At 33.9% G+C, this 54,478-nt stretch carries 53 protein-coding genes, 1 pseudogene and 2 other annotated features; of the genes and pseudogenes, 21 read left to right on the top strand and 33 right to left on the bottom strand.

Annotation, left to right across the window (positions count from 1 at the left end):
- Positions 1-58 precede the first annotated feature (58 nt).
- The 4 genes from EPK97_RS20585 to fni are packed head-to-tail and all read right to left on the bottom strand — an operon-like array spanning position 59 to position 4,561.
- Positions 59-1,834 (bottom strand): ABC transporter ATP-binding protein, encoded by a 1,776-nt coding sequence (locus EPK97_RS20585; protein ID WP_162038508.1) that lies wholly within the window; start codon positions 1,832-1,834, stop codon positions 59-61.
- Between the two features lie 18 nt (positions 1,835-1,852).
- Positions 1,853-2,659: a metal ABC transporter permease gene (locus EPK97_RS20580; protein ID WP_162038507.1), complete on the bottom strand. Its 807-nt coding sequence runs from the start codon at positions 2,657-2,659 to the stop codon at positions 1,853-1,855.
- A 22-nt stretch (positions 2,660-2,681) separates the two neighbouring features.
- Positions 2,682-3,476 (bottom strand): metal ABC transporter ATP-binding protein, encoded by a 795-nt coding sequence (locus EPK97_RS20575; protein WP_162038506.1) that lies wholly within the window; start codon positions 3,474-3,476, stop codon positions 2,682-2,684.
- 32 nt (positions 3,477-3,508) lie between these two features.
- The gene (fni, locus tag EPK97_RS20570; RefSeq protein WP_170295602.1) at positions 3,509-4,561 is read right to left on the bottom strand and encodes a type 2 isopentenyl-diphosphate Delta-isomerase; all 1,053 of its coding nucleotides are present in this window, start codon (positions 4,559-4,561) and stop codon (positions 3,509-3,511) included.
- 299 nt (positions 4,562-4,860) lie between these two features.
- Between fni and EPK97_RS20565 the strand changes: the two genes are divergently transcribed.
- Positions 4,861-5,769, top strand: coding sequence for a fumarylacetoacetate hydrolase family protein (locus tag EPK97_RS20565; protein ID WP_162038505.1), 909 nt, complete (start codon positions 4,861-4,863; stop codon positions 5,767-5,769).
- A gap of 91 nt (positions 5,770-5,860) precedes the next feature.
- Here the strand turns inward: EPK97_RS20565 and EPK97_RS20560 are convergent, their stop codons facing one another.
- The 5 genes from EPK97_RS20560 to EPK97_RS20540 all read right to left on the bottom strand — a co-directional run bounded on the left by EPK97_RS20560 (position 5,861) and on the right by EPK97_RS20540 (position 11,051).
- Positions 5,861-7,126 (bottom strand): methyl-accepting chemotaxis protein, encoded by a 1,266-nt coding sequence (locus EPK97_RS20560; protein WP_162038504.1) that lies wholly within the window; start codon positions 7,124-7,126, stop codon positions 5,861-5,863.
- Positions 7,127-7,188: 62 nt separating this feature from the next.
- Positions 7,189-7,956: a DUF817 domain-containing protein gene (locus tag EPK97_RS20555; RefSeq protein WP_162038503.1), complete on the bottom strand. Its 768-nt coding sequence runs from the start codon at positions 7,954-7,956 to the stop codon at positions 7,189-7,191.
- Between the two features lie 73 nt (positions 7,957-8,029).
- On the bottom strand, positions 8,030-9,547 hold the full coding sequence (locus EPK97_RS20550) for an MDR family MFS transporter (RefSeq protein ID WP_162038511.1): 1,518 nt from the start codon (positions 9,545-9,547) through the stop codon (positions 8,030-8,032).
- A gap of 84 nt (positions 9,548-9,631) precedes the next feature.
- Positions 9,632-10,399: an N-acetyltransferase gene (locus EPK97_RS20545; protein ID WP_162038502.1), complete on the bottom strand. Its 768-nt coding sequence runs from the start codon at positions 10,397-10,399 to the stop codon at positions 9,632-9,634.
- 136 nt (positions 10,400-10,535) lie between these two features.
- On the bottom strand, positions 10,536-11,051 hold the full coding sequence (locus EPK97_RS20540) for an AAA family ATPase (protein ID WP_162038501.1): 516 nt from the start codon (positions 11,049-11,051) through the stop codon (positions 10,536-10,538).
- 476 nt (positions 11,052-11,527) lie between these two features.
- Between EPK97_RS20540 and EPK97_RS20535 the strand changes: the two genes are divergently transcribed.
- Positions 11,528-12,589, top strand: a complete 1,062-nt coding sequence (locus EPK97_RS20535; protein WP_162038500.1) for an endonuclease/exonuclease/phosphatase family protein — start codon at positions 11,528-11,530, stop codon at positions 12,587-12,589.
- 125 nt (positions 12,590-12,714) lie between these two features.
- Here EPK97_RS20535 and EPK97_RS22265 read toward each other — a convergent pair whose 3' ends face one another.
- Entirely contained in the window at positions 12,715-12,840 is a 126-nt protein-coding gene (locus EPK97_RS22265; protein WP_276609519.1) for a hypothetical protein, read from the bottom strand.
- A 412-nt stretch (positions 12,841-13,252) separates the two neighbouring features.
- Positions 13,253-13,440: pseudogene (locus EPK97_RS20530) on the bottom strand (serine--tRNA ligase); the annotation flags it as partial.
- A 266-nt stretch (positions 13,441-13,706) separates the two neighbouring features.
- Between EPK97_RS20530 and EPK97_RS20525 the strand changes: the two are divergent.
- The 3 genes from EPK97_RS20525 to EPK97_RS20515 all read left to right on the top strand — a co-directional run bounded on the left by EPK97_RS20525 (position 13,707) and on the right by EPK97_RS20515 (position 15,108).
- Positions 13,707-14,123 (top strand): S-Ena type endospore appendage, encoded by a 417-nt coding sequence (locus tag EPK97_RS20525; RefSeq protein ID WP_162038499.1) that lies wholly within the window; start codon positions 13,707-13,709, stop codon positions 14,121-14,123.
- A gap of 116 nt (positions 14,124-14,239) precedes the next feature.
- Positions 14,240-14,581: a hypothetical protein gene (locus tag EPK97_RS20520; protein WP_162038498.1), complete on the top strand. Its 342-nt coding sequence runs from the start codon at positions 14,240-14,242 to the stop codon at positions 14,579-14,581.
- Positions 14,582-14,634: 53 nt separating this feature from the next.
- Complete coding sequence (locus EPK97_RS20515; protein ID WP_162038497.1) at positions 14,635-15,108, top strand: hypothetical protein; 474 nt, start codon at positions 14,635-14,637, stop codon at positions 15,106-15,108.
- A 279-nt stretch (positions 15,109-15,387) separates the two neighbouring features.
- Here EPK97_RS20515 and EPK97_RS20510 read toward each other — a convergent pair whose 3' ends face one another.
- The 3 genes from EPK97_RS20510 to EPK97_RS20500 form a co-directional block, all read right to left on the bottom strand.
- On the bottom strand, positions 15,388-16,167 hold the full coding sequence (locus tag EPK97_RS20510; protein WP_162038496.1) for a serine hydrolase: 780 nt from the start codon (positions 16,165-16,167) through the stop codon (positions 15,388-15,390).
- A 169-nt stretch (positions 16,168-16,336) separates the two neighbouring features.
- On the bottom strand, positions 16,337-17,089 hold the full coding sequence (locus EPK97_RS20505) for an NUDIX hydrolase (protein ID WP_162038495.1): 753 nt from the start codon (positions 17,087-17,089) through the stop codon (positions 16,337-16,339).
- A 362-nt stretch (positions 17,090-17,451) separates the two neighbouring features.
- Positions 17,452-17,796, bottom strand: a complete 345-nt coding sequence (locus tag EPK97_RS20500) for a zinc dependent phospholipase C family protein (RefSeq protein WP_162038494.1) — start codon at positions 17,794-17,796, stop codon at positions 17,452-17,454.
- Between the two features lie 524 nt (positions 17,797-18,320).
- On the opposite strand from EPK97_RS20500, the gene EPK97_RS20495 reads away from it, so the two are divergent.
- The 3 genes from EPK97_RS20495 (at position 18,321) to EPK97_RS20485 (ending at position 22,693) form a co-directional block, all read left to right on the top strand.
- Positions 18,321-19,901, top strand: coding sequence for a right-handed parallel beta-helix repeat-containing protein (locus tag EPK97_RS20495; RefSeq protein ID WP_162038493.1), 1,581 nt, complete (start codon positions 18,321-18,323; stop codon positions 19,899-19,901).
- A 456-nt stretch (positions 19,902-20,357) separates the two neighbouring features.
- Complete coding sequence (locus EPK97_RS20490; protein WP_162038492.1) at positions 20,358-21,965, top strand: ATP-binding protein; 1,608 nt, start codon at positions 20,358-20,360, stop codon at positions 21,963-21,965.
- A 47-nt stretch (positions 21,966-22,012) separates the two neighbouring features.
- Positions 22,013-22,693 (top strand): response regulator, encoded by a 681-nt coding sequence (locus EPK97_RS20485; protein WP_162038491.1) that lies wholly within the window; start codon positions 22,013-22,015, stop codon positions 22,691-22,693.
- Between the two features lie 23 nt (positions 22,694-22,716).
- Here the strand turns inward: EPK97_RS20485 and EPK97_RS20480 are convergent, their stop codons facing one another.
- The 16 genes from EPK97_RS20480 to infC form a co-directional block, all read right to left on the bottom strand.
- Positions 22,717-23,721, bottom strand: a complete 1,005-nt coding sequence (locus tag EPK97_RS20480) for a class I SAM-dependent methyltransferase (RefSeq protein ID WP_162038490.1) — start codon at positions 23,719-23,721, stop codon at positions 22,717-22,719.
- A gap of 65 nt (positions 23,722-23,786) precedes the next feature.
- Positions 23,787-25,145 (bottom strand): tryptophan 2,3-dioxygenase, encoded by a 1,359-nt coding sequence (locus EPK97_RS20475; RefSeq protein ID WP_162038489.1) that lies wholly within the window; start codon positions 25,143-25,145, stop codon positions 23,787-23,789.
- Positions 25,146-25,447: 302 nt separating this feature from the next.
- Positions 25,448-26,932, bottom strand: a complete 1,485-nt coding sequence (locus tag EPK97_RS20470) for a tripartite tricarboxylate transporter permease (protein WP_162038488.1) — start codon at positions 26,930-26,932, stop codon at positions 25,448-25,450.
- 18 nt (positions 26,933-26,950) lie between these two features.
- On the bottom strand, positions 26,951-27,409 hold the full coding sequence (locus tag EPK97_RS20465; RefSeq protein ID WP_162038487.1) for a tripartite tricarboxylate transporter TctB family protein: 459 nt from the start codon (positions 27,407-27,409) through the stop codon (positions 26,951-26,953).
- A 148-nt stretch (positions 27,410-27,557) separates the two neighbouring features.
- Positions 27,558-28,601, bottom strand: a complete 1,044-nt coding sequence (locus EPK97_RS20460; protein ID WP_162038486.1) for a tripartite tricarboxylate transporter substrate binding protein — start codon at positions 28,599-28,601, stop codon at positions 27,558-27,560.
- A gap of 186 nt (positions 28,602-28,787) precedes the next feature.
- On the bottom strand, positions 28,788-30,617 hold the full coding sequence (locus EPK97_RS20455; RefSeq protein ID WP_162038485.1) for a cation:proton antiporter domain-containing protein: 1,830 nt from the start codon (positions 30,615-30,617) through the stop codon (positions 28,788-28,790).
- Between the two features lie 164 nt (positions 30,618-30,781).
- Entirely contained in the window at positions 30,782-31,231 is a 450-nt protein-coding gene (locus EPK97_RS20450; RefSeq protein ID WP_162038510.1) for a TlpA family protein disulfide reductase, read from the bottom strand.
- A gap of 127 nt (positions 31,232-31,358) precedes the next feature.
- Positions 31,359-31,907 carry a peroxiredoxin gene (locus tag EPK97_RS20445; RefSeq protein WP_162038484.1) on the bottom strand — a complete coding sequence of 183 codons (549 nt, stop codon included), beginning with the start codon at positions 31,905-31,907 and terminating at the stop codon, positions 31,359-31,361.
- A 215-nt stretch (positions 31,908-32,122) separates the two neighbouring features.
- Positions 32,123-33,199, bottom strand: coding sequence for a 3-isopropylmalate dehydrogenase (leuB, locus tag EPK97_RS20440; protein ID WP_162038483.1), 1,077 nt, complete (start codon positions 33,197-33,199; stop codon positions 32,123-32,125).
- 144 nt (positions 33,200-33,343) lie between these two features.
- Positions 33,344-34,897, bottom strand: a complete 1,554-nt coding sequence (locus EPK97_RS20435) for a 2-isopropylmalate synthase (RefSeq protein WP_162038482.1) — start codon at positions 34,895-34,897, stop codon at positions 33,344-33,346.
- A 130-nt stretch (positions 34,898-35,027) separates the two neighbouring features.
- On the bottom strand, positions 35,028-36,020 hold the full coding sequence (gene ilvC / locus EPK97_RS20430; protein WP_162038481.1) for a ketol-acid reductoisomerase: 993 nt from the start codon (positions 36,018-36,020) through the stop codon (positions 35,028-35,030).
- A 122-nt stretch (positions 36,021-36,142) separates the two neighbouring features.
- Positions 36,143-36,628 (bottom strand): acetolactate synthase small subunit, encoded by a 486-nt coding sequence (ilvN, locus tag EPK97_RS20425; RefSeq protein ID WP_162038480.1) that lies wholly within the window; start codon positions 36,626-36,628, stop codon positions 36,143-36,145.
- A 1-nt stretch (position 36,629) separates the two neighbouring features.
- Positions 36,630-38,366 (bottom strand): biosynthetic-type acetolactate synthase large subunit, encoded by a 1,737-nt coding sequence (ilvB, locus tag EPK97_RS20420; RefSeq protein WP_162038479.1) that lies wholly within the window; start codon positions 38,364-38,366, stop codon positions 36,630-36,632.
- A gap of 85 nt (positions 38,367-38,451) precedes the next feature.
- Positions 38,452-38,720, bottom strand: a binding site (T-box leader).
- Between the two features lie 189 nt (positions 38,721-38,909).
- Complete coding sequence (gene rplT, locus EPK97_RS20415) at positions 38,910-39,269, bottom strand: 50S ribosomal protein L20 (RefSeq protein WP_162038478.1); 360 nt, start codon at positions 39,267-39,269, stop codon at positions 38,910-38,912.
- A 25-nt stretch (positions 39,270-39,294) separates the two neighbouring features.
- A complete protein-coding gene (gene rpmI, locus EPK97_RS20410) occupies positions 39,295-39,495 on the bottom strand; it encodes a 50S ribosomal protein L35 (RefSeq protein WP_162038477.1) in 201 nt (66 codons plus the stop codon).
- A 52-nt stretch (positions 39,496-39,547) separates the two neighbouring features.
- Positions 39,548-40,048: a translation initiation factor IF-3 gene (gene infC / locus EPK97_RS20405; protein ID WP_162038509.1), complete on the bottom strand. Its 501-nt coding sequence runs from the start codon at positions 40,046-40,048 to the stop codon at positions 39,548-39,550.
- 37 nt (positions 40,049-40,085) lie between these two features.
- Positions 40,086-40,216: a sequence feature (ribosomal protein L20 leader region), on the bottom strand.
- Positions 40,217-40,508: 292 nt separating this feature from the next.
- On the opposite strand from infC, the gene EPK97_RS20400 reads away from it, so the two are divergent.
- From EPK97_RS20400 to EPK97_RS20390, 3 genes are all read left to right on the top strand, one after another.
- Positions 40,509-41,027 (top strand): phosphatase PAP2 family protein, encoded by a 519-nt coding sequence (locus EPK97_RS20400; protein ID WP_162038476.1) that lies wholly within the window; start codon positions 40,509-40,511, stop codon positions 41,025-41,027.
- 173 nt (positions 41,028-41,200) lie between these two features.
- On the top strand, positions 41,201-42,286 hold the full coding sequence (locus EPK97_RS20395; protein ID WP_162038475.1) for an MGDG synthase family glycosyltransferase: 1,086 nt from the start codon (positions 41,201-41,203) through the stop codon (positions 42,284-42,286).
- Between the two features lie 120 nt (positions 42,287-42,406).
- Entirely contained in the window at positions 42,407-42,745 is a 339-nt protein-coding gene (locus EPK97_RS20390) for a hypothetical protein (RefSeq protein WP_162038474.1), read from the top strand.
- Positions 42,746-42,821: 76 nt separating this feature from the next.
- Here the strand turns inward: EPK97_RS20390 and trmB are convergent, their stop codons facing one another.
- Positions 42,822-43,490 (bottom strand): tRNA (guanosine(46)-N7)-methyltransferase TrmB, encoded by a 669-nt coding sequence (trmB, locus tag EPK97_RS20385; protein ID WP_162038473.1) that lies wholly within the window; start codon positions 43,488-43,490, stop codon positions 42,822-42,824.
- Positions 43,491-43,600: 110 nt separating this feature from the next.
- Complete coding sequence (locus EPK97_RS20380; RefSeq protein WP_162038472.1) at positions 43,601-44,275, bottom strand: TetR/AcrR family transcriptional regulator; 675 nt, start codon at positions 44,273-44,275, stop codon at positions 43,601-43,603.
- 182 nt (positions 44,276-44,457) lie between these two features.
- Between EPK97_RS20380 and EPK97_RS20375 the strand changes: the two genes are divergently transcribed.
- The 7 genes from EPK97_RS20375 to EPK97_RS20345 all read left to right on the top strand — a co-directional run bounded on the left by EPK97_RS20375 (position 44,458) and on the right by EPK97_RS20345 (position 51,803).
- Entirely contained in the window at positions 44,458-45,195 is a 738-nt protein-coding gene (locus EPK97_RS20375) for an SDR family oxidoreductase (protein ID WP_162038471.1), read from the top strand.
- Positions 45,196-45,367: 172 nt separating this feature from the next.
- Entirely contained in the window at positions 45,368-46,108 is a 741-nt protein-coding gene (locus tag EPK97_RS20370) for an SDR family NAD(P)-dependent oxidoreductase (protein ID WP_162038470.1), read from the top strand.
- Between the two features lie 255 nt (positions 46,109-46,363).
- Entirely contained in the window at positions 46,364-47,434 is a 1,071-nt protein-coding gene (locus tag EPK97_RS20365; RefSeq protein ID WP_162038469.1) for an XdhC family protein, read from the top strand.
- The gene (locus EPK97_RS20360; RefSeq protein WP_162038468.1) at positions 47,431-48,066 is read left to right on the top strand and encodes a nucleotidyltransferase family protein; all 636 of its coding nucleotides are present in this window, start codon (positions 47,431-47,433) and stop codon (positions 48,064-48,066) included. Before EPK97_RS20365 ends, EPK97_RS20360 begins: the two co-directional genes overlap by 4 nt.
- A gap of 69 nt (positions 48,067-48,135) precedes the next feature.
- Positions 48,136-50,466, top strand: coding sequence for a xanthine dehydrogenase family protein molybdopterin-binding subunit (locus tag EPK97_RS20355; RefSeq protein WP_162038467.1), 2,331 nt, complete (start codon positions 48,136-48,138; stop codon positions 50,464-50,466).
- Complete coding sequence (locus EPK97_RS20350; RefSeq protein ID WP_162038466.1) at positions 50,453-51,328, top strand: FAD binding domain-containing protein; 876 nt, start codon at positions 50,453-50,455, stop codon at positions 51,326-51,328. Before EPK97_RS20355 ends, EPK97_RS20350 begins: the two co-directional genes overlap by 14 nt.
- A 1-nt stretch (position 51,329) precedes the next feature.
- Positions 51,330-51,803: a (2Fe-2S)-binding protein gene (locus EPK97_RS20345; protein WP_162038465.1), complete on the top strand. Its 474-nt coding sequence runs from the start codon at positions 51,330-51,332 to the stop codon at positions 51,801-51,803.
- A 66-nt stretch (positions 51,804-51,869) separates the two neighbouring features.
- Here EPK97_RS20345 and EPK97_RS21445 read toward each other — a convergent pair whose 3' ends face one another.
- Positions 51,870-52,043: a hypothetical protein gene (locus EPK97_RS21445; protein WP_170295601.1), complete on the bottom strand. Its 174-nt coding sequence runs from the start codon at positions 52,041-52,043 to the stop codon at positions 51,870-51,872.
- 405 nt (positions 52,044-52,448) lie between these two features.
- Between EPK97_RS21445 and mnmL the strand changes: the two genes are divergently transcribed.
- From mnmL to EPK97_RS20330, 3 genes are all read left to right on the top strand, one after another.
- Positions 52,449-53,399 (top strand): tRNA modification radical SAM protein MnmL/YtqA, encoded by a 951-nt coding sequence (gene mnmL / locus EPK97_RS20340; RefSeq protein WP_162038464.1) that lies wholly within the window; start codon positions 52,449-52,451, stop codon positions 53,397-53,399.
- 59 nt (positions 53,400-53,458) lie between these two features.
- Positions 53,459-54,034 carry a tRNA 5-(aminomethyl)-2-thiouridylate-methyltransferase MnmM gene (gene mnmM, locus EPK97_RS20335; protein ID WP_162038463.1) on the top strand — a complete coding sequence of 192 codons (576 nt, stop codon included), beginning with the start codon at positions 53,459-53,461 and terminating at the stop codon, positions 54,032-54,034.
- Between the two features lie 67 nt (positions 54,035-54,101).
- Positions 54,102-54,383 (top strand): hypothetical protein, encoded by a 282-nt coding sequence (locus EPK97_RS20330; protein ID WP_162038462.1) that lies wholly within the window; start codon positions 54,102-54,104, stop codon positions 54,381-54,383.
- Positions 54,384-54,478 lie beyond the last annotated feature (95 nt).

Raw genomic sequence — 54,478 nt, 5'->3', positions numbered from 1 at the left:
TGGTTTGAACGGTTTTTTCATATCATTGCAATCCGTTGAGGATAAATCAATTTTTGTATTAAAAATTTGTAGTTTTTACAGGTGAATCTGAAGTAAGATTCTGTACATTATATAAACGTGCATAAGCTCCTCCAGTTTTCATTAACTGTTGATGAGTACCCATTTCTTTAATTTGACCATCTTCCATATACACAATTTTATCCGCATGTGTGATTGTGGAAAGACGATGTGCCACAATGAGAGTTGTTCGATCTTTTGCTAATTTGTCTAACGATTTTTGAATCAAGGCTTCTGATTCTAAATCAAGAGCTGAGGTTGCTTCATCCAAAATTAAAATTTGCGGATCTTTAAGGAACACTCTTGAAATGGCAACACGTTGTTTTTGTCCCCCAGATAATTTCACTCCACGTTCTCCAATTTCGGTGTCATAACCCTTAGGAAGCTCCATAATAAAATCATGTGCATTTGCAGCCTTAGCAGCTTGAATCACCTCTTCTTCTGCTGCATCAGGTTTTCCAAACAAAATGTTTTCACGTACAGATCCACTAAATAAAATGTTATCTTGCAGCACCATTCCAATATTTTCACGCAGACTTTTTGTTTGAACATTGGTAATATCGTGACCATCAACACGAATAACTCCTTGATTTATATCGAAAAATCGAGGAATTAAACCTACAAGTGAAGACTTTCCACCACCACTTATCCCAACTAAAGCCACTGTTTCCCCTGATCGTATCGAAAATTGAATATCCTTTAAAACAGGTTCTCCGTCTTTTAGATAACTAAAAGTAACATGGTCAAATTGGATATCCCCTTTCACGTTTTTAATAGGATAGGCGTGCGGTGCATCTACAATATCGTATGGTTCTTCCATGAACTCCACCATTCTTTCTAAAGATGCTGCTGCTTGCGTTAATACAGTAGAGGAATTTACCAAACGACGTAATGGACTGTACAATCGATCCAAATAACCAAAAAAAGCAACAAATGCACCTAAAGTCAAATTTCCTTGAATGACTTGATAACCACCATAACCGATGACAAGGAGTGGAGCGATATCAGTAAGTGTATTAATAATTGAATGAGTTAGTGCATTCCATCGAGTTTGTTTCAAAGCTCTATCTAAATAGATGCTATTTCTCTTTCCAAATCTATCTCGTTCAACTTTCTCCAATGTAAAGCTTCTAATTACTGGTATTCCTTGAATTCTTTCATGTAAATAAGCCTGAATTTCGGCTAAAGCTTGTGAACGATCCTTTGTTAATTGCTTCAAACGTTTATACAATATTTTTACCGCAATCGCATAAAGAGGGAAGATGGATATCGCAATTAGAGCGAGTATAGGATTTAAATAAAACATAAATCCTAATGCAATCGTAAGGGTAAATAAATCTAACCAAATATTCATCAAACCGACTTCTACAATACTCTTCGTCTGCTCTACATCGTTTATAAATCGAGAGATGATTTCTCCAACCTTTCGATTTTGATAAAAACGAATGGATAATTTCTGAATATGATCAAATAAACGATTACGGATATCAAACAATATACGACTAGTAGCAAGCTGTGCAAAGTATTGCCTTAAGTATTCAATAGGCCATCTCACAATAATAAATAAAATGAGGGCACCTACAAGTAAATAAACGAGCTTCGAAACCTTCTCACTATCAGCCATTTCTTCATTTGTAAGTAAACCATCTATGACATACTGCATCATTAAAGGTAGTGTTAAAGGAATTCCAAATTTGACCACTCCTATAATGATCGTGATAAAGATTAATTTCCAATAGGGCTTCACAAATTGAAAATATGTTTTAAATGGACTCATCTTTGTTTGCCCCTTCTACTATGTTTTTTTTCTTGAAAATAAAAACGAAAACATTAACAATGCAATGGACAATAATACAACCGTACCTCCCGGAGCAAAATTCCATATTCCTGCAATGACCAAACCACCCATGACTGCAATCTCAGAAAATACAATCGCCATCCACATCGTATGTCGAAAACTTTTTCCAATGACTAAGCTACATGCAACTGGAATCGTTATTAAAGCTGATACTAATAATGCTCCAACTATTTTTATAATGACACTGATCACAAGTGCTGTTAAAGTCGTAATTAAAATGTTATAAAGTCGCGTAGGAAGTCCACTCACACTTGCTGCCTCTTCGTCTAGTGTAATTAAAAATAATTCCTTGTATGAAATAGCAACAAATGCAATCACTAACAACGTTACAGCAAAAACAATCCAAATATCGGCAGTGTCTAGTGCAACGATACTCCCAAACAAATAATCTTGTACATTGATGTTGAATCCTTTACCTGATGTAAATAAAACAGACGCAAAGGCTATACCTCCAGACATTATGATAGCAATGGATAATTCTGCGTAACTTGGATAGGCTTTTCTTAATTTCTCTATAGCAAAAGAAGCAATCAGAGCAAAAACAATACCAAGTGCAAGAGGATAAACCTCAATAATAAATCCTAAAGCTACTCCTGCAATGGAAACATGAGATAAAGCATCCCCAATCATGGATAATCTTCTTAATACGATATAAACACCAATTAATGGTGCAACAATTCCTATCAAAAAACCAACAAACAGTGTTTTTTGAAAAAAGGGAAATAAAAATATATCTAAATCCAAATTTCAATCCTCCAAAATCAAATCATATTTTCAAAGCTTCACTTTTTAAAAAGCCTTTCATAGAGTGTGTTAAATCTGTTTCTACACAATCTTCCAAATCGTGTGAATGCTTTACATAAAACTTTAACTTCCCTGCAGTATGTATCGCTTCTTTTCCCAAATAGGAATGCATCATATCAACATCATGAGAAACCATCAAAAAAGTAATATTATGCTGTTTATGCATATGTTGAATCATATGAAAAAAACTTTCTTGTGTTTCAGTATCAATACCAACCATCGGTTCATCTAAAATGAGTAAATCTGGATTATTAATTAATGCTCTTGCTAAAAATGCGCGTTGTTGTTGACCTCCAGATAAGTTCCCAATTCGACGATGAGCTAACTTTTCTATACCAAGAGCTTGAAGTGAATCATCACATTTCTGTAATTCTTTTTTTGTTAGACGTTTAAACATTTTTTTCTTGCCGTATAAACCAGAAAGCACAACTTCCTTTACTGTAGCAGGAAAAAATGGGTTCATTGCATTTTTTTGAGGCACATAACCAATTCGTTCCCAATCTTTAAACTCTGATATCGGCTGATCAAACAATCTAATCTTACCACTTACAGGTTTAATTAAACCTGCGATCATTTTTAGTAAAGTTGATTTACCTGCTCCGTTAGAGCCAATCAAACCTACAAAATCTCTCTCTAATATTTTAAAATTCAAATTCTGAATCACAGGTGTTTTATTTTCGTAATAAAACGAAACATCTTCTATTGAAATGATACACTCATGACACAGATCAAAGCGATTATTATTCGATTCATTCATTTTTTTTCATTCTCCTAACCTTATCCTATTGCCTACCTTCTTTTTGCATAGGATTTATAATCAATGTCTCTGCATTCACACCATTCTTTGGTTGTTCCGGTAAAAACAAGAGAAGCATTTATTAGCTTTTCAACACGTGGTTTTCCAAGCATCGTCATGATCAATTTGATCTGTTCATGCCAATTTTGAATCCTATGTATCGTTTTCTCAACTCCTTGTTCCTTTAAAAGAGACAACACAGGGGATGCCAAACCAATTGCCTTAGCACCTAGAGCAAAGCTTTTCACCATATCAAGTGGGTTTCGAATGCCTCCAGAGGATATAAAATCAATCTCGGTTTGATAATCAGCAGACTCAATCAAAGAAACGACAGTGGATTGCCCCCACCCATCTATAAAATCAAAATCTTTGGCTTCTCTCCTTTGATTTTCTATCCAAACAAAGTTCGTACCACCCTTGCCCCCTACGTCAATGATATCAATTCCTACACCTTTCAGAATTTCATATGTCTCTTGACACATCCCAAATCCAACTTCTTTTACAATTACAGGAACAGGTGCTTTATCTTTTATATGATGTATTTTTTCAATCATACCTTTAAAATGTCGATCTCCCTCTGGCATAACTAACTCTTGTGGAATATTTAAGTGTAATTGAAGCATATCCGCTTGCAGCATTTCAATTGCTTCCATCGCATCCTCTACAGCACTATCTGCACTCACATTTGCAAAAATCATCCCTTTAGGATTTACTTTTCGAACCACTTCATACGTGCGGACTAGTTTATGATTACGCAATGCTGCTTTTTGCGAACCAACTGCTAGTGTAATTCCCGTCTCCCTTGCGATGACAGCTAAATCACGATTAATTTCTTCTGTGGAAAAAGCACCACCTGTCATCGCATTGATAACTAGAGGAGAGTTCAAATTCTTTCCTCCTAAATTCACACTTAAATTACACTCCCGAACATCCATTTCAGGTACGGAACGATGAATAAAATGTAAATCATCAAATGATGAATGACGTTCACTTTTATTTGATTGTAGGGCTAAGTTTAAATGATCCAGTTTTCTTTGTTCCCTCATATCACTTATCCTCTATGTGTTTTATTTATTTATAATATAAACTATTCTTTCATATTAAAATCATCATGCTTTATTATACCTTATAAGAGCAGCATTTGAACATTTGAGGATTTGTATTCAGTTTCTGAAAAGTAAATCGTAATCATTACTATTTACAATAAAAATTATACATGGGAAACTTTTTATATGTCAATCTTTTTTTTACTTAACGCATTAACCTTATGTGGAATATCTAATCATACAATTCGTATGTTAAAATAAAATCAAATAACATTGTTATAGGGTTAGGAGAATGATAGATGAGATTTGTAACAGCAGAAAAAGACAATAGAACATTTATTGGAATCACAGATGAAAAGTTTTCTTACGTGCTCGATCTTACTCTAGCAGATAAAACCAAACATCAAACAGCTCAGTTACCTGCCTCAATGATCGAATGTATCAAATTAGGAGAGCAATTCCTTAGTTTAGCAAGTTCCCTGAAACAATGGATCATAGAAAATCCTGATCAGAATACATTCAAATATCAAATAAATAATATCAAAGTACTTGCCCCCATCCCAAGACCATCAAAAAATGTATTTTGTATTGGAAAGAACTATAAAGATCATGTACTTGAAATGGGTAGCGCTGCGGATCTTCCATCCGATCCCATCGTTTTTACCAAACCTCCAACAACTGTAATTGGAACCGAAGATATCATTTTAAATCACAAACAAGTGACAGATGAATTGGATTATGAAGGTGAGCTTGCTGTTATCATTGGTAAAAAAGGTAAAAACATTTCAACAGGACAAGCTTTAGATTATGTGTTTGGATATACGATCATAAATGACATAACTGCTAGGGACTTACAAAAAAAACATAAACAATTTTTCATAGGAAAAAGTTTAGATTCATCCTGTCCGATGGGACCAGCTATTGTACATAAGGCAGAAATTAATAACCCAAATCACTTAAACTTACAAACGAAAGTAAATGGTGAAATAAGACAAGATGCAAATACTGAATTATTTATATTTGATGTAGAAAACATCATCTCTATTATTTCTAAAGGTCTTACATTAGAACCTGGTGATATCATTGCAACGGGTACTCCTGCAGGTGTTGGAAAAGGATTTAAACCTCCTCGTTTATTACAGCCAGGGGATCATATTGAAATTACAATAGAAGGTATAGGAGTTTTACGAAATACAGTGGAACACTGAGATGCAATCTGGGGTTATCTAAATCAGTAAAAAAAGGTTATCCATTATCGTTTTTCTTAAACACAATGGATAACCTCTGTTTTCAAATTCATTACACTTTAAACTTCTGAATCATTTCCTGTAAATCAAAAGCTAATGTATTTAGTTGATTTGCTGAAGCTGATATCTCTTCAGTGGAAGCATTTTGCTCTTCCGTTAATGCGGCAATTTGTTGAGATTTAGCAGATGAACTATCAGATACTTCAACAACCTCTTTCGCTAAAGCAATCATATCTTTGAAACCTGCATGCATCTGCTGCATTGTTGCTGATACTTCTTGAAATTCATGGGATACTTCTTGAATCTTTTTCACAATCTCATTAAAAGTTCCCCCTGTTCCCCCAACCAATGAATAACTTTGATCAAATGAAGCTTTCCCTTCTTCTATTGCCGTCACAGCCTGTCCTGCTTCACCTTGAATTTCTTGAATCAACTTACTGATATCTTCAGATGCTTTTGCTGATTGTTCTGCAAGTTTTCTTACTTCTCCTGCAACGACTGCAAAACCTCTTCCATGTTCACCCGCACGTGCCGCTTCAATGGAAGCATTTAAGGATAAAAGATTCGTTTGCTGAGATATGTCTGTAATCATCGTAATGATTTTGCCTATTTCCTGAGATTTTTCATCAAAGGAATTCACTATATTTGAAGTATAAGTTACTTTTTCTTCTAATGATTTCATTTGCTCCATACCTGCCTGTACAACCTGATTTCCATCAACTGCTTTATCATTTGTTGATTTTGTCATTTCAGATATGGACTGAATCGATCCTGTAATTTGACCAATTCCTTCTGAAATATCCGTTACAGAATGATAAGTATCCGTAATTTTCATAACCTGTTTTTCTGATCCAAAAGCTACTTCTTGAACCACTTTTGAAATTTCATCAATTGACTGATAATTTTGCTCCGTTATAGCAGATAATTCATTTGATTGATCAGTAACCTGGTTAGAAACCTGAGAAATTTTATGTATAAGATCCTTCCACTGATTAGCCATCTCATTCATCGCTATTGCGATCGGTTTTAACTCCCCTACTTTTTCCACATCAATCTTAGAAGACAAATCACCTGCAGCCATCTGATTGACTCCATTTATAATATCCTTCATAGGCATAATAAATCTTTTAAAGTTTAGAATGGTTATGATAGAACCTATGATCACTCCACCTACTGTTATTCCAACCGTATTCAACCAAAATAATTTCCCTTGTAAATCAATCATAAATCCAATAGAACAACCTAATAGTAGACCCCCAAAAATAATGAGTATTATTGTCCGGAATAAATAACGATAAAGTGAAACCGTCCCCCTCATTTTATTACCCCTTTACATTAAAAATATATAAGATTGTTGAACATGTTCATTATACCATTTAATCATGTTTGCAACTGTTCTTTTACATATTTCAACTCTGAGATGATCATAAAAGTGATAACAACCAATAAAAACCACGAGGTTATTTTACTGAAATGAACTAGTTGCCAAAAGTTTGATTGATTAGGATACTGCCAGGCTCCTAAAAAAGTCGAAATATTTTCTGCAATCCATATGAAAAAACCGATCAGGAAAAAAGATAATGTAACGGGCATACGATAAACTTGATTCATTAAATTGAATAGCACCTTGCTTCGATAAAATAAAATAAACAATAAACCGATCAAAATCCATCTTATATCAGGTAAGACATAGTTCGTGAAAAAATTTACATATATGATTACACCTAGACCCCAAACCATCTTACGATTTGGCCAATAAATAAGTGTGAGTTTTAATCTACGCCATGCTTGACACATATAACTTGCTACACTAGCATACATAAATCCACTATACAACGGGACACCTAATATTTTTGTATAAGCTTCCTCTGGATAAGACCACGATCCAATATTTACTTTATAAAGTTCTAACACAAGTCCAATTAGATGAAAAACGAAAATAACTTTTAACTCATCCATTGATTCTAAATTACTTCTCACCATAAACCATTGTATAAAGATACAACTCAGCAATATAAAATCGTAACGTGGTAAAAAGGGAATATGTATAACTTTAGAGACTGCAAGCGTTAAAAATATACTCACTGGAAAAATACACGACATTGCTTGATGATATACAAAAAATAAAAACTGTTTCAAATATTTCATTTCGTTATCTCCTATAATGTAATCATATTGATAACAATTGCATTTAGATGAGAATCACTGCATTCACTTCACTTTACGTCAATGCTTCTTCTGGCTTTTTCTTCTTTTTTTCTGCTACTTTCAAACGTTCTTTCCCCATCATCATAACAAAGAAAAAAGAAAGGAGTGGTAAGAAAATCGACCAAAAAAATAAATTAGAAATTGAATCAGCCAAAAAGCTAGTGATTACATTTAACAAATCTTCAGGAATGAGCTCCCTGTTTTCAGGAGCAAATAAACTAGTTGCATCTCCCGTAAGAGTGGGATCGCTTTGACCAAATGAATCCTCCATTTTAATGCTGAAATATTGTGATTGAATCGTTCCAAAAATCGTGACTCCAATTGCAGCACCTATCGTTCTGAAAAAGGAAAGAAGCGATACTCCAATCCCTTTATATCGACCATCAATATTTTGTAAAGCAGACAAATTAAGTACTGGAAATGAAGCACCTATGCTTAATCCAACGAAAATCATATACATTGTAATCATCAGTCTTGAAGTGTCCCCATCAATGGTTGATAAAAGAGTTAATGCAATCGTTAATAGAATACTAGATCCCAACATAACAGTTCGATAAGAGAATCGATCTACGAGTTTCCCTCCGATGATACTGCTTGCTACTACACCTAACATCATTGGTGTTAACGTTTGTCCAGAAGCACTAGCAGATTCACCATAAACCCCTTGTACAAATATAGGAATGTATGTCGAACAGATCACCATTGCCGCTCCGAAAAACAAACTGATGAGCTGACTAGAAGTAAACAGACTCTCCTTAAATAAACCAATAACAACAATCGGTGACTGTACACGTTTTTCAACATAAATGAAAGAAATAAACAAAAGAGCAAATATGCTAAACAACCCGATAATGAGCGGAGACGTCCAAGCGTATTGATCCCCACCTAGTTCAATTGCAAACATTAAGCTTAACAGTCCAACTATAAGAATACTTGCCCCAGCCCAGTCAATTTTTTGCTTCTGTAAGCTAAGTGTCTCTTTATAAAAACGTGTAATTAGAATAAAAGATATAATACCAATTGGTATGTTAATATAAAAAACCCATCGCCAATCCAGGTAATCTGTAAAAAAAGCACCTACAGCCGGTCCAAAAACACTCGAAATGCCAAAAACAGCTCCAAATAATCCATTCATTTTCCCTCTTTTTTCGGGAGGAAATATATCAAAGATAATAGCAAAAGTGATCGGCATTAACGCACCTCCACCAATCCCTTGAATGGCGCGAAAAAGAATTAACTGTGACATATTCAAAGCCAACCCACACAAAATAGAACCGATTAAAAAAACGACCAATCCGATTAAGAAAAATAGTTTACGGCCATACATATCTGATAATTTTCCGAAAATAGGAGTCGATACTACTGTTGCAATCATATAAGCTGAAAAAACCCATACAAAATATTCATATCCACCTAACTCTGAAACGATAGTTGGCATAGCGGTCGCCACAATCGTTTGATCCAATGACGCTACAAATAATCCTAATAAAAGTCCTATAACTGCAAAGTTAGAATTCGTCTTTTGGTTCATCAATACTCTATTACCTCCAAAATGAAATATACCCAGTTTTTTATCTTAGGATACATGATAGCATAGGTTATTGTTTTACATAAATTATATATTAAAATATTTATAATAGGATTCAGTGTGTGCTTTTATTGAACAATTATTTCTCTGGAATACTTTTTGCATTTTTATATTTTTTTCGTGTGTACTTCCTATATAATAACTAGCTCCCATTTGTTTTAATAAATATAATGATTGATGGTGAATAAAAGAACTGAGTCCTTTTCCTCTATGTTCAGGTAAAACTCCAAAATAGAACAATCTTCCTTCATCTATAGTACCAGGTTCAATATGTGGGATAGATATTCCTATAGATTTATCTTTTAAGAATATGACCTTACAAGAACTCATCCAATTATCTCCTAGTTCACTTTTGACTGAGTTTAGATGTTCATCCATTGTGAGAGATGAAGGTGCATTATCTGATCCAGACATACATTGTTTCCAACACTCCTTAAATTTGCCTTCAGAAATTGTAGCTTCTTCTATGGAACGCCATGTATACTCTTTTATATTGCTATTTATGTCATGTAAGTCTCTATATACTTCAACTTTTGAGGCGTATGGTTCAAATCCATGATGAATCAGCATTTCAGAAAGGTTTAAATAATGTTGAGATGTCCTATTAATAAGAGCGCTTATTCTATTAATTCCTAATTTTACCCCTATCTTTATTAATTCTATTAGATTATTTTGTAACTCCTCATTATCAAACTCAATTTCATTCTTCTCTTCAATGGCAATATAATTTGGTAGACCATTTAACACTTTAAACGAATTTATTAATTTGTTCTCTATTATTTTAACGTGATTCAAATAGAAATCCTCCTTTGATATTAGTCCCCGTTAAAGGAAATCTCTTATTCTACAATTATGATCCAAATTCCAACAGCACCCATCTTTAAGAATGGCTTCAGATTATTGAAGATTTATGTTTATAACTATATAACTGTTATTTGAAATACTTACCTATTTTCATATTATCCTTTAGAATAATTGAATTAGATTTATTTTCATTTAGCATTTTTAAAATTTTTGGTTTACTTTTCTTCTCAAAAGCAGAATTCCATTGAAACATCTTCCCAAATATTTTTATAGTTGGATTATAATTGGACTTTTCCAAACCCATTTTTTGCAAGATGAATCTCTTAATGATCCTTACCATTCTTTTTGGATACGGTGTATCCAAAAAAATAATCAAATCAGCATTCTGAAAGCTTTTTTCTACCCATTTATGATTATGGGCACCTTCTATTATCCAAACATCAGAACTGATTATTTCTTCAAGATAATTATCTCTTTCTTCATCAGTTCTTCTAATATCTCCAGATTTATGTCTTTCCCACACCACATTATCTAATTCATAATATGGTATATTATACGAATTTGATAAAACTCTTGCTAAAGTTGTTTTTCCACTTCCAACTGACCCTATAATATGAATTTTATCAGGAATAACTTTTTTCAAATTAACCACCACTTACTTAAAAATTCTCTAAACTGCTGCTTTAGTTCGCTCAAATAGGTTACAAATAGCTTATTCCATAAAATTGCCCATCTATGGAATATCTTAAAATTCACAATATACACTTTAAAACCCTTCCTTCATAATCTGACAATATCATGAAAAAGGCACCTTCTTCAAGAAAGGCGCTATTTTGTTGAACAAGAAGACTTTAGCCTGCTTTGGACAACTGTTTGAATTAGATTCAAACTATATTAGTTTAGCCATAATGTATTCATCTATTTCGCTCTCCTTCAATCTCATATCCCATCGTGCTTGATTTAAATTTGGGGTAGGATCCTTTTTTCTCAAACCACATTCTATGGGTGGTTAATGCCCGATTTAAAGGACATTGAAAGAGTCGGTTGAATAGATGATTTATAAGAAGGTGGAAATCACAATAATCTAGAATAATTAATTAATAAGGGGGTAGCATTCATTTGAAAAAAACAATTAAATTGTTTGTAATTTTAGTAGTAATTGTAGGCCTTTCTCTTGCATTGTTTTTAGCGTATATGACCATTACGGCGGAAATCCCTGAAGATGTTATTAAGTTGGAGGTTGAAAATAACAACCAAACGGTATTGAAGCAAGGAGAGCCATTTAGTACGACTATTTTTAATATTGGATATGGCGGATTGGATAAGGACCAAGACTTTTTTATGGACGGGGGGAAAGGCTCACGTTCAAGTAGTGAAAAGCAAACGTTGAACAATCTTGAAAATACTCAAGGTTTTTTACAAAATGCAGATTCTGATTTTATTCTTTTACAAGAAATAGATGTTAAAGCTAGTAGATCCTATAATACGAACCAAGTAGCTATGTTTAAAGAAGATTTAAAAGGTTATGGTTCAACCTTTGCGTATAACTATAATACTCCATGGGTACCCGTTCCGATTTTAAATCCAATGGGTTATGTCAATAGTGGGCTGCTTTCTTTTTCTAAGTATAAGATAGATGAGTCTACAAGATACCAGCTTCCAGGAAGAGAAAATTGGCCTGTTCAATTATTTGAATTAGATCGAGCCATTATCGAAACCAAAATACCAGTTGATAATGGAAAATATCTAAGGATGATAAACATTCATTTATCGGCATACGATAAAGGTGGGAAAATAAGAGCTCAACAAGTCACTTTCTTAAAAGAATATATGAATGAACACTACTACAAAAATGGTGATTATGTCGTTTTAGGTGGTGATTGGAATCATCTTCTGTCTGATGTTCAGTTGGAAGACCCGAAATTTATGGAGAAATGGCCTGAATGGCTCGTACAATTGCCAGAGGATTTTACCGAGGGAGAATTTCAATGGGCGGTCGATTCTACTGTTTGGACCGTTCGGGATAATGCAACATCATATGTGGAGGGAGAAAATTTTGTAACAATCATTGATGGATTTTTAGTGTCACCAAATATTGAAATTGTAGATGTAAAGGGACATGATTTAGGGTTTGAACATAGTGACCATAATCCTGTTACTACAATATTAAAGTTAAAATAATTAGGAGCTTTAGCTTCAAAAATATATTTCACAATCTGGATCCAGTTGTTTATTTAGAACTTGGATGGCTTGATCATGTTGATCTAATTGACTATATAACATAGCTAATTCCCAATTAATAATGTCTAGCTTTTCAGGAAATCTTTTACGCATTGTTCTACAATTTTCAAAGCTTCTTTTTTATTTGGCGGGTCAGCGAACCAAAGATTGTTATATTCTTTTTCCATTTCTTTAAAACTTTTTTTCAACATGTTTTATCACTCCTGTATGTTTAATTAACTAAATTTGATGAATGTAATCATATAATAGCAAAACAACTCTGCCACATACCTGTCAGAGTTTTGAGTAAACAAAAATATTTCGACAAAAAGAATCCATTTTGAAAGAAAGATTGATCAAAATGGATTCTAAATTGGATATTAACTACTTGGTTTTTATAAAACAAGATTGATTACTTTCTACTCTCATGTTATTCCATAATCGCGCCATATTGTTGAAAATCAAAAATAAAGGAAAACTTTTTATTTTCACAAGAAGTTATTTCACTATGCTAGCTTATTTGTTCTCTATTCTAGATTACTCAAATAGAACTTGGCACCCTGCTCAAATAAGGTTTATTCATCATTATTTAATCACAAAATGATTTGTATTAACTCAATATTTTCATTCCTTTACTAGACCGATTTTTTTCATACCGTTAATATAGGGTTGCAAGGCTTCTGGTATTTTTATTGAACCATCTTCAGCTGATGATTTTCTAGAAATGGAATTAGAATACGTGGTGAAGCAATCGCAGTATTATTTAACGAATAACAATACCTAAGCTTCCCATTTTCATCACGATAACGGATGAGTCCAATAGAACCCAAGTATTTTTTTATAAGATAATGTATTCCTTGGCGTGTCATTCGACTATGCCCACGTTTTGAAATGAACAAAGCTTTTTCATTTACCTCTCCTCTTTCTTTGATCCAAGCTTCTATCGCTTTTATCAAATCTAAATTCATCAAAGTAATACGATTCGCAATAGATTAAGCCCTTTTTTTTACTTTTAAGACATTTGTACAATCAAGATCATTAAAAATGTCATAACATAGAAATAAAGGAGTGGTTTATTATGATTAAATATAATGTAGCACCCTGGAAAAGTGAGTATAAAGAAGATTGTAAAGATAAATCAGTTTCTTGTGATTGTTGCCCCGTTGTAATTGATACACTTTCTCCAGAATTTAATCTAGCCTGTGGTGATTCATTTGATATTTTCAACTCAAACATAGAAGTTGATATATTTGGACAAATTCGCTTAGAAGCCCAATCTGACTGTGGGTTGAATGTAATCGTTACAGCAAATGGGATCGAGACTTCGCTAGAAATTCCTTCTGTGAATGATCCAAGTTTTCCTGGAAATGTTCAAACTATTATTTTTAAAGGTGTAACTAATATTAGGATTATGTGTACTAGTAATATCGGGGGAAATTGTCTAGGTTCTGCTAATTTAAAAATTATGGAAAGGTGCATACCTACTTCAACTTGAATCTATTCATACCCTGATTGCTATAATCAGTTTGTATCCGTTTATAAAAGTGATAAAGACAGTAAATCAAAATAGGATTGTTGGCCCTTTTGGTTCTATTTAGGTAGAACTTATATTTGAATCGGAGCACACCTATAAATTCAGGCCTCTTCAATAAAAAGGAGAAGCTTTTTTATGTTTATATTTTCAATTTCCAGGTAGCTGATGAGTCTAAAGAACTATATAACATTATTGTTTTTACTGTCTTATTTTTATCTCTGTTATTTTCATTACCAATTAATGCTGAAACAAAGGTGGATTTACAAAGTAATTCTGAATACTATTATGACGAAGAACGTGGTGCGTATCTTACAAGTGTTTACGAAGTTACAGATGATGGATTAAAGGAAATGAGTATTGATAATTATTTAAAACTAAAAGATGAAAACAAAAAAGTAGAAAATCAAATTCAAAAATAAAGATAGAAAATCAAATAAAGAAGCTCAATCCACAAACCAGTAGTAGCAATGATGTGATAGCAATTGCTCCTACTACATTCAAAGGGTATTCATATGAAGAAACTGCTTCTTATCCTTATTATGGACCAGCTGAAAGAGCAAGCAATCCTCACCAATGTATCTCTCCGGATGTTGATGATGTGTATTGTACGACATCTATCTCTTACTCTCTTACTAAGAGCGAAACCTATTCTGCAAATGTTGATATAACTTGGAAAAAATATGTGAAAACTGGTGCTAGCTTTTCTTGGAATACATCTGCTAGTGTGTCTTCCACTTATAGTGTAAGACACCCTGAGAATACACAAGCATGGATTGAATTTAAGCCCAGATATAATGTAACAATTGGGAAGTTAGTGACAACAACTTATACCGAGTTTTTTGAAGTTCTTTACGAAGAAAGAGAAGATGCAGATGGTTACTCTCCTTCTAAACTAAGCAATGGTCAATTACAAGGTATAGTAAAAAGTTATGTTACAGATTTATAATTACGAAATAATAGAGTAACCGTTGAGTGAAATGATAAGTCATGTATAATATGTACTACCCTTTTAATTCTTGTTCAACCATTGCGCCAGATCGTGGAAGATCATATGTAGTAAATATTCGTTATCATTTTAGGTTTAGAATCATTATTTTGAAGAGTAGTAATTTTATTTAGTGCTGATTTTTCCTTGTTTGGTTTATCTCCTATTATGTAAAGAATTTAAGTATTTTCTGTGACCCTGTTAGCGTACTTTGAAAGAAACTTATATTTGCGCAATAGCTTATTTAGTTATAAGTTCCTTTTGTGTTAACTTGCGTACCTTCATCCACCCACAATAAACTTCATGTAAAAATTGTGATACTAATTCATCTGAAACATTTCGACTTGGAACGTCTTTTCCAGCTATCACATAAAGAACAGGATTTTCTGTAAAAATACCAAGTATCCCTACATCCAATATTAGATCCCTCAAGCCTCCACCCAAATGGGTATAGTGTTCTTTTGGTATGTTATCCAAACCTGATTGCTGCCTGATCATTCCACTTATAATTGGGGCAAATAATTCCGGTGTCTGTTGATAACCATAAAATATCGCACTTAAAGCTAAAAACAGGTCCCTAAGATTTCCATTGTTTTTAGCGGAATATGGATTTTTAGTAAGATTAATACTTGCGAATTCCAACCTAATTTTTTCGTTTATTTTTGTCCATCCACCAGCGTATGAAACAACACAATCTGCCAAAAAATTATCGTGGCAAGCAATCATAACTTCAATTACTTTATGTAATGGTAGAGAATTTCTGTTTTGAAGATGTGGATATACAATATGACCGTCTTCTTTAGGATCAAATTTTATATTATCGATGATTGTATTCCAGTTGAATATTCCTTCTTCTACCCATCTTGCAAAGGCAAAACCTATAAATATTTTTCCAGCAGAAGCAAGCGGAACAATTAAATCACTATTGCTAGAGTAAACTTCTTTCTTTTCTTGAGTAGAATAAACAATTGAACCATATTTTCCTTTTTTTTCTGAATTAAACCATTCTATTCTAATCAAATCAAAATCTCCTTTTTTTATTTTCATCATGTAAAACAAATCATAACATAACAACTCTGACATAAACCTGTCAGAGTTGTTCATTTCTATTTAATATTTTTTCGCTTGTGGAAGATCTCTTAGGCTTCTATTAGCTGGTATTGTGGAAGAAGATATTCGCAAATAAAAATCACTTCATATTCAATTCTTGTTCCAGGACAGAACTTAGGAAATCTAATTTGGGGCTATTATCAAATTCGAAAAAAGCTGAAACAGAATCATTATTTGCTGACAATAGCACAATAGATGAAAATTCTGGATCTATCCCTTTCTCTTTTAAAGATTTTTCAAATTGCTCATATCGATTTTGAAATTCTAATGAATCAATATCTAACTGAATGAAATAAACAAGAGCAATACTTCCCCAATGTACTAGATATCGTGGTTCGATTTTTGTTACTAGATTTTGGTCTTTTAAATCAAGTCCAATTTCTTCTTTGGCTTCACGAATAAGACTACCCAAGATATCTACAGTATCTCCATGTATGTCGTTATTGTCTATCCCTCCTGCAATAAACTGTATACGTGCAGGATTAGCTGTTTGGTTATTCATCTTCCCTAATATAAAATAATTATCCTTTGTTAGTATAAGTCCGTTAGCAACTATTACACGGCAATTGAATTTATCTGGTATTTTGTGATGCTTAGAATATAAAAAGTGTGCAAAATCAGTTTTATGTAACGTAACGAGTAATTCATTCTTCGTGTTTCTAATTTCTTTTATTGAAAATATGTCACCTCTATGAAATGTTTCTTCACTTTCTATAAGAGATTCCCAATATAAATTAATTGATTCTCGAAGAGAGTGTGGTAAATACATAAGTTTTTCAGAAACAGTTATTTTAACATCTGTTGGTATTTGTTTGACTTTAAACTTGTTCAAAATCCCACACCTCGTTTGTGATGTTGTGCGAAGAAATTCCTGTACTGAAATAACCTTAAACCAGCAGTAACTTCACCTTTTGCTTTAATAGTTCTTTTATCATTTGTACAGTATTTACTATAAATCTATCGACTTCAATTGATGTGAGATAGATAAATTCGTGGTCATCGGATATCGTACTTCTGAGATAAAACTCAGTAATATTTCTTATTTGTTTAAGTGTCTGACCCTTTGGAAAGAAATCCAAAGACTCGGGGAAAGCAGTTATGTGTTGAAACTCAGTCCAGAAAATATTATCTTTGTGGTTTTTGAGATATAGAAAATCTAAACCGTACCAATCTCTCTTAACAAGATTAGAATATTCAGGGGTATTCAATATTTCTTGGTATACTTTTTTTTTTTTGTTCAAGTAGTTTAATCCATTCTTCATCAGTTACCAAATGGATGTAATATCCTAAATAATAAGAAAACTTACGAGACAAGCCTTCATTTTCACTGCAAAGATATTGAGAATAAAAAGAATCAGAGTTAATTTTGCCATCAATCTCGAAATGAGTAACCTTTTTTGGAGGTGTGGGTTTACCATTTTTATCAATAAGTCCACAATCTGGACCAATATTACCAACCAAAAAGTCAATTGTTGAAACAGGAAGCTCTTCTTTTAATAATTCTTCAGCAATTCTAAAATGGGTAACCCAAGTAGCCAAAGTGTTCACTCCTTTATGTTTATTTGATTTTTGAATAAGATTTCACAATGATGCTCGATTCTAATTATTGTGCAATTCGAACACCTTATTAACAACTATTTGAGCAGTATTCTCTACTGAAGCATCCATAGTTTTGTAATAGGTCGATGTCACCCTATTTTAGCATATTTCCACTATTACGTTATTCAACAATCTGGCCCGTTTATGCAATATGAGAGTCAAAAAAACTCATGAATCACATTCTAATTCATGAGTTTCGAACCATCTTTTTTTACAAATAATCAAACTTTCTTTTAATTGATCAATCTTTCTTATTTTACAGATTCTACCTATCCGTTGTTCGCCCTTTTTATCAAAAACTAAACACTCGTCTATACGTTTTTTCTGTTCACGCATAAGATGATTAAAGTGATATCTTCTCATATACATGTCTCAAAATATATAGATAATCTTATCATTGTAAATCCGAATTTTCCTGATCCTCTCCCTTAAAGAAATAATGAAAAATGAAAGGAGATGAAAATATGAATACACTTATCGTTCCAACAGATTTTAGTACGATTCAAGAAGCGGTTGACTCGGCCAATCCAGGTGATACCATCGAGGTTCTTGCAGCTGGTGGACCCTACGCTGGCACAACAGTCTCAACGAATGAACTTTCCCTCAAAGGCATAGGTAATCCTGTTGTAGAAGGTTCTAATAATGGTTTTTTTCTTAACGGCGTTTCGGGTGTCACGATTGAGGGTTTTACTATCCAAAATAGTGTTCATGGTATAAATTTATCGTCTAGTAACAACAACACGATTGGAAAAAATATCGTTCAAAATAATAGTGTTAGTGGTATAAGTTTATTGGCTAGTGTCAACAACAGGATTGAAAAAAATATGTCTAAAGATAATAGTGTTGATGGTATAAATTTATCGTCTAGTAACAACAACATAATTGAAAAAAATACCGTTCAAAATAATAGTGTTCAGGGTATATGGTTATCGTCTAGTAACAACAACACAATTGAAAAAAATACCTTTCAAAATAATAGTATTCATGGTATAACTTTAGCGTCTAGTAACGACAACAGGATTGAAAAAAATACCGTTCAAAATAATAGTGTTAGTGGAGTAACTTTAGCGTCTAGTAACAATAACACGATTGAAAAAAATATTATTGAAAATAATGATCTTAATGGTATAACTTTAATGACTAGTAACGACAACAGGATTGAAAAAAATACCGTTCAGAATAATGATCTTAATGGTATAAATTTATTGATTGGTAACAACAATACGATTGAAGAAAATACCGTTCAAAATAATGGTTCTGACGGGATAGGGTTAGAACGTTCAGACAACAATACGCTTGAAAAAAATACCGTTCAAAATAATGTTTTTGACGGGATAGAATTAGAAGGTTCAGACAACAATATGCTTGAAAAAAATACTGTTCAAAATAATGTTTTTGACGGGATAGAATTAGAAGGTTCAGACAACAATGCGCTTGAAAAAAATACCGTTCAAAATAATGTTTTTGACGGGATAGAATTAGAAGGTTCAGACAACAATACGCTTGAAAAAAATACCGTTCAAAATAATAGTGTTGATGGTATAGAATTAATAGGTTCAATCAACAATACGCTTGAAAAAAATACCGTTCAAAATAATGGGTTTGACGGGATAGAGTTAGAAATTTCTCATGACAATACGCTTGAAAAAAATACCGTTCAAAATAATAGTTCTGACGGGATAGAGTTAGAAGTTTCTCACAACAATACGCTAGAAAAAAATACTGTTCAAAATAATGGGTTTGACGGGATAGAATTAGAAATTTCTCACGACAATACGCTAGAAAAAAATACCGTTCAAAATAATGGTTCTGATGGTATAGAATTAGAAGGTTCAGACAATAACACGCTTGAAAAAAACACGGTTTCAAACAATAAGGTTAACGGCATTGACGTAGCATCAACTAGTGAACAAAATATCGTGATTAAAAATACTGCCCTCGATAATGATGATATAGATCTTGTCGTTGATCCGAATACGAACACCGTCGCAAACAATGTTTGTAATACAAGCGATCCCGCTGGACAATGTGTGGGTGGCTGTTAACGATACTTAATAGCCGATTTCTTAACGTAAAGGGAACCGGCTATTTTATGTCTAAATTGTGTCTAAACGTACACAATTTGAGATCGACTGTTTAATTTTCACAAAAAAGTTTGATCATTCTATTATCTTTCTTCTTGTACAATCACGCCATATCGTATTATAAGTTTAATCAGTTAATAATCTGGTTGACCTCGTAATACGATATGGCCCTTTTGTGTAATATGAGATTCAAAAAAACTCATGATTCACTTTCTAATTCATGGGTTTTGATCAATCTTTCTTAAAAAGGATCAAACTTTCTTTAATTGATCCATCTTTCTTTTAAAACTACAATAGAAACAAAATGTAAGCGTTTCTCATTATTATTTGATACAATATACATACTATTAAAACAACCAATAAAGTGAACAAAAACCATATATCTAACCCAACTATCCATAAAGTGAGTTGTTTTCCATGAAACCTCTAAAACTTCAAACTAAAATGGCATTATTAATATTAACACTACTCGTTTTTGTCATCGTGATTTTAAGCAGTGTGTTTGCCTATTTTATCTCTAACAGCCTAGAAGATCAAATAGGTAGTCGTGCTTTAAACATAGCAAAAACTGTTGCCATCATGCCTGAAATCAGGGAAGGATTTAAGTCAGAAGCTCCTTCCTCCATTATTCAACCTCTTGCTGAAGAAGTGCGTATTCAAACAGGGGCTGAATTTGTTGTCGTAGGTAATATCAACTCTGTCAGGTATTCTCATCCTGTAAAAGAGCGGATTGGACAAACAATGGTTGGAGGAGACAACGATCGAGCACTACTTGAAGGTGAATCGTATACGTCCAAAGCCACTGGTACATTAGGTCCATCATTGCGAGGGAAAACTCCAATTTATGATGAAGCTGGAGAAATTATAGGGATTGTATCCGTAGGTTTCTTAATTGAAGATATAGAACTGATTTTATATTCATATCAAATGAAGGTTCTATTGCTAACGATATTTGTTTCTTTAATCGGTATTATTGGCGCTCTATATATCGCTAAAGGTTTTAAAAAAGCAATATTCGGTTTAGAGCCTAGGGAAATTGCAAGTTTATTTCTTGAAAAAAATGCGATTTTAGAATCTATACATGAAGGTATCATTGCCATCAATGCTGATGGAAACATTACATTAGTAAATCAAAAAGCGTATCAAATCATAAATAAACACCCTTCAGAAAATATTATTGGAAAAAATATATTAGAAATTTTACCACATACTAAAATGCTTGACGTTTTACACACTAAAACGAGTCAATTTAATCAGGAGCTAAAAATTGGAGCAAACGATATCATTGCAAATCGCGTCCCCATTTTTGATAAAAATCAGATTGTGGGTGTTGTTTCTAGCTTTCGTAATAAAACAGAGATTGATCAATTGACAAATGAGCTTTCGCAAGCTCAATCCTATGCTGAAGCTTTAAGGGCACAAACTCATGAATACTCGAATAAACTCTATACGATCTCAGGTTTGATTCAATTAGCGTCTTATCAGGAAGCCATTGATTTTATTACTAAAGAAACAACGGACCATCAAAATTTAGTCGAATTTTTGATGTCAGCCATTCCAGACACGATGATTGCAGCCTTATTACTAGGAAAATACAATCTTGCACATGAGCTCAAAATCGAAATGATTATTGACAATGAAAGCAGCATGAAGGACATCCCTCATGAATTAAATCGAGAAAAAATCGTCACGATCATAGGTAATTTGATTGATAATGCTTTTGAAGCTACTAAAGCTAACGATAAAAATAAAACAATAAAAATATTTATGACAGACATCGGTACTGATCTCATCTTTGAGGTTGAAGATTCTGGACTAGGTATAAACGAACTAGATATACCCTATATTTTCCAAAAAGGTTTTAGTACCAAACAAGGTGAAGATCGAGGTATAGGTTTATATTTAGTAGATAATGCCGTTAAATACTTAAATGGTTATATTACAACATCAAAAAGTGAACTTGGGGGAGCAGTGTTTACAGTAGCTTTACCTAAGTCACCCCAAATAGTGAACGATAGTCAGTGATGGAAATAATCTAATCAGAAAATCAAAAAAAACAAGGAGGTACTTACATGCAGAACATTCAAGTGTTTATCGTAGAAGATGATCTAAAAATAGCAGAAATCAATCGTCGTTTTACAGAAAAGATTTCTGGTTATGAGGTTTGTGGGATTTCAACCAATTTATCTGAAGCAAAAGAAATGATCGACATCCTTAAACCTGATTTAATTTTGTTGGATATTTACTTTGCCGATGGAAATGGCATTGACTTATTATGGTTTATACGTCAGAAGTATAGAAATACGGATGTGATCATGATTACAGCTGCGAAAGAAGTAGAGCGAGTGCAAAGCGCTATTAGAGGTGGGGCAGTTGACTATATCATTAAACCGATTATTTTCCAGCGCTTTCAACAAACTTTAGAAAAATATAAAAACTATAAAGAACAAATATCAACGATGAGTCATGTAGATCAGCAACAAGTGGATCATTTATTTGATACAGTTCATAAACAGACGCAACCATCTGAATACCTTATTCCAAAAGGAATTGACCCTATAACGCTAGATAAAATAAAAAATCATATTAAACATGAAGTAAACGGTATAACTGCTGAGCAACTTGGAAAAAAAATCGGTGTAAGCCGAACTACCTCCCGTAGATATTTAGAATATATGGTATCCATGGGAGATGTACGTGCAGAATTGACATATGGAAGTGTTGGTCGCCCTGAGAGAAGATATTTTCTATGATAAATAATCTCTTAAAGTAAGAATCACACCTTGAGTAAATAAAGGTACGTATAGGGTGTTCCAAATTCTATACACTTTTCAACAGCTAATCCCGCTCTTGCAAACAACTCATCATATTCTTCTTTTTTGGGTATATATACACCCATGTAATTGTGGAGCAACTCATAACCTACATTAAAAATTGGCAGCTGTTCCAGCTCTTCTAATGGGGGTTTTTGTACTGTATCCGCAATCAGGAAGTATTTTACGTTTGGGAATGATTCTCGTAAACGATCAAACAGTGTTTCACGCAAATCTGATATGTTATACAAATCATGCAACATCATGAAACTACTAACTAATTCTACTTCTTCTAAAATAGGATGAAACTTATCAGTGCGAAAAGTATCAAGGACATTGGCACACAGCATTTTTAATCGATTTTCTAATCCATGAATTTCCACTTGTTCTTCGGCCATTCCAATTGCATCAGCACTAATATCCACTCCAACTCCATGGATATGAGGATAACGCTGTGCCCAAGTGATTAAGCGCCCCCCATTGCCACAACCAAAATCAGCAATGGAATTTACATTAAGATGATCAAGCACATCAAACAACAATTTTTCCATAAAAGATCTATTATTCATATCAGCCCCAAGGGCTACCATGCCTTCATTACGTAAATGTCCCCATGGCTGAGCACTTTTAGTAAGATTACCCAACTCACGGAACATTTCTCCGTAACCACCAACACTCCAAGTAAAATAGCCTAACATCTGGCGTAATTCTTCTCCCATTTCTGTTACATTTATTGTTCCATCTTTATTAAAATGAAAATAACCTAGAGCTTCGCCTGCTTTTAACAATCCTTGCAATTTTGAAAGATGGCTATCTGTTCGAACAGCAATTTCTTCTATAGTTACATTCTCTCCTTTTTTTATCACATCAAATAATCCAATTTGCTGATAGGCAAAGGCAACATTTGCACCTACAAAACCATTAAAAAGCATGTCGGGATGAATAGGTTTAAGTTTTAATACTGGCAATTGAGATTCCTCCTATTAGAAAAAGTAAAAATATAATACTAAAAATGTTTTATTTACCCCATGATTCAAGTCAACTCATTTTCATGGAGAAACGGAAATAATTTTCTTGAAGCATATTTCTCCAAATATGAAGGCCCTAGTGTATAACCTGTTCCTTGTTCATTACCGATCATTTTGACGGCCATCTTAAAATGCATATTGTTCCAAGATATGAATGTCTCTTCAAACCGCTTCATACACATAATCCATTCTTCAAAAATAGGTTGCTTGCAAATGGACTCATCTGTCAAATAATCTCGCATATAAGTTTCAAAGTTGGAAATGTTTCCTTCTAAATAATCTTTTTTTATACTCGGGACAGAATCAAAGGCTGGCGAATTTAAACGCTCTTTCAATGGCTCTGCTGCTAGAATCTCAATCATTTTATACTGTTTAGACTGTATTGCACTCGCACCCTCTGTATAAATACGAAAAGCAGCAAAGTTATCTTTCTCCATCATCATTACTACTCTAAACAATGCAGGACCACAGTCAAATATAGCTTTAAGCATCTCCATAGCAGCTATAGATTCTTTAAATTTTTGAAATTTAATTTGGGAGTGACAAGTTTGAAACCCTTTCACTACAATGCTAAAAATAGTTTCCAAACTTTGCAAGCATCTAATAAACATATACTCATCATGAATTGTATAAACTGGAAAAATGATTAAATTTAATGCCTTTAATGAAGGCTCTGGCAGTTGTGATAAAACATCTTCACTTACTTTGAGTAGCATATCAGCAAGTTTCTTGCTCAATGTTTCATTTGAATCCAATTCAGTTTGCAAAATTTTTAATGTCTCATCTAAGTTTTTAGGTAATTGGAGAGTATATGAAAATGGACTATAAACTTTAATCGCACGTAAAACATGAGAGATAATTCGCTTCCGATGATGGTTAGAAGATAAATTTCTTTGAAACCTCTTATCAGCTCCAATCAATGTATGGCATTCAAAACGAATAATATCAGATAGAATCGCAGCTAGATGTAAAATTTGAACCTCTAAATACTCAATAAATTCTAAGTCATCTGGAATAACTAACTCTGAAATAATTCTAGATCCTATATAAGTATGGTAATCATAAATCCCTTTATGTTTATCTAAAAGCATGACTAAAAACTGTTGTAATAAAAATGAATGAAAAGATTTATCCCCTTCTAATCTCTGATTCACTTTTTCCTCAATTTGTAATAACTTTTCGAGGATCTCTTCACCAACAAAATGTTTACCAACTTTGTGGTAGTAGTCCAAGATCGTTTGGAATGGAAAATTTTCAAATAATGATTCTATATCAGCACTCTCATTTTCTAACAATGAACAATAATTATAGAGTTCATTCATTACTTTACTAGGTTCTATATCTAATGATAAGTTTGTTTTCATATCTAACCACTCCTTACTTTTTTAATAGAAGACAAGTAGTTAAAACAACAAAACAGTCCATACTAATTTGCTTCAACGCAACAGAGAATAGATGCATCACGAAATGCTATAAAACAACTAAACATTGTTAACTTTACTTAATTATAACAATATAACTCTATATTTTCCATTAAATACAAAAAAACCTACTTTAGCACTACATACTTAAAGTAGGGACAATTTTACTAGATAAAGTTGAAATTTAAATTTAAACTCTAGGTAATTTGTAAGTAATTCATGTTATCTTTACAACAGCTTTAATTCTAACTTTTTTTCATTTTACTTTTAAATATTGGCAATAGAAGTGATAAAACGGATACAGCAATTAAAACAGCTGAGACTGGGCTTTGTACAAAGGTCAGATAATCACCTTTTGAAATGATTAATGCTTGACGGAAAGACGTTTCCATCATACCACCTAAAATAAAAGCTAAGATAAGTGGTGCAGCTGGAAAGGATAATAATCGCATCACATAACCTAATACACCAAATCCCAATAATAAATATAAATCAAACGTATTAAAACTAATACCATATACCCCAATTAAACAGAAAATGATAACTAAGGAAATTAAAAGACGTTTTGGAATGTATAAAATTTTTGCAATCAATGGAATTAACGGTAAGTTTAAAATCAATAAAAAGATGTTTCCAAGATACATACTTGCAATCACACCCCAAAATACATTAGGTTCTTCTTGCATTAATAGAGGTCCTGGTGTAACTCCAGCGACAAGTAACGCCCCTAATAAAACAGCGGTTGTACCTGACCCAGGAATCCCCAACGTTAACAATGGAACAAAGGCTCCACTTGTTGCCGCATTATTTGAAGCTTCAGGTGCTGCTAATCCTTTAATATTCCCTTTTCCAAAAGATTCTGGATTTTTAGAAATACGCTTTTCTGTAATATAAGATAAAAACGAAGAAATCGTAGCACCTGCGCCAGGGAGTACACCTATGATGAAACCTAATATAGAGTGTCTCGCAATCGGGCCTGAGATCTCCTTTGCTTCTTGTTTTGTAATTCTTAAACTTCCAACCTCTGATTCCTTACTCTTATTTTCTTTATTCCTCGTTAATACTAAATTCGTGACTTCAGCTAGAGCAAATAACCCCAACGCGATCACTAAAAAGTCAATACCATCTAATAAGTTTACAGATCCAAATGTAAATCGTGCAGTACCTGTTAATAAATCTCTACCTACTGACGCAATCATTAAACCTATCACTGCTGAAATTAATGCTTTGATTGTTGATCCTTCCGACAAACTTGAAATGGCAGATAACCCTAAAAACATTAACGCAAAATATTCTGTCGGTCCAAATTGAGTGGCAAAACTCGCCATCATCGGTGCTACCAACATTAATGCAAAAACACTAATTGTACCGCCTCCAAAAGATGAGATCGCTGCAATAGCTAGTGCTTTCCCCGCTTTTCCTTGTTTTGCTAAAGGATACCCATCAAATGAGGTAGCGACTGTCCCTGATACTCCTGGTGCATTCAAAAGTATAGATGAAGTAGAGCCGCCAAATATAGCACCATAATAAACACCAGCCATTAATATTAAAGCCGACGCCGGCTCCATTCCATAACTTAATGGGATCATAATGGCAATTGCTGAAATGGGTCCTAGTCCAGGAAGCATTCCAATCACTGTTCCAGATAAAACACCAATGAATACGAAGAAAATATTTTGCCAACTTAATGCTACTGCAAAACCGTTTAATATATTATCAATCACTTCCATTACGTTCCCCTCCTCTTTTTAAAATGGTAATATTCCTGATGGTAAAGATAATCCTAGTAATTCATTAAAGGAAAAATAAATGACGAGGGTAAATATAACAAAAATGATGAGCATTCTAATCCACTTTGTATAACCTAACAACCTTGAAGTAGCAGTTAAAAAAAGAATGGTCATAATGATAAAACCAATAATTTCAAGCAATAATATATATCCAAGTACAAATAAAACAATTAGTAACAATAGTCCTACTTCTTGTTTTGTTAAGCTTCTCTTAGCCTTCTCTTGTTCTGTTTCCTCTTTATTTTCAATAAATAATAAAACAGATAATATCAATAACAGATATCCTAAACCTTTTGGCATGATATCCGCATCAATTTTTGCAAAAGGAGAAGGTTCTATTTGATAGCTATAAAATAAATATAAAGTTGAAAGTAAAAATATCACGATGGACACTTTACGATTCATGGAGTTTAGCATATTCATCACCTTCCACTCGTATTAAAATAACCCACAAAGTAAGTAAAACTTGAAGCTTTATTCTGGATTTAACTTGATTCTAGTTTTATAATCTTAAGAAGGATGGACAAGCCATCCTTCTTATTTAACTCTTATCTTACTGATTCTTTTATAATCCTAATTCTGCCATAAGTTCTTCGTATACAGCGTATTGTTCATCTAAGAATGATCCGAACTCATCACTTGTCATAAAGTTATCTTTCCATCCAAAGTTATCTCTTCTTTCTTTCCATAACGCTGTTTCATACATAGACTTAATTGCACTTTCATAATATTCCACAGCTTCTGGATCCATCCCTTTTGGAGCCATAAATCCACGCCAGTTAATGAATTCATCTTCAATTCCCTGTTGTTTTAAAGTTTGAAAATCTGAGATTCCCTCTCCTTCTAATGGTTCAGGAGAAGTAATCGCTAATACTCTTACATTTCCTGCTTTTGCTTGTTCTGCTGCTTCAGCAAGTCCTGTAGAATAAACATCCACATCTCCACCAAGCACAAGTGTCATACCACCAATGTCTCCAGCCGGTAAGTAATCAATAGTCGTAATATCTACACCTGCTGCTTTTGCTGCTTTAATAAATTGAATATGATCCATACTACCTGGGGAAGAATCACCAGCTATTGTAATAGAACTAGGATCTGATTTAAGCGCATCCATCACATCATTAATGTTCTGATATGGAGAATCCACATTCGTTACAAATGCTCCAAAATCAGCAATCACGCCAGCAATAGGTTCAAAATCCTGATGCCCTAATTCAGACCCTCCATTTAAAGGAACTAATAAAATTGGAGATGAAGTGACAAATAACGTATGGTTATCTCCTTGTTTGCCATCTACATAAGACCAACCGATCGCACCACCACTACCTGATTTGTTTACAACTGGCATACTTTCACTAACAAGCTCTTCTTCAGTCAAAACCTGAGCAACAGTTCTTGCTGTTGTATCCCAGCCACCACCAGCTCCTCCTGGTGCAACCACTTCAATCGTTTCACTTGGCTCCCATCCTTCAGCTTTTGGATCTTCAGTAGTTGCAGGTTCTTCTGCTGGAGTTTCCGGTTCAGCTGATTCTCCTCCGCCTCCACAAGCTGCTGCAAAAACAAGAATAAATGAGAATAATAACGTAAACCAAATTTTTCTATTTTTCATTAAAATCCATCCCCTCTTATTGTAATCGCTTACAAATAACAGTTTAAGTGATTACATTTTAAAAGTGAATATTTTGTGAATATTAAAAGATAAAACTATTTTGCTTATTTTATTCATATTGTTCATGAAGAAAAAAACCTCCACTTAAAGAGGTTTTTCATTCATTAATAATATCCAATTTTAAATTTACTCTAATACAAGTTTCATTTCCAGAATACTCTCTACATCACCACTGACAAGTAAACGATCCCCTAATTCAATCTGTGTATTTCCGTGTGGAATAATAAATGAATCACCACGATAGATTCGTAAAATCAACATATTCCCTAGAAGAGGTAAGTTGTGTAAATATTCATCATGATAGGTTTGATTATTCATCGTTACTTCACCAATAGAACCATCATGATGAGTAATTAATCTTACCGCACTTGGGTGTTCAACCAATGCTTTTAATAATGTTCTGGATGCGTATAAAGTTGAAAATAAAGATAAACCTTCTTCATGTTGAACATTTTTAAATAAATCAGGATTTTCAATCCGAACGATAATGTTGCTAATTTCCAGTGTTTTGGCATATCTAGCTAATTCTAAATTGATTTCATCATCCATAGAAGCAAATACGATAATATCCGTTTTAAATGCATCCTGTTCTTCTAATGATTTAACATCTAAATGTGGAATTTCAACAAGTGGAAATCGACTATACGTTTCTTCCTTTGACTCATCATTTTTCGATTCTATACTGTACAGATTTACTTCGTATCCTTCTTTTATTAGATCCTGAGAAATCGGTAATGTTACATGATTTGCACCTACAATGGAAATGACCTTAGGTTTTTTGGTGATAGTTGGAAACAATTGATTAAATAAAATAGGTGCAACTAAACAGCTGATTACAGCTACTAAAATGAGTGCCCCATGCATTGTCTCATCAATCGCCCCAATTTGTAATGCTAAAGCTGCAGCCGCAATCACTAGGCTTAATGTTGATGATAATAATATCCCTGAACTTAATACTTGACGCCATGGAAAGTATCTTTTCAAAATCAAAACAGGAATCATTTTTGATAGGAAAATGGCTGCCAATAACATCGGCATGAGTATTAAAATTTTAACATCAGTAAATAAATCCCATAAGTTTAGATTTACTCCTAACATGACGAAAAAGATGGGTATCAGAAAACCATAACCAAATGACTCCAGTTGATGAACAAACTTTTTGTCTGGTGCTAATAAAGAAACTACAACTCCAGCTAAAAAGGCACCTAATATATTTTCAATTTCAAATGTTTCAGATAATACAACAAATAATAAAATCAAAGCAAAAACGGCCCTTGTTCCCATTTGAGCTGTACTTTTTCTTAACACATCAAAGAGCTTGCCCTTTACAAAGTTCTTTAAGAATAAATATGTAAATACAACTAGCGCGAAAAAGACTAACAACAATAACATTTGTGTTATATTTTCGGACTGATAACTTATGTAAACAGCGAGTAAAATCATCGTAGCAAAATCTGATAAAACCGCAACGAGTAAAATAATTTGACCGAGTGGAGTGTCTGTTATTTTCTTCTCTTTAAGGACTGGAACCACAACACCTAATGATATTGTTGCAATGATTAAGGTCATTAACAATGGATCTTCTATCAAATTCATCCATAATAACGTATAGGACAAACCATAGGATACGACAAATACACCCACCAGTATAATTAAAGATAATAATAGGGGGTTTGCTTTATTATCTTCGACTGTTTTTTTCTTCTTAAAGGAAGCAAAATCGATTTCCAATCCACTTAAAAATAATAAGTATATAAAACCAAATAATGATAATAATTCGAGCCATTGATCCTCATGAATCAAATTTAATCCACTCTTACCTATTATTAAACCAGCAATAATTTCTGCAACAACAACGGGTATCATTTTTAAATGTAACCGATGAAGCAGAATAGGAACGAGAAAAGCAATTGTGACAACGATCATTAAAGAAGTTAATTCAGTAGTATGTTCCACTTTAATATTTCCCTCCGTAATTTCCATCCGTAGCTATTTTATTAGAATTTTATTTTATTTTTAATGTAAAATCAAATAAGCAAGAAATTTCTAAGATGTTGTCGGTTTATTTTGAAAAAACAAGAGAAAAAACTATAAAAAAACTCGTCTTTTCTCTTGTTTACTTATTTTATTGGGGAAAGAATTCTATTAATACGCTGTTCAACCATTTTCAAACCTTTTTCACCTGCTTGAAAATGACGAAGCTTATGATTTCCATCAAACAAATAATAAGCAGGGACATGTTCATTTTGGAACTTATCAGTAATGGCATGCTGATTGTCTATCATGACTGGATGTTTTAATCCATATTTTTGAATGTTTTCCTTAGCAGTATTAATATTCGTATCCTTTTCGGATCGAGGCATATGAACCCCTATTACTGTTAAGTTATATTTTGCCTCATATTTCTCACGCCATTCATTAATTTGTGATAAACTTTCCTTACACATATGACAGCTAACAGCCCAAAAATGGATTAATACAGGTTTGCCTCTTAAAGTATCTTTAGATAATTCTCCATTCACCCATTCTGTCACACCTTTAAAATTAGGTAGCTCTGTACGCAAACGCATTGGCATTATCTTTCACCTCTCAGCTTATTTTATCATAATTAACCTTATACTATGCTTAACTATACTTAAAAAGAAGAAACCCCTCTTACCTACGGATGCAGATAGAGGGGTTATTAATGTAAATATATTACTTAGCTGTTAATTGTTTTTCCCCTGGTTTCCAGTTTGCTGGACATAAACCACCAGATTGAAGAGCTTGTAAAATACGAACTGTTTCATCAACACTTCTACCTACGTCGTTGTGGTTTACAACTTGATATTTCATTTCTCCATCAGGATCAATAATGAATAATCCACGAAGTGCAATACCTTCTTCTTCAATTAAAACTCCATAATCACGAGCTACAGATTTAGTTAAGTCAGCTGCTAATGGGAAGTTTAATTGTCCTAATCCATTTTCATCTACTGGAGTATTAATCCATGCACGGTGAGAGAATTTGCTATCCGTACTTACACCTAAAATTTCAGTGTCAAGATCTTCAAAAATACCACTTGCTTCACTTAAAGCTGTAATTTCTGTCGGACAAACAAATGTGAAATCTAGTGGGTAGAAAAATAATACTAACCATTTCCCCTTATAATCAGAAAGAGATACTGAACTGAAATCTTCCCCATTACCTAGTGCTGTTTCCATTGTAAAATCTGGTGCTGGTTTTCCTACTAAACGTTCTGCCATTTTTAAAGCCCCTCCTAGAAAATATAATATTTTAAGTTAAATGAAGGCACCAAAAAAACAAATTTATGTAATGTTTTAATGGTTATACCATCATTTTTACTAAGTGATGTATTCACATTAAAAATGTTATCACTCCACAAAACCAAAGTCAATAACTATAGTCATTTTTTTTTAATAATTATTCTAATTAATAAACTTTTGGATATATATTCTATTTATTTCATTGCAGCTATTATTAGATCTCCCATTTCAGAAGTACTTAACGCACTCGTTTGATCAGAAGATATATCTCCTGTACGATGTCCAGCATCCAGTACATCCTTTACTGCTTTTTCAATCAAATCTCCAGCTTTTTGATATCCAAATGATAATTTAAACATCAATGCAACGGAAAGAATCGTAGCGATAGGATTTGCTTTTCCCTGTCCTGCAATATCTGGTGCAGAACCATGTACTGGTTCATATAATCCAAAACTTCCTTCACCTAACGATGCAGAGGATAACATACCGATAGATCCAGTAAGCATAGCAGCCTCATCACTTAAAATATCTCCAAACATATTTTCTGTTACAATGACATCAAAACTGGAAGGTCTACGTAATAATTGCATCGCACAGTTATCTACTAACACATGCTCAAGCTCAACATCAGGATATTCAGTAGCAAGACGATTCACCGTTTCTCTCCATAAACGAGAACTTTCCAACACATTCGCTTTATCTACTGACGCTAATTTCTTACTTCTAGTACGTGCAATCTCAAAAGCTTGTCTTACAATTCGTTCAACTTCCATGACATTATAAGCACATGTATCTACCGCTTCTTCACCAAACTCAGTTTCACGTCTAAATTTTTCCCCGAAATAGATGCCTCCTGTTAATTCACGAACTACGATTAAATCCGTGCCATCTAATACTTCTGGTTTTAAAGTAGAAGCTTCCTTTAAACAATCAAATACAACAGCAGGTCTTATATTTGAAAATAAGCCTAGTTCTTTTCTAATTCCTAATAATCCAGTTTCGGGTCGTAATTCCTTTGAATTATTATCCCATTTCGGACCACCAACAGCGCCTAACAATACTGCATCTGAGTTTCTACACATTTCCAATGTCTCTTGTGGTAGAGGTGTACCCTTCTCATCTATGGCAATACCACCAAATAACCCGTGATCTGTTTCAAATTGATAACCAAAAAGTTCTTCAGTTTTTTTAAGGACTTTCTCCGCTTCAGCCACGACCTCTGGACCAATACCATCTCCAGCAATGACTGCGATTTTTTTTACATCAGACATGTTATCTCTCCTTATCAAAAAAATATCCTGCCTAACATAGGATGTGGCAGGTTATTTATTTTTTTAAAACTATCTTTTAGTTAAGGGCCCCGCAAAAGTATTCGGATACTCCTTCTTGGAATTCTCTTCACTTTTGTGGGTATTTTATATTAAAGTAATATTCCCTCTCTTATTCACAATACCAGAGGTTTTTTTGTCAATGATTCGATTCACTGCATCGATGTAAGCACGTGCACTTGCATCAAGAATATCTGTGCTAACACCACGCCCTGTTACTGCAATGTCTCCTTGTTTCAATACAACGTGCACTTCCCCTAATGCATCCTTACCATGTGTAACGGATTTAATAGCATAATCCTCTAAAGTAACATCTTCTTGTGTTGCTTTGTCAATCGCGTTATAGATAGCATCAACAGAACCGTTTCCTTCTTGCGTTTCTTCAGCGATTGCATCTTCATTTGTTTTGATTCGAATCGTAGCCCTTGGAATCGATTGATTTCCGTATGATAAATCAATTCGTTCAAGTGTGAAAAATTCAGGTGTGCTGACAAGCTTCTCTTCCAACATTGCTCGAATATCTTCATCACTTACGTTTTTCTTCTTATCTGCAAGGTTTTTAAACTTTATAAAAGCATCTTTAATCTGCTCTTCATTTAGGTCATCATAACCCATATCTACTAGCTTTTCACTAAATGCATGTCGACCTGAAAGCTTCCCTAGTACTAATTTACTTTCTTTTAAACCGATCGTTTCTGGAGACATAATTTCATAGGTTGTTTTTTCTTTCAACATACCATCTTGATGAATGCCAGATTCATGGGCAAAAGCATTCGCACCTACAATTGCTTTATTACCCGGTACAGCCATTCCAGTCAATTTACTCACTAAACGACTTGTACGATAGATTTCAGTCAATTTTAAAGAGGTAGTTGCTTCATAAAAGTCTTTTCTAGTTTCTAACGCCATTGCTACTTCTTCAATCGAAGTATTTCCTGCACGCTCACCTATACCGTTCATTGTTCCTTCAATTTGATCTGCTCCATTACGTATGGCTGCTAGGGCATTCGCTGTAGCCATCCCCAAATCATCATGGCAGTGTGCACTTAATTGAATTTTTTCAATTCCAGGAACGTTTTCTCTTAAAGTTTTAAATATATTGCCAAATTCATCAGGTGTCATAAAACCTACGGTATCTGGAATATTCACTACAGTTGCACCAGCTCGAACTGCCATTTCTGTCACTTCACATAAGAAATCCAATTCGGTTCGAGCTGCATCCTCAGGCGAAAATTCAATTTTATTAAAATATTTTTTTGCATATCGAATGGCCGCTTCTGCTGTTTCAAGTACTTGTTGTTTTTCCATACGTAACTTATATTTACGATGTATAGGAGAGGTTGCAAGAAATAAATGCAAACAAGGATCCTCTGCTTTTTGTAATGCTTCCCTCGCTGCTTCAATATCTTGCTCACGGGAGCGAGAAAGTCCAATTATAGATGAATTTTTTACAGCCTCAGCTACTTCACTTACACTTTTCAAATCACCTGGCGATGCTGCAGGGAAACCTGCCTCAATACGATCAACTCCAAGCCTTTCTAATTGTAAGGCAATTTCCACCTTTTCTTGGGTATTTAAGTTTACTCCTGGAGATTGTTCACCATCTCTCAACGTTGTATCAAACACATATATCTTTCTCATCCCAAATCCACCTCCTAATAGGGTTTTCAGTGTTTGCTCTTATTCGTTCCACCAACTTAAGGTCAATGTTCCTCGACTAAAACCAGCCACGTCCATGTGGCAACGTCGACATCAAAACTTCCTGTTTTGTTTATTTTTTAATCCAATGCATCATTTCACGTAATTTTGAACCTACTTCTTCAATCGGATGCTCTGATTCTTGACGACGAGTTGCTGTAAAAAATGCACGATTAGATTGGTTTTCTAAAATAAAGTCACGAGCAAATTTCCCTTGTTGGATATCTTCCAATACTCTCTTCATTTCTTTTTTCGTTTCTTCTGTAACGATACGAGGACCTGTTACATAATCTCCATACTCAGCAGTATCACTGACAGAATAACGCATTCTCTCTAATCCGCCTTCGTACATTAAATCAACGATTAGTTTTAATTCATGTAAACATTCGAAATAGGCAACTTCAGGTTGGTAACCTGCTTCAGTTAGTGTTTCAAAGCCAGCTTTTACAAGCGCACTTACACCACCACATAATACAGCTTGCTCACCGAATAAGTCCGTTTCTGTTTCTTCTCGGATCGTTGTTTCAATCACTCCAGCTCGTGTACATCCTATGCCTTTTGCATAAGCCAAACCAAGCTCTTTTGCTTTTCCAGTTGAATCTTGTTCAACTGCGATCAACCCAGGAACACCAAATCCTTCTACATAAGTACGACGTACTAAATGTCCAGGTGATTTTGGTGCAATCATAAATACGTCTACATCTGAAGGGGGTACGATTTGTCCGAAGTTTATGTTAAAACCGTGTGAAAACATGATTGCTGAACCTTTTTTCAAGTTTGGTGCGATCATTTCTCTGTATACTGTTCCTTGTGTTTCATCTGGCATTAAAATTTGAATAATATCTGCTTTTTTAGTTGCTTCGTCCACTGTAAAGACTTGAAATCCGTCGTTAGTTGCTTGATCCCAAGAACGACCTTTACGTAAACCGATGATAACATTAATACCACTATCTCTTAGATTTTGAGCTTGTGCATGCCCTTGACTTCCATATCCGATTACTGCGATTGTTTTTCCTGATAATACGTTTAAATCTGCGTCGTTTTCATAATACATTGTAACTGCCATTGAATAATTCCTCCTTTTATATGTCCCTTGAGTGGGTAGTATATACCCAAAAAAGTGAAACCTTATTAGACTATCTATACCCACTCAAAAGAGTCTCCCATGTTTAAATCTTATAAGTAAACTTAAACTCCTCTTATCATTGCCGCAACACCTGTACGAGTTAATTGAATAACACCATATGGTTTTAATAATTCCACCATAGCTTTCACTTTTTCAGAATCTCCAACGACCTGAACCATGATGCTCTTTGGACCAATATCTACGATTGTTGCTCTAAAAGTTTCCACAACACCAATGATCTCTGGACGTATGGATGGTTCAGCGTTCACTTTTATTAAAGCCAACTCACGTTCAACCATTGGATTCGCACTTATGTCTATCACCTTGATTACATCAATTACTTTATACAGTTGTTTGGAGATTTGTTCTAATTTATGATCATCGCCAGTTGTTACGATAATCATTCTGGAAAGACCTTCCTCCTCAGACTTCCCAACCGTAATACTTTCAATGTTAAAACCTCTTCGACCGAATAAACTTGCTACTCGTTGCAATACCCCAGGTTGGTTGTTTACAAGTATTGAAATGGTATGTTTAGTCGTATTCATATTACGAATCCCCCATTAACATTTCATCAATTGTGCTTCCTTGTTTTACCATTGGATACACATTTTCATGTTTTTCAACTACAAAATCAATTAATACTGGACCTGGTGTATCTAAAGCTTCCTGCCAAGCTTTTTGGGCTTCCTCTTTATTCGTTGCTCTTAGCCCTTTTACTCCATATGCTTCAGCTAATTTCACAAAATCTGGACTTCCAGATAAGTCAATATGACTATAACGATTGTCATAAATAATCTCTTGCCATTGACGCACCATGCCTAAGACTTGATTGTTAATGACAACAATTTTTACAGGGATATTGTGAATAGCACAAATCGCTAATTCTTGTGAACACATTTGCATTCCACCATCACCGTTGATGGATACTACGAGTCGATCTGGATTTCCCATTTGTGCACCGATTGCCGCAGGAAAACCAAAACCCATCGTACCTAATCCACCGGATGTTATCCAAGAACGAGGATGATTAAACCTGTAGTACTGTGCCGACCACATTTGATGCTGTCCTACATCTGTTGTAACGATGGCTTCACCCTTTGTTGTTTCGTGAATCATTTCAATGACATATTGTGGTTTAAGATGTTTGTTATCATCTTTATATTTAAGTGGGAATTCTTTTTTCATCTTCTGTAATTCTTCTATCCATGCTTCCGATTGTGCTGATTTTGCTTTTTGATTTGCAAGTTCTAGAACTTTTTTCACATCACCTACACAAGGAATTGCTGTTTCAACAACTTTTCCTACTTCAGCAGGATCAACATCAATGTGTGCTATTTTTGCATTTGGTGCAAATCCTTCCACCTTCATCGTTACACGATCATCAAACCTTGCACCGATTCCTATTAACAAATCACAATTTTGAATTGCTTTATTTGCGGTATAAGTTCCATGCATGCCTGGCATGCCTAACCATAAATCATTCGAGCTAGGAAAGCCCCCGATTCCAAGTAAAGTTGTAATCGTAGGAATATTCGTTTTGTTTACAAATTCTAATAATTCTTCTTGTGCTCCTGCATATACAACTCCGCCCCCTGCAAGAATCACTGGTTTTTTCGCTTCATCAATTGCCTTTAATAAACGTTCTACTTGAAGTTTATTAGGTAATACCGTTGGGTTATACCCACGGATACTAATTTTATTATCATAAGTAAACGCTGTTTTATGTGCAGATATATCTTTAGGAATATCAATAAGAACGGGGCCTTTTCTACCTGTTGAAGCAATGTGGAAAGCTTCATGAACTGTTTTGGATATATCCTTAACATCACGAACTAAATAACTATGTTTCGTGATAGGCATGGTGATTCCCGTGATATCAGCTTCCTGAAAGGCATCTGTACCAATGGCTGTGCTCATTACGTTTCCAGTGATAACTACAAGTGGTACTGAATCCATATAGGCTGTTGCGATACCTGTTACAAGATTTGTAGCTCCTGGACCAGAAGTGGCTATACATACACCAACCTCTCCAGTTGAACGTGCATACCCATCAGCAGCATGAATAGCTCCTTGTTCGTGCCTTGTTAATAAGTGATTAAAATCGGGGTTCCCATGAATTGCATCATAAATGTATAAAACGGCTCCACCTGGATAACCAAAGACGCAATCAACACCTTCTAAAAGTAGTGAACGAAGCAAAATCTCTGATCCTGTAATTACATCCGGTTGCATTAACTTAGTATAAAGTTCTTTATTTGTAGCTTTTAACGTTTGGGTGCTCATCTTACATCCTCCTCTCAAAAAAATAAGATCTAACTATTTTTAAATACCAAAAAATCCTTTCACCCCACTGCTCTACTAAAGCAAAAAATGGGACGAAAGGATTTTCCTTACGTGGTACCACCCAACTTTGTTACATACTTCACAATATATAACCTCAGAAAGTAACTATTAAGAAATAGCTGTCACTTACAGCATAATAACGTATGCCTACCGATTTCCCCTACTAGGTTAGACCTTTCAGGCAAACAGCTCCAAGGCGAGCTCGTAAATAAGGGATTATGGCAAAGGTTTCAGCAAATCCTTTGCTCTCTGTTCACAGTGCCCCTATTCCTTTATCCTTTTCATAGCCGATGTTCCATATGTGATTGGGTAATGATTTTTAACTATTATATATACTACTTGAGTTGAAGTCAACATATTTTCATTAAATATCATTAAATATAAGAAAATCACCTATCGAGGACCTCTTGGAGTCCTTATTTAAGGTGATTTTCTTGAAATATAGAATTTTTAAATTTATACATTCTTATGTTATAAAAAAACTTAGGCGTTAATTTTTTCTTTTGCTACATTTGCAAGGTTAGTGAAACCTTGTGAATCATTTACTGCAAGGTCTGCTAACATTTTACGGTTAATATCTACACCTGCAAGCTTTAATCCATGCATTAACTTGCTATAGCTTAATCCGTTAGTACGAGCTGCAGCATTAATACGTACAATCCATAATTTACGGAAATCACGCTTGCGCTGACGACGGTCACGATATGCATAAAGCAATGACTTCATAACCTGTTCATTCGCTGTTTTATAAATTCTATGTTTAGAGCCAAAGTAACCTTTAGCAAGTTTTAATACTTTTTTACGACGACGACGTGCAACAAATCCACCTTTTACTCTTGCCATCTTTTTCTACCTCCTATGTTCACTATTATTTAAGATTTGATAATTGTTGAGCTAAACGTTTAACGTCACCTTTAGCCATGATTGGTTGAGTTTTCATTAAGTTTTTCTGTCTTCCTGACTTTTTAGATAACAAGTGGTTTTTACCACGTTTATGTCTTTTAATTTTACCAGTGCCTGTAACTTTAAAACGACCTTTTAAACTGCTGTGAGTTTTCATTTTAGGCATAATTGTATCCTCCTAAGAATTAAAGTATATTTCCTGAATCAGCTTTGGACATCTATTTTTTTGTTATCGGAGCAAGTACCATAATCATGCTTCGACCATCAAGTCTAGGTCTACGCTCAATTTCGGCATACTCTTTAACGTCTTCGATTACTCTATCAAGTACTTTTTTACCAATGTCAGCATGTGTAATCTCACGACCCCGAAAACGAATCGAACACTTCACCTTATCTTCTGCCTTAAGGAATTTGATTACATTACGCAGCTTAGTTTGGTAATCATGTTCTTCGATTTTAGAGCTGAAACGCACTTCTTTAATGTCCACGATTTTTTGATTCTTACGTGCTTCTTTTTCTTTTTTCTGTGCTTCATAGCGATATTTACCGTAATCTATGATACGACAGACTGGTGGTTTTGCTGTTGGAGCAACAGCAACTAGATCTAAATTTGCATCATATGCTAAACGCAACGCTTCTTTAATGGGTTTGATTCCAAGCTGGTCTCCCTCGGCTCCAATTAAACGAACCTCTCTAGCTCTTATAGATTCGTTAATGATATGTTCTTTAATAACGTGTCACCTCCGCTAAAAATTTAAAACAAAAAAAATGTGAGCAGATTCATTCGCCCACATCATTTATTTCATCTCCGAAGAGATAAGATTTATCGTTTGAACCAGCTAACAAATTGTTAGTCAGGTGAGAAGCGGGCGCTTCTGCTTGTTGATTTGTTCTAACTATAAAAAGATACCACATGAAATTGATAATGTCAATTTGTTTATACATAACTAATCCATACTTTTTTTCACTATGCATATTAAAAATTTAAGATATCTTAAATTTAAATTCATTTTATACAAATTCCATATATATTTTATATTCTTTTTACCTTTCTATAGTATTCTAAAGAGAGTCTAACATATGTCATAAATTAAAAGTGGAAAAATCAACAGAATTCCTTTAAAATTACCCATACAACACTTTCTTTTCAGACGTTTGTTTAAAAGGTGGGGACGAAGTATGTTATATCGATTGAAAATGATTGAAAATCAAATATTTTTCTTTATAAATGTTAGACTAAAAAATAAAATTTTAGATATTATTATGACTAACATCACTCATTTAGGCGGGGCTTTATTTACTATATGCATAACTTTAGCATTGTCAATTTTTGCATCTGCACCATGGAAACATGCTGCTTTCATGAGTTTAGTATCATTAAGTTTAAGTCATATTCCAGTAGCTGTAATTAAAAAAACATACAAAAGACTAAGACCTTATTTGGTTATTAAACACGTAATCACTTATAAAAATCCATTAAAGGATCATTCTTTTCCATCAGGTCATACCACTGCTATTTTTTCAATCATTATACCATTTGTCATTAGCATACCTGTAATGAGCATCCTATTGCTGCCATTAGGTTTTGTTGTTGCATTATCCAGAATATATTTAGGTCTGCATTACCCATCTGATGTTTTTGCTGGTTTAATCATTGGTACATTAACGGGTATTTCCGTGACTAGCTTCTTAGGATAATAAAAACAAAATTAAGTTTTCAGTTTCAAATGGGAATTTTTTTTTGAATTTCTGTCCGCCGATCGGGGAAAATTAAATTTAATCATCATTATTGATATACATCAAAAAAGGATATCAAAAAAATAATATTGAAATTTGATTTCAAAAACGATCAGAAGTGGGTGAGCTCTGTTTTGCAACAAAAAAATATACTCATTTTATCAGAAGGATTCGGTACAGGTCATACACAAGCCGCATATGCTATATCAGAAGGACTAAAAAATCAATTTATTCATACAAAGGTAATTGAATTATTAAAATTTCTACATCCAAATTTAGCGCCTCATTTCTTTAATGTATATCGAAAAACATTAGATGTACAACCGAAAATATATGAAAAATTGTATAAATCGCAATATGAAAATTCACTGAATCGTTTCACTCAAATGATTCTCCATCGCATTTTTTACGCTAGAACATACTCATTTATTGATCATTTTCAACCTGATACCATCCTTTGTACTCATCCTTTTCCAAATGCCGTAATTGCCAGATTAAAAAGATTAGGACTCCAAGTACCTTTATATACAGTCGTTACTGATTATGTTATTCACGGGGCTTGGATAACACCGGAGACAGATAAATATTTAATACCTACTGAAGAAATAAAAAGACAATTAATTAAAAAAAATGTGCCTGAAGAAAAAATTATGATCTCCGGCATTCCAATACACTCTAAATTTTGGAAGACAAATGAAAAGTTAAAAATAAGGGACAAGTTCGGACTTCAACCTATACCTACTGTGCTCATTATGGGTGGGGGTTGGGGAATGATGAAATACAATGAGTTAATGGAATATTTATTATTTTGGAAGGACAAAATTCAATTCATCATCTGTATGGGAAATAATGAAAAGGCACGAAAAAAGATCATTTCAAACTCTAAATTTCAGCACCCTAATATCCATATTCTTGGTTTTACTAAGGCAATTGATGAGTTAATGGATGTTTCAGATCTATTAATCACAAAACCAGGTGGAATCACCTGTACAGAAGGTTTAGTAAAACAATTGCCCATGATATTTTATAATCCTATCCCTGGTCATGAGGAAGAGAATTGTCAATTTTTCTTAAACCATCATTTGGCAGAAAAACTCACTTCAATTGATGAGCTAAAGTTTTGGTTAAATCAGTTGGTACAACAACAAAAAATAACATTTCAATCAAAATCTTTTTGCACAACTCAATTCTCTGTAGATGAGATTAATTGTCTGATTTGAGAAAATTAAGCCAAATTAACAGGTCCAATCGTACAATCCATCTATAACTCACTGAATAAACTATTAATATATGAAACCAAAATGGTTTTCATATACTTCATGGTTGATGGAGGTGAGAACGTGTCTAAAAGAAAAAGCAAAACATGTCCTAAAAAAATACAAGACTGTAATTGTTGTACAACATCATTAAAAAAAGCAATCGAAGAAAATTTTGATCAATTTGATCTAATTGGTATTACATTCGTTGGAACAGATGTACTTTTGGTTGCTATTGGTACCTTTATTGATGTTAGAGATGAAGTATTAGTTGTTAGAAACATCTTTAATATCCCTGGTACTGAATCAACAAGTTTTATCCCGTTGTGTGATCTTTTAAGTGTAGATAAACTTGATAATCCTCCAACTCCTGCACCTGCTGAAGGGAATACCGTATTTACTATTAAACCAAATAATGAATAAAATATGAACTTTTTATATATAAACCCTCCATGGTCAAATAATGACGTGGAGGGTATTTAAATGCAAAAGAACTTGGTTATTTCATCAAAATGACTTCGCAACGGTGGATTCTCACACCTTGCTCAACGAATTTTTCTTCATACTCTGTAAACACATGGTTTTCAGGAGTACTCTCTTTATGCAAATCCAACTTTATATTTTTCATTTTTAAATCCAAATCAGCAAATGAGTTTAAAGAAAATTCAAAGAGAGAAACTGAATCTGTTTTTAAATGAATCTCTCCATTATTCTTTAAAACCTTCTGGTATTTTTTCAAGAAATTTGCATGAGTTAGCCTGCGAGAAGCATGTCTTTTTTTTGGCCATGGATCACTAAAGTTTAAATAAATTTGATCAATTTCATTCTCATCAAAAACTTCTTCTATTTTCTCAATATTCATTAAAACAAGTCTTAAATTATCTATATTTGATACCTCGTGTTCTTCCCTCAAAGCATATGCCTTTTCACTTGCTTTTCTAACTAACTCATCATATAGATCTATCCCTATAAAATTGAATTCAGGATACTTCAAGCTCATTTCAGAAATGAATTTCCCTTTTCCCATCCCTAACTCTACGTGAATAGGATTATCATTACCAAAAACTTCTCTCCATCTGCCTTTATTAGCCTGTGGTTCAAGTTCTACCACATCTTTAGCGTTTTCTAAAAATTCAAGTGTATCTGATCGGCGTCTCAATCTGCCCATGTAGATGTAACCCCCGTTTATCCTCTAAGTTCGTAATCATTGATATCTTATCATCAGTTACGCTTTTAGAGCAACAAATATGAGTTGCATATTATTGCTATTTTTATATTTTATGATGAATACGAATTAGATAACTTACGAGTAAGGTACTCAATTTTTTCCAATATTGTTGATTTATCATTTATTCTTTTTAGCTCATCAGCTTTAAAAACTTGTACTTTTTTAGCTTGATAATAATCAAATAACACTTGTTTTATTGTAAGCCCTTCTTCTAATAAGAAAGCTGGGTCAAGCAATTTTCTCAACATCACTTCATCCTGTACAGTGTAAATACTTGGATTTAAAGTATGAAATATTCCTTCTTTCATCCCCATCTCATAAAACTGTCTAATGTTCATTTTTCTTTGTTGACGTGCCGACATGATTCCTTCATATAATTCAGAAAAACCTACTTTTAATTCCTCTAAAAACAATTCAGAAATATAAATAAAAGTGAGTACTTCTTGTTCATATAATTTTTGAAAACGATCTATATAAGTGAGTTCATTGTTTAAAATAGTTTGATCAACCTCTTCATAGTATGCAATATATGTCCTTGTAAGCTCTTGAATGATTTCTTCTTTAGAAGAAAAATAATTATAAAGGGAAGCTTTACTGATCTGCATATACTCAGCCATATCTTGTATTTTCAAAGAATTAAACCCTTTTATACGAATCACATTCATTAATTTCCCTACGTATGTTTTTCTCATCTGTCCCCTTAATTCAGGATCTATTTTTCGCATATCATTTCCCCCTTAGATCCATTATTATACCATACAGTCATATTACATTATACACTTTATACTATTTTTATTTTTTTAGTTTACAATGTTTAAAATAAATGTTATAGTTGTTTCAGAAACAATTTAGACAAAAAATATATAAAAAGTCTAAAATTAAAACAATAAAATTAGGAGTGATCTAAATGACGCAAAAGGTAGCCATTATTACTGGAGCAAGTAGTGGGATCGGTCAAGCAACAGCCCTTGAATTATCAAATCAGGGATTCAGGGTCATGTTAGCAGCAAGACGAGAAGACAGATTAAAGCAGTTGCAATCGGAAGTGATCAATAATGGTGGCGAGACTTCTTACCAAGTAACAGATGTAACTTCTTTTAAGGAGATGGAAACATTAGCAAAAGCAACCGTTGAGCAATTTGGTCAAATTGATATCCTAGTGAACAATGCCGGAATCATGCCATTATCATTATTAAACAAAATAAAAGTGGATGAGTGGGATCGTATGGTTGATGTCAATATTAAAGGAGTTTTGTATGGGATTGGCGCAGTTCTCCCGTATATGGAAGAACAAAAATCTGGACATATTATCAACGTATCCTCTGTAGCAGGACATCGAGTGGGACCAGGAATGTCCGTTTATAGTGGTACTAAATTCGCTGTAAGAGCAATCACTGAAGGATTACGTCAAGAAATGAAATCTGGACAAAACATCCGTACAACCATTATTAGCCCTGGAGCAGTTGCAACTGAATTAGCACAAACGATCACTGATGAAGATATTATCAGTGGGTTCCAAGAAAGATTTAAAGATTTAGAATTTCTAAGGGGAGAAGATATTGCAAAAGGCATCTACTATGCAGTTTCACAACCCGACCATGTAGATGTGAGTGAAATTATCATCCGCCCAACAGAGCAATCATAGTAATTTACTAATTAGGATATGCATATAATTAGATTATAATATACACTTTATACTATTTTTATACTTTTAGTTTACAATGTATGAAATAGATGTTATAGTTACCTCAGGAAATATTTTAGACAAAGTATATATAAAAAGTCTAAAATAAAAATACAAATTAGGAGTGATTTAAGTGAGTAAAAAAGTAGCCATTATTACAGGAGCAAGTAGTGGGATTGGTCAAGCAACAGCTCTTGAATTATCTAATCAAGGATTCAGAGTCATGTTAGCAGCAAGACGAGAAGACAGATTAAAACAGCTTCAATCTGAAGTGATTGAAAATGGTGGAGAGGCTTCTTACCAAGTAACGGATGTAACTTCATTTGCGGAGATGGAAACTTTAGCGAGAGCAACCGTTGAACAATTTGGTCAAATTGATATTCTTGTTAACAATGCGGGGGTTATGCCATTATCATTTTTAAGCAGTAGAAAAGTAGAAGAATGGGATCTCATGGTAGATGTTAATATTAAAGGTGTCCTTTATGGGATTGGGGCTGTTCTCCCGTATATGGAAGAACAAAAATCTGGACATATTATTAACATTTCATCTGTAGCTGGTCATAAAGTTATGCCATCAAGTTCTGTTTACAGCGGTACAAAGTTTGCAGTAAGAGCGATCACTGAAGGATTACGTCAGGAAATGAAATCTGGACAAAACATTCGTACAACCATTATTTGCCCTGGAGCTGTAGCAACAGAATTAACACATACGATCACTGATGAGAATATCATCCGTAACTTACAAGAAAATTATTCAGATGTACAAACTTTAAAAGGTGAGGATATTGCAAAAGCAATCGCATATGCAGTAAAACAACCTGATCACGTAGATGTGAGCGAAATTATCATTCGCCCTACAGAACAAGCTTTATAATTAACTTATAGGATAAAAAAGCACTTATAAAATCAAAATTAAAACACAAAGCACAAAGCACACACATAAAAAAGCATGTGATTTCACTAAGAGATTACATGCTTTTTTAATCCAGATCTAATCCAAAAAAATAATAAATTTAATAAAACATAAAATCCAATAGATGACTTTAATAAAGCATAAATAGTTCAAGTTATAAATTTTCAAGAACTAAATATACTACAGAGAATCTTCTTTTATTGGAGGAAAAGAGCTATGGGGAACGAGAATGTCCATCAAATATTAGATGTTATTCAACACTCTACAAAAAATAACGTACTGGCTACGATTCTTCATGTGGAAGGTACAGCATATTTAAAAGAAGGAACTATGATGTTGATCCAAGAAGATGGCTTTCAAGTTGGTATGTTAAGCGCTGGTTGCTTAGAAAATGACCTTGCAATCAGGAGCAAAGAGGTTTTTATCAATGGAAGACCAATTACAATCACATATGATATGAGTGAAGAAACAGATATCTCCTGGGGACAGGGAGCAGGATGTAATGGTGTTATATATATTCTGTTAGAGTTTTTAGATCAAGAACTAAAAGAAAATATGCTCAATTTAAAAGAAGTACTTGATCAAGGTATTCCCATTCTACATATAAAAACTTTAACTGAAGATTTTAAATTGGAAAATAACTACTATTACTCATTTGAAGGAGACACTTTAATTACATCGGACGTAGATTTAACACTAGAAATTCGAAGTTATCTTCATCATAACCAAGCAGAATCAAATCCATCTCAAAAAAGCGGAGTTCATAAGTCAGATCATTTCCCCATCCCATTCTATACCCACATTTTTTCACCCAAACCTAGACTCATTATTTTTGGTGCAGGACCTGATGTAAAACCACTTGTTTCTCTTGCAGCACTAACAGGGTTTTCAATCACCCTATGTGATTGGAGGACAGAATTTTGCAATAAGGAACAGTTTCCACTTGCAAACGAATTCATTATAGGGTTCCCGAAAGAAATGACTAATAAATTAAACCTTAACTCTCAAGATTATGTTGTTATTATGACGCATCATTTTCAAAGAGATCAAGAAATTCTATCCACACTCATTCATCAACATTTACGTTATCTCGGTATCCTTGGACCCCGTATTCGAACAGAAAAATTGTTAAATCATAAATCAATCCCCCCATCCCTTCGTTCTCCTATCGGACTTTTCATTGGAGCAAAAGGTCCTCAAGAAATAGCCATTAGTATCGTTGCAGAGTTAATTCAATGTTTACGTTCACCATTCCCTCAAAATAAGTTTGAGTTGGGCAATTCATGAGTGATCGTATCGTTGGTGTATTTCTTGCTGCAGGAAAAAGCGATCGTATGGGAAATAACAAGTTGAATCTACCACTAGGAAAGCAAACACTTGGAAGTATTACATTAAAAACAGCTATACATTCCTCATTAGACCATCTTGTTGTTGTAACTAAAGAACAGGATACTCCTCAATGGATTTCACCCTTTCTCTTATCACCACCTTCTAAAAAGAAGTGGACTCAACAAACTTGCAAATCAGCCATTAAAGGGCAAGCATATTCGATAAAATGCGGAGTAAAAAAAGCGATGCAATTACAACCAAAGGCTATTATGATTCTGCTCGCGGATCAACCTTTTATATCTAAGGAAATGATAAATAAATTAATTAATTGTTATATACAACACAAAGATGCTTATTTTGTTGCTGCCTGTTATCAAAATACGATTAGTCCCCCCATCTTGTTTTCACATCAAATGTTTCCTGCGATTATGCAATTAGAAGGAGATGTAGGGGCGAGATATTTATTGAAAAAAGAAAAGTGGCGGGAGACAGGAATTATTCTTCCTTTTGAACATTCCATCCCCTTCTTAGATGTAGATACCAAAGAGGATTATGAATTTGCAACAAATGTATGGAAGTCTCTCGAGTGACAGAGTATTAAACCGTTAATACCTCTAATACATTAATAGTGAACCTTATACTAGAGGGAGGATAAAAATATGGATATCATCGGAAGTAGTGTGATTCGGAAAGATGCATTAGATAAAGTCACAGGCAAAGCAAAATATACTGCTGATGACCTTTCTGTATCTATGCTTCATGCAAAAATGATCATCAGTCCTTATGCTCATGCGAGAATTACACATATTGACACATCAGAAGCATGGAAAACCTCTGGTGTTCGAGCTATCTTAGCAGGAGAAGAATTCCCTCTTACAGGTGAAGAAATTCGTGATCGTCCTCCCATTGCCTATAATAGAGTACGTTATTGTGGTGAAGTTGTAGCTGTTGTTGTTGCTGATAGTCCAGCCCTTGCTAAAAGAGCTTCCAGTCTTATCAAAGTTACCTATGAACCTCTACCTATAATAAATTCCCCTAGTCAAGCTTATGACAAAAACGCCACTCTAGTTCATGAGAAATTAGATTCATATCATCGCGAAAAAGGTGTATATCCAGAAGCAAATACGAACATTGCAAATCGTACAAAAATCCGAAAGGGAAACATGGAGTTAGGTTGGAGTAAAAGTGAGATTGTTGTTGAAGCCAATTTTTCCTTTTCCCCATCTGATCATTCTGCAATGGAAACAAGATGTGCTATTGCAGAAATTCATGAAGATGAAACCATAGTTATCACCTCCTCTTCTCAATCCCCTTTTATGATAAAAAAATTAATGCATGTTTATTTCAATATAGATGTAGGTAAAATCATTGTGAATACACCTTTGGTTGGCGGCGGTTATGGAGGTAAAGCTTCTATTCAATTAGAGCTTGTTGCTTACCTTGCTTCAAAAGCGGTCAATGGAAGAAAAGTGAAGGTTCTAAATTCAAGAGAAGAAGATTTAATTACATCGCCTGTTCATATTGGTTTAGATGCAACTATAAAACTTGGATGTACGAAGGATGGTGTATTACAGGCAGCAGAAATATTATATTTATTTGACGGAGGCGCATATTCAGATAAAGCAGTTGATATCAGTAGAGCAGGTGCTGTTGATTGTACAGGACCTTATCACTTAAACAATATTTGGTGCGATGCTTTATGCATGTATACAAATCATCCTTATGCTGCGCCTTTTAGAGGTTTCGGACATTCAGAAGTCATGTTTGCTTTTGAAAGAACGATGGATATATTAGCAAATAAAATAAATATGGACCCTATACTCTTAAGATCTATCAATGCCATAAAGCCTGGAGATACTACACCTACCCAGGTACTTGTAAACAAAAGTAATGTAGGAAATGTGTCCGAATGTATTTCTAGATTGAAAAAAATCATCCATTGGAATGAAGGAAAAATTGAAAAAGTTAGTGACACGAAGGTCCAAGCAAAAGGAATATGTTGTACTTGGAAAAACTCAACGATCGATCCTGACGCTGGGTCTGGGGTTACACTAACCTTTAATCCTGATGGTAGCATTAACATAATTTCTGGCGTTGTAGAAATAGGAACAGGAACGAAATCCGTTCTTGCACAAATGTTAGCGGATAAAATGAAAATGGATATTCATAAAATCTATGTGCAATTGGAAGTTAATACACAATCTACCCCAGAGCATTGGAAAACAGTGTCCAGCAGAGGAACATTTATGGCGGGTCGAGCTTTACTTAGCGCAGCCGATGATATCATTCAACAGTTAATACAATTAGCTGCATGTATATTAAGATGCTCTAAGGAAGATTTAGAAGTTGGATTCGGCAGAGTATTTTTAAGAGATAATCCAGAACTCTATTTAAATATTAAAGATATTTGTTATGGTTACAAATACCCAAACGGGAATGCTGTTGGAGGTCAGATTATTGGCAAGGGCAATTATATTCAAAGGCACGTAACTTATTTTGATCAAAACACTGGCGCAGGAAATCCAGGTCCAGAATGGACTGTTGCTGCACAAGGGGTTGTGGTTGAATTTGATCGTTCAGATTACACTTATAAAATCTTAAGAGCGATTACAGTTGTTGATCTTGGAAAATTACTCAATGAAAAAGCCGCTTTAGGTCAAGTCATGGGTGGAATGAGCATGGGATTAAGTTTTGCTGGAAGAGAAACATTTATTTTTAATCAACATGGAAAAATCCTAAATCCCCAACTTAGAACTTACCGTCCTCTCCGTTTTGGGGAACATCCACAATATGAGGTGGAATTTGTTGAAACTCCAGTTTTAGATGGTCCGTATGGTGCACGAAGTGTAGGTGAACATGGTTTAATTGGTATGCCAGCTGCTTTAGCTAACAGTTTATCCCTTGCCGCTGGTGTAGACCTCAATCAATTACCTCTTATTCCAGAATTCATATGGAAAACAAAAGTAGGTGCTGCCGATGATTCCTTTTGATTTTGAATACTACAGTCCTACTTCTATTATTGAGGCAGTTCAATTATTTCAAACTTTGGATTCTCAAGGGAAACAACCCATTTATTATTCAGGTGGCACCGAAATCATTTCATTTGCACGAATAAATCTTCTATACACAAAAGCCGTCATTGATATCAAATACATTCCAGAATGTAATATTTTACGACTAGAACAAAATCAATTAACCTTAGGCGCTTGTCTTCCTCTAACAGTCATAGAAGATGAAAATCATTTTCCTTTACTGACAAAAACCATAAGTGAAATTGCTGATCATACCAACCGCAATAAAATTACAATTGGCGGCAATATTTGCGGCCAGATCTACTACAGAGAGGCAGTATTACCTTTTTTACTTTCAGATAGTCAAGTTGTCATTGCTGGTATTGAAGGTATACAAACAGTACCTATTAAACAGGTTTTTCATCAACAATTAGCTTTGAATAGAGGTGAGTTTTTAGTCCAAATCATTACACATGAACATCATCTCCAACTTCCATATGTCAGTATAAAAAAACGACAGCAGTGGGATACCGGTTACCCGCTAGTTACAGTTGCAGCTGTCAAAAAATCTTCACCCCTTTATTCCATTGTCCAATCTGATCCCTCAACAGATGGTCAAATCCTTGCAGCATTTAGTGGAATAAGCCCATTTCCTTATCGCTCTGAACAAATTGAAGAAGACTTAAATCAACAAAACCTTTCTGTTGAACACAGAGTGGACCTAGCGATAACACATTTACCAGAGCCGATATTAGACGATGTTGAAGGTTCTTCTACATATCGAAAATTTGTATTAAAAAATACTCTACAACACGTATTAACCACATTGGAGGGTAAGTAATATGTATTTATCAGACTCAAAAAAACTGAATGTTTCATTATCCATAAATAATGAAGAAAGATCTGTAGTCATTAGACCTGCAGATACACTTTTATCTGTGATTAGGGAGCAACTCGGGTTAACAGGTTCAAAACCTGGTTGTTATAACGGAGACTGCGGAGCTTGTACTGTTGATATCAACGGGGTACCCATCAAATCATGTTTAATGTTAGCTGTAGAGGGAGTTGGGAGAAAGATAACAACCATAGAAGGTCTAAAAGATACACCTATTCAAAAAAGCTTTGTTGAACATTTTGCTTTTCAGTGTGGTTATTGTACACCTGGCTTTCTTATCAATTGTAATGCCTTAATTCAAAAACATCCAAATGCAAAGGATGATACTATTGAAGAGTGGCTTGAATCCAATATTTGTCGATGTACTGGTTATAAAGAAATTGAAGAAGCTATCAAATCAGTCATTTACCCCGAAAAGTGAAGAACCACATTGAATCAAACCTTTTTCATATGAATAAAAAAAAGCCCCCTTAGGAGCTTTGGAATATTAGTGTATATTTGATTTTTTACTTTCTTCAATGATGCGCATTAATTTTTTCTTTGCTTCGGTCTTTAACTCTGGTTGTTGATTAAAACGTATGCCTGTTAAAGCTATGGCTTCTTTCATCGTTAATTCAACTGTAATTTTCTCGTCCCCTTTGGGAACTTTAACTTCATTCATTTGGATCACCTCACAAAGATTTTCTTTTAGTATTTCATACTAAAAGTAAAACAAAAAAAGCGTTTACAAACAAAATTCAATGTAGCCTAAACACTTGATATTAAAGGATCCTTACAATTTTAATTTAACACACTATGTAAGGTTTATCAAGTGGAAATTTGGATTATTTTTAACTTTTTTTTAAACTATTTTTCGCCTATTTTTTGCATTTTGCAAAAGCTATTTTTTTCGTTACAATATATTAATAATACCCCAAAAAACAATAATGTACTTTGAATATATTCTAATTTTTACCATTCAAAAATAAATTCATTCACAAATATGAAATATATTTAAGTATTATTGTAAACTTCATCCCACATGCAATATTTATGTAGGATGAACTAAAGGAGATAAATAACAAATATGAAATTAACAGAACATAACTCTCCTCTTCTATGGGGAGAGAAACGTTTTCATACATGGAATGTTGAAATGAGAAATACCTTTAATGAAAAAGTATTTAAGGTCATGTTAGACGCTGGATTTACTTGTCCGAACAGAGATGGGAAAATCGAAACAGGAGGTTGTACTTTTTGCAGTGCTCGAGGTTCAGGTGATTTTGCAGGAAGTCGTAGAGATGATCTAGTTACTCAATTTAATACGATTCGAGATAAACAACATCAAAAATGGCCACAAGCTAAATATATCGGATATTTTCAAGCTTATACAAATACTTACGCACCAGTGGAAGAGCTTCGAGAATATTATGAAGTTATTCTAGAGCAACCTGGTGTTGTTGGATTATCTATTGCAACTCGGCCTGATTGTCTACCAGATGATGTTATTGAATACTTGGCAGAATTAAACGAAAGAACATATCTTTGGGTCGAAATGGGTTTACAGACAGCCCATGAAAGCACATCTAACCTCATTAATCGTGCTCATGATACCCAGTGTTATTTAGATGCGGTTGAAAAATTAAGAAAACACAATATACGAGTGTGCGCACATATCATTTATGGTCTTCCCGGGGAAACACATGAAATGATGCTGGATACAGGAAAAGCTGTTGCAAACATGGATGTGCAAGGAATCAAGATTCACCTTCTGCATCTGATGAAAAAAACACCAATGGTTAAACAATGGGAAGCTGGCTTGCTACGTTTTCTTGATAAGGATGAATATATCAAGCTAATTGTTGATACTTTGGAAATTCTACCTCCAGAAATGATTATTCATCGACTTACGGGTGATGCCCCAAGAGATTTATTAATTGGACCGTTATGGAGCTTAAAGAAATGGGAAGTTCTAAATGCCATCGATGCAGAATTAAAAAATCGAAATACTTGGCAAGGGAAGTTTTGGAAAGGTTAAGAAGAAAATGAGTTAAAATCTCTTATGAATTGTTACTACAGGAAAATGGAGGAACCATTGTGGGTTTTTTATCAATATTAGGACAAACACATAAATTAATTCAAGATCGAGTAAGTCAAGGGGATATTGTCATTGATGCTACGGTTGGAAACGGTAATGATACATTATTTCTAAAAAAACTAGTCGGTGACAACGGAATAGTTTGTGGTTTTGATGTGCAAAATACAGCGATTGAAAATACAGTTAAACGATTATCTGAAGCTGGTTTTTCTTTAGAACATGTCCATTTAATTAAAAATAGTCATGATAAAATGCTAGAGGTATTACCCCCTTCTATGCACGAAAAAGTATCAGCCATTACGTTTAATTTAGGTTATTTACCAGGTGGAGATCACAATATTATTACAGAGCGAGAAACAACGATACGTGCACTACAAAATTCTCTTTTATTTTTGGAAAAAGACGGAATCATTACTATTGTCGCTTACTCTGGTCATCCAGGTGGAGAAGAAGAAGCAGATGCTGTGCATACTTGGGTACAAAACTTACCGCAGAAATATTATCAAGTTCTCAGTTATCAATTTTTAAATCAGAAAAATAACCCTCCTTATTTAATTGCTATTATGAAAAAATAGTTTAGTTGAAACCTCCATGATTTTCATCTCGTATATCATTTATAGAAAAAATTGGAGGAATATAAAGATGAAAAAGATTTTATTGATCACTGGAATTTTGGCTTTGTTCTTAGTTGGTTGTAGTAATGTTGAAAACACATCTGAGATTACACTTGAAGAGTATAATAAGCTCGAAGAAGGCATGACATATGAAGAAGTTATAGAAATCGTTGGTAGCGAAGGGGACAAAATGGTATCAGAAGATAGGATTGAAAAATATGCCTGGGCAGGTTCTGAAGAAAAAGCAATGGCATCTATTACATTTCAAGATGGAGAATTAAGAGGAAAATGGGAAGTTGATTTAAAATAAGAAGTGAATCCTATACGTACAACAAATTGATTTAACATTTTTTACTTACTTTATATTTTATTCCGAGATAATTGTTTAAAAAACGCCAATTAAAT

The organism is Chengkuizengella sediminis (assembly GCF_010078385.1).
GTDB classification, from domain to species: domain Bacteria; phylum Bacillota; class Bacilli; order Paenibacillales; family KCTC-33759; genus Chengkuizengella; species Chengkuizengella sediminis.
Note: the sequence above shows the minus strand (reverse complement) of the source record. Positions and strands in the feature narration are given on the sequence as shown.

Bases quoted from the DNA above. Each gene is read 5' to 3' on its own strand.
- rpmI (WP_162038477.1), bottom strand. From the start codon at position 39,495: ATGCCTAAAATGAAAACTCACAGCAGTTTAAAAGGTCGTTTTAAAGTT.
- EPK97_RS20450 (WP_162038510.1), bottom strand. From the start codon at position 31,231: ATGCGTTTGCGTACAGAGCTACCTAATTTTAAAGGTGTGACAGAATGG.
- EPK97_RS20585 (WP_162038508.1), bottom strand. From the start codon at position 1,834: ATGAGTCCATTTAAAACATATTTTCAATTTGTGAAGCCCTATTGGAAA.
- EPK97_RS20380 (WP_162038472.1), bottom strand. From the start codon at position 44,275: ATGCGAAAAATAGATCCTGAATTAAGGGGACAGATGAGAAAAACATAC.
- EPK97_RS20400 (WP_162038476.1), top strand. From the start codon at position 40,509: ATGTTATATCGATTGAAAATGATTGAAAATCAAATATTTTTCTTTATA.
- EPK97_RS20475 (WP_162038489.1), bottom strand. From the start codon at position 25,145: ATGAAAACAAACTTATCATTAGATATAGAACCTAGTAAAGTAATGAAT.
- EPK97_RS20525 (WP_162038499.1), top strand. From the start codon at position 13,707: ATGATTAAATATAATGTAGCACCCTGGAAAAGTGAGTATAAAGAAGAT.
- EPK97_RS20565 (WP_162038505.1), top strand. From the start codon at position 4,861: ATGAGATTTGTAACAGCAGAAAAAGACAATAGAACATTTATTGGAATC.
- EPK97_RS20560 (WP_162038504.1), bottom strand. From the start codon at position 7,126: ATGAGGGGGACGGTTTCACTTTATCGTTATTTATTCCGGACAATAATA.
- EPK97_RS20550 (WP_162038511.1), bottom strand. From the start codon at position 9,547: ATGAACCAAAAGACGAATTCTAACTTTGCAGTTATAGGACTTTTATTA.
- EPK97_RS22265 (WP_276609519.1), bottom strand. From the start codon at position 12,840: ATGTTGAAAAAAAGTTTTAAAGAAATGGAAAAAGAATATAACAATCTT.
- ilvB (WP_162038479.1), bottom strand. From the start codon at position 38,366: ATGAGCACCCAAACGTTAAAAGCTACAAATAAAGAACTTTATACTAAG.
- EPK97_RS20470 (WP_162038488.1), bottom strand. From the start codon at position 26,932: ATGGAAGTGATTGATAATATATTAAACGGTTTTGCAGTAGCATTAAGT.
- fni (WP_170295602.1), bottom strand. From the start codon at position 4,561: ATGAGGGAACAAAGAAAACTGGATCATTTAAACTTAGCCCTACAATCA.
- EPK97_RS20330 (WP_162038462.1), top strand. From the start codon at position 54,102: ATGAAAAAGATTTTATTGATCACTGGAATTTTGGCTTTGTTCTTAGTT.
- rplT (WP_162038478.1), bottom strand. From the start codon at position 39,269: ATGGCAAGAGTAAAAGGTGGATTTGTTGCACGTCGTCGTCGTAAAAAA.
- EPK97_RS20460 (WP_162038486.1), bottom strand. From the start codon at position 28,601: ATGAAAAATAGAAAAATTTGGTTTACGTTATTATTCTCATTTATTCTT.
- EPK97_RS20445 (WP_162038484.1), bottom strand. From the start codon at position 31,907: ATGGCAGAACGTTTAGTAGGAAAACCAGCACCAGATTTTACAATGGAA.
- EPK97_RS20435 (WP_162038482.1), bottom strand. From the start codon at position 34,897: ATGAGAAAGATATATGTGTTTGATACAACGTTGAGAGATGGTGAACAA.
- EPK97_RS20375 (WP_162038471.1), top strand. From the start codon at position 44,458: ATGACGCAAAAGGTAGCCATTATTACTGGAGCAAGTAGTGGGATCGGT.
- EPK97_RS20555 (WP_162038503.1), bottom strand. From the start codon at position 7,956: ATGAAATATTTGAAACAGTTTTTATTTTTTGTATATCATCAAGCAATG.
- ilvC (WP_162038481.1), bottom strand. From the start codon at position 36,020: ATGGCAGTTACAATGTATTATGAAAACGACGCAGATTTAAACGTATTA.
- EPK97_RS20575 (WP_162038506.1), bottom strand. From the start codon at position 3,476: ATGAATGAATCGAATAATAATCGCTTTGATCTGTGTCATGAGTGTATC.
- EPK97_RS20350 (WP_162038466.1), top strand. From the start codon at position 50,453: ATGATTCCTTTTGATTTTGAATACTACAGTCCTACTTCTATTATTGAG.
- EPK97_RS20360 (WP_162038468.1), top strand. From the start codon at position 47,431: ATGAGTGATCGTATCGTTGGTGTATTTCTTGCTGCAGGAAAAAGCGAT.
- leuB (WP_162038483.1), bottom strand. From the start codon at position 33,199: ATGTCTGATGTAAAAAAAATCGCAGTCATTGCTGGAGATGGTATTGGT.
- ilvN (WP_162038480.1), bottom strand. From the start codon at position 36,628: ATGAATACGACTAAACATACCATTTCAATACTTGTAAACAACCAACCT.
- EPK97_RS20490 (WP_162038492.1), top strand. From the start codon at position 20,358: ATGAAACCTCTAAAACTTCAAACTAAAATGGCATTATTAATATTAACA.
- EPK97_RS20345 (WP_162038465.1), top strand. From the start codon at position 51,330: ATGTATTTATCAGACTCAAAAAAACTGAATGTTTCATTATCCATAAAT.
- EPK97_RS20465 (WP_162038487.1), bottom strand. From the start codon at position 27,409: ATGCTAAACTCCATGAATCGTAAAGTGTCCATCGTGATATTTTTACTT.
- EPK97_RS20485 (WP_162038491.1), top strand. From the start codon at position 22,013: ATGCAGAACATTCAAGTGTTTATCGTAGAAGATGATCTAAAAATAGCA.
- EPK97_RS20495 (WP_162038493.1), top strand. From the start codon at position 18,321: ATGAATACACTTATCGTTCCAACAGATTTTAGTACGATTCAAGAAGCG.
- trmB (WP_162038473.1), bottom strand. From the start codon at position 43,490: ATGGGCAGATTGAGACGCCGATCAGATACACTTGAATTTTTAGAAAAC.
- EPK97_RS21445 (WP_170295601.1), bottom strand. From the start codon at position 52,043: ATGAATGAAGTTAAAGTTCCCAAAGGGGACGAGAAAATTACAGTTGAA.
- mnmL (WP_162038464.1), top strand. From the start codon at position 52,449: ATGAAATTAACAGAACATAACTCTCCTCTTCTATGGGGAGAGAAACGT.
- EPK97_RS20365 (WP_162038469.1), top strand. From the start codon at position 46,364: ATGGGGAACGAGAATGTCCATCAAATATTAGATGTTATTCAACACTCT.
- EPK97_RS20355 (WP_162038467.1), top strand. From the start codon at position 48,136: ATGGATATCATCGGAAGTAGTGTGATTCGGAAAGATGCATTAGATAAA.